We start from the raw sequence: 57,671 nt of genomic DNA, 5'->3' as shown, positions 1-57,671 counted from the left end.
AAGACCGCCCGCCCATCTCCGGCGTAGTGGTTACCAGGATGGCCACACCGCGTTTTCTGAGCAGGGTTTCATCCTCTTGGGTCACAGTGTTGGTAATAATTAGTTTATCTTTCATAGTCGCCGGCATATATCGTCTAATGAAATGAAAATCTCCGGCAATAATACTGGCGTTATGGAAATACTGTTCAAATTTGGGGGTAACTTGTGTCTGCTTGTCACCGGTAGGATAAAACAAGCTAACAGGCAGTTTGGTGACAATAGGAGCTATCAGGCTGGCCAACCGGGACAAACCGGTTAAAGTGGTAATAGGTACAGGCAGCCCTAACCCAAACATCAAATCACCAAATACCGTCCGGCTGCCGGCTGCCGCCAAGGCTTCGGCCAGACCGAACCGGTCAACGGCACACACGATAAGTACCTCTTTATCTTTGAAATCCCAGCCGTGTTTAGTCATAAGACAGGATACTACCCGCCGCTCCAAGGTGTTTTTTATGGCACTACCGTCAACTACCGGCGTTATTTTGGCGTTGGCAGCCAAAGCTGCCGACTCCCGGAAAGTATACCGCTTTGCACCGGCATAAATATACAGGTCAGTACCGCCAAGACCAATAGCATCCACCTGGCCGTCCAGTTCGCGAATAAGCCGCGCCGCCTTATTTTTATCTCCGTCTGTTCCTATTCGGTTAATACAAAATTCGTGCCCGCCAAAAGTGGCGACTGTCGTACCATTGCGTTTAGATGAACCCAGACTGATGCTTACCACCTGTTTCATCGCATATCCCCCCGACTAAAACCTGAGCTGCTTAATAAGTGCACAAATATCCTCCGGATTCACATATTTATCTTCTGCGATTGGTGATTCCCCAATTTGTACGCCGATTACGGCTTTGTCCAGTAAGGTCTCCATTAGCTTTATCCGCATATTTGACCCAATAATAATTACTATATCATGCTTACGCACACTGGAAATAATCTCCATAATGGTATTGAAAAGCTCGATACCGCTCTTAGTCTGAACAAAGTCCCAGCGCTCCTGCTCAGACAAAAGCAGGCAGTAATCAATGCCTTCCCGTCTGGCTATGGCGTAAATTTCCTCGCAGTTTTTTATCGGGAAACCAATGAGTGCTATCCGGCCGCCTTTGCGAATCTCGCCAATCGTCTCCAGGCGTGAAACAAAAGTCCGGTCAACACCCGCCTGCCCCGCTACTTCCAGCTGTGACAGGCCGCCCTTGCGCAGTTCAAGAATTTTGTCCACAGTATGATGAATCTTCTGACGGTCAACAATCTTGTCACCAATGCGAAGCAACACGACTTGGTCATCTCCCCTTGTAGTATATGTGCACAATATTGTGTACATACATATTTTAGCATTATTTTTGCTTGTTAACAAGTTTTTCCATAAAATAGGAAAATTCGAAAAAAACCGTTATCCCCAGGGTTCAAAGGGGAAACGGCTTATTACTTTCTTATAGGTTTGCAGCTTTAATATTGTATCATCATGAACCATACCTTTTTTGAGCCCTTGTAAAACACGGATGCCTTGGTTCATAGTAAGACCGATATCATCAGTCAGCTGAGACATCGTCGAGCGGCGGGCTTTATCCAGTGACTCATTCAAGGATTTGCCTGCTTCAATATTGCTGACAAACTCTTGGGCCAAATATACCTGGGCTAAATTGGTCATCGGATTGCCGCAGGCACCGCTGGCCGTCAATCCTAAAGCCTCCGGCAGGGTATGCTTGATGCTAAACTCCACCGATTTTTTCAGTTCGTCGGTTTCCCGGCTCATAGCTGCAATCAGTGTCCGGGGCGTACAAAGCCCATAGGTCTGTAATGCCCTGATGACAGAATGTTCAATGGTGTGAGCCTGTTCCAGTTCAACCAATCCGCCTAAATTAGCGGTTATACTTACTTGCCGGCCTGTTTCCAGGTCATTCCCATATAATGTAACAGGAATATCACTTTTATCCCGGAACTCTGTATAGCCGCCCTGCGGCGCCCACCCGGCACCGGAAATGGACGGATACTCCTGCCGCAGCTTCTTTAAGTTAAGCTGTTCAACATTATCGGAATAGATATAGCTGCCAGCCGTACGGAGTGTATGCCAGCGGGCATGGCCCCGCCCTTCCAGCTTAGCCATCAGTACAGGAGTTTCAACGCCGGCCTCGTCGACAACCGCATGATTCCAGATATTCATGATACGGACAATTACACCTACAGGATACAAGCCTTGTTCTTCCACAATCCAGGGACAGATGAGAATTTCTTTTCCCACCCCTACATCTAACAGTAACTGGCCGCCATTTTCAATAATAAACATACCGGTAATCGTCCCGCCCTGTGCTCTTGGCAATACGCCGTTAGCGACAGGCATAATAAGCATATTCACGATCTTCACCTCAATGCCAGCGCACGGTAATCTTCCATAATTCGAATAAAATCGGCTTTACTTGCCGCCTGGTTAAAGGTAAGCCTTAACTCGGCCGATTTATGCAGCCCCTTGGTGTACCAGGCAGCATGACTGCGCATTTCTCTGATACCAACATACTCGCCTTTGTGCTCAACAAGCATATCCAGATGCCGCAGCAGCATATCAATCCGTTCGTCAAGTCCTGGCGGCAACAGTATTTCACCGGTGGCCAGATAATGGATTATTTGACGGAATATCCAGGGATTGCCTTGTGCTCCCCGTCCTACCATTATGCCATCACAGCCGGTCTCAGTCAATAAACGCTTGGCATCATGCGGAGTGCGGACATCACCATTGCCGATAACAGGTATGCCAACAGCCTGTTTTACCTCCCTGATACTATTCCAGTCAGCCTGACCGGAGTAAAACTGTTCCCGGGTCCTGCCATGCACACTGACAGCCGCCGCGCCGGCCTGTTCGGCCAGTTTGGCAATCTCTACGGCATTAACCGATTTATCATCCCAGCCTTTGCGAAACTTTACAGTTACCGGCACATCGCCAGCCGCCGTTACGACGGCAGCAATAATGCGATAGGCTAAATCAGGGTTGCGCATAAGCGCCGAACCTTCGCCATTTCTAACAATTTTATTCGTAGGGCAGCCCATATTGATATCAATAATATCAGCTCCGGCATCGGCAACAATGGTGGCTGCTTTTCCCATACTGTCAGGCTCTGAACCAAAGATCTGCAGCGCCACCGGCCGTTCCCGTTCATCAATAGCCAGCAGCTTCTTGGTATGAACATTATCATAAATAAGTCCTTTATCACTAACCATCTCGGAATAGACCAAGCCACAGCCCATTTCTTTGGCAAGCAAACGAAACGGCAGGTCTGTTACCCCGGCCATAGGTGCCAGGATAACGGGATTGGCCAATTTGAGTTTCCCGATTTGCATATGACCTCCTATATTTTTAAAGGGCGGCCATATTGACCGCCCTGCTTAGCCTCTGTATTACCGGTTGCGTTCGTAAATAAGACGGAGACCCTCTAATGTCAGGAAGGTATCCACCTTATCAATGGTGTTAGACTCCTGGGCAATAAGGTTGGCTAAACCGCCTGTAGCGACAACACTCGCCTTCTGTCCCATCTCAATACGCATGCGACGGACAATTTCATCTACTTGTCCAACAAAACCATAAATAATGCCTGACTGCATACTATTGATAGTATTGCGGCATATCACATTTTTAGGCTTAATAAGTTCGATGCGGGGCAATTTAGCTGCCCGCTGGAATAAAGCTTCAGTGGAAATACCAATACCTGGTGCAATGGCACCACCCAGATAATCGCCATTTTCCGCCAAAGCGCAAAAGGTGGTGGCTGTGCCAAAATCCACAATAATCAACGGTCCGCCATATTTGTCATAGGCCGCAATGGCATTTACAATACGGTCTGCACCCACTTCGCGCGGATTTTCATACTTGATACACATACCGGTTTTAACACCAGGCCCAACAACAAGCGGATCGACATTAAAATATCGCTGGCACATCCTGGTTAACGGTACAACCAGCGGCGGAACAACCGAAGAAATAACAATGGCTTCAATATCTTCCATTTTCATGCCGCGATAAGTAAACAGGTTGTAAATCAACATTCCGTACTCATCACCGGGCTTTTGTTTATCTGTCGATACCCGCCAGTGGTACACAAGTTCTTCGCCGTCAAAAGCTCCCAAAACGATGTTGCTGTTGCCAACATCAAATACTAATAACATGAGTAAAATCCCCCTGTGCAGCAGGAAGCTGCCTGCGCTATTCGTACAGATTTAATTATTAATAGCTACTATTGTACCGCAAAAACGGGAAGATTGTAAATACACTAAAGCAATACGCGAAATTAACAGTCATTTTAAACAGGCTGCCTGCTGCCAAGCAAACCGGTTTTTAACAAAGCCCGGCGTACACGTACACCAACATATACCGCAGCCGCTGTTTTAATCAGGTCAAACGGCAAAAAGGGCAGCACTGCCAGATTCAGCGCCCTGTCCAGCGTCATAGCTTTGTGCAGCACATATTGGAAGGAAAGCATGAATCCCGCCAAACCCGCACCATAAATAACCGCCAGACCGGCTAACATGGACAAAGCGGTATACTTGTAGGTCAGTTCAAAGTGTTCCGCAACATAGCCAACAATATACGTACAGAAAAAATAGCCAACAATATAACCGCCCGTAGGACCAATTAAGACAGCCGCTCCTGCTTTGCCCTGGGCAAAAACCGGCAGCCCGAATACACCTAAAAGCACCCAGACGGCCACACTTGCCGGCCCTAAACGGCTGCCCAGCACCATACCGGCCAGCAGCACCATCATAACCTGCATGACAACCGGCACAGGTCCAATAGGAATAGATATCTGAGAGCTCACCGCCAGCAGAGCGGCAAACAAACTGGTAAGCGCCATCGAACGAATTTGCATCAGGTTCCCTCCTCAATACTAGGTCTGATAGATACATCACCGGCCAGCACCCGTTCTATGCCTTGCGGTGTCTTAATGAGCAACGCGCCGTCGGCATCAATATCAACAGCCAGGCCGGTAAAATTCCGGTCAATACCATTCACCGCCACCTGCTGACCTAAGGTGACCGACTGGTTTTTCCACTCGGCAAGTATTGGCGCAAAGCCTGAAGTTTTGACTGTACTATACACATTTTCCAGTTCAGCCAGAATAGCTGTCAGCAGCTTCATGCGCGGAATCCGGCATCCGGCTGCCATGGCTAACGAAGTGGCGGTAGCGGCAATTTCTTCGGGAAAATCCTGCTCCTCCATATTAACATTAACACCAATGCCAATTACCACATAGTTAATGGCATCCATCTCCGCACTCATTTCTGTAAGAATGCCTACCACCTTGCGGTCCTTGCACAGAATGTCATTAGGCCATTTAATGCCACAGCCGGCGCCTGTTACAGCGTTTATTGCCCGGTTTATACCAACTGCTGCCATCAACGTGCATTTAGCCGCCTCCATGGGAGCAAACGGCGGCCTGAGAACTACCGACAGCCAGATCCCTTTGCCAAACGGCGAATACCAGCCTCTGGCCAAACGGCCGCGACCGGTAAGCTGCTCTTCGGCAACAACAATAGTACCCTCCGGACAGCCGTCGGCTGCCAATTTTTTGGCCGCATTATTAGTTGAATCAATTTCGCTAAAATAATGAACCTCCCGCCCCAGTACCGAACTGGTCAGATGAGCCTTAATCTCCCCCGGCAGTAAGCGTTCTGTCATTTGTCTAAACACATATCCCAGCCGGGGATGGGCTTCGATTTCGTAACCGGCTTGCTTAAGGGCGCGAATATGCTTCCAGACCGCTGTTCGCGATACCTTTAGTAACTGAGAGATATTTTCGCCTGAAATGTATTGATCTGAATTTTTCTTTAAGAGTTCCAAAATGGCCGTTCGCATTGCATATTCACTCCAAAGTCAGCATTGTTACCCTAATAATAATTCATTGGTTAACCATTGTCAATTAGGCCTTTCCCCTCATTTACACAACCGCCGGAGTATGATAGCATTGCTTTAGGTTCTGGACCCACTTTATCCTTTTGACCAAAAATGTATTTAATCACTATCGTGTGAGGTGGCTTATGGAACAGATCAAAATATTGCTGGCCGACGATGAAGCGACTATTGTTGAAGTCATTCAGCTTTATCTGGAGCGCGAAGGCTTTAAGGTCTTTACCGCATTTGACGGACAAACGGCCCTGGCAATAGAAGAGGAGCACCGTCCGGATTTATTAATTCTTGATGTCATGTTACCGAAACGAACAGGCTGGGAAATTTGCGCAGCGGTGGAACGCAAAGTACCTGTGATCTTTTTAACCGCCAAAAGTGCGGAAGCCGATAAGCTTACCGGATTTTCCCTGGGCGCGGATGACTATATTACCAAGCCCTTCAGCCCCCGCGAAGTTATTGCCCGGGTTAAAGCCGTACTGCGCCGCAGCGGCCTCTTGGTCGAGGCCGGCACCTGTATAGAGTTTCCTGAGCTCAGTATCGATTTAGCTGCCCAAACAGTAGCCTCCGGCAAAACAAGCAATCAACTGTCCCCCAAAGAGTTTGAGCTGTTAACTTTTCTGGCCCGCCATGCTAAAATGGCTTTTTCCCGGGAGCAGCTCCTCATTAATGTCTGGGGCTATGACTTCGACGGCGCCGACCGCACCGTTGACGCCACCATCAAACGCCTGCGGCAAAAAATTGATAACCCCAAATACTGTTATATCCATACGGTGTGGGGCGTAGGCTACAAATTTGAGGTGACTGCCAAATGATCAGATCGCTGTTTGCTAAACTGCTGTTATCACATGTGGCAATTATTCTTGTCAGCATGTTGACCTTAGGCTTACTTATGTCTTACCTGGTGCGTGATCATGTTATTGAAAACAAACGCCGTGACCTCCTGGCCAAAGGCAAAGCAGCCGTAGATATGCTTACACCCACCTTAGCCAAAGGGCAAAAGCCGCCTGACCGGTGGATTGACCGCATGGGCGATATGGCCGGCGGCGATATCTGGCTCATGGATAAAAACGGCAAGGTTCTTGCCGGTCAACCGCCAAAAGGCTGGAGAGGAAAACGCCTGGGAAACCTGTCCGAGTTATGGGATAAAGCCGATTGGCTGGATTTGGACAGCAACGGCTCACAGAAGATATTGAAACCCTGGCGCAATGGCGACCCGGCGATAGTGGCAGCCTTGCCGCTGCCACCGCGGGAATCCGATCCGCCAGCCGCATTATTTCTCTATTCTCCACTGAAAGGTGTCACCCGCACAACGCAGGCCCTGGGAAATTTGCTGCTATATTCTCTGGCAGCCAGTGCTTTTGCCGCCATGATTGTGGGACTGTTAACAGCCCGCAGCCTGACCCGTCCGCTGCGTGATATCAGCCAGGCCGCCGCTGCCTTTGCGGCCGGCAATTATGCCAGCCGCACCACAGCCACGCGAAGTGATGAAATCGGTGAGCTTGGCCGAACCTTTAACACAATGGCGGCAGAGCTGGCACAATTGGAACAAAAACGGCGCGAATTTTTGTCAGATGTCTCCCATGAAATAAAAACCCCGGTAGCCTCAATTCAAGCTTTGGCTGAAACCATGCTGGACGGGCTTGTCACCACCGAAAAACAACGCGAACGCTACCTCACCGGTATTGTGGCCGAAAGCAACCGGATTGGCCGGCTGGTTGGTGATTTGCTGGACCTTTCACAACTGGAAGCAGGCGAAATCCCCCTTGCCGCTCAGCCTATCCGGCTCACCGAGTTTATTACCGAACATACCTCTGCGCTGACTCCCTTCCTGGAGCTCAAAAAATTAACAGTAGAGACAAACATCCCGGACACACTGCCGCCAGTCCTGGCCGATCCCGACCGGCTGGATCAGGTGCTTACCAACCTTCTGACCAACGCAATTCGCCATGCTGTACCGGGTTCGGCCATCAGTCTGTCTGCCCGTACCTTTCAACAGCAGGTAGCTATTGATATAAGTAACACCGGCCAAGGCATCGAACCCGAACACCTGCCATATATCTGGCAGCGCTTTTACCGGGTAGATAAATCGCGTTCCCGCGGTGACGGCGGCACCGGGCTTGGCTTAGCCATCACCCACAAGTTAGTAATCGCGATGGGCGGCACTGTCGGCGCCACCAGTACGCCGGGCCAGACCACTACGTTTACGTTTACGCTGCCGGTGAAATCCGATTAGGAATAAAAATTTGCCACGCCCGTCAATGCCGGCGTGGCAATTTTATTTTTGCATACTTGTATTAGGAATTCAGCCTGTCAACGACACCCTCGACTAACCCATAGACATGCTCTGCCAGCTCGACAGGCAACGCTCCTGTGCCACAGCTTGGTGTCCAAATAATACTTTGCCGCAATACGGCAGCATCAACACCCCGCCCGGCCAGTTCGTCACACTGTTCATCAAACCGCCGCAGTATTGACGCCGGCGTTTCCTGCCAGGCTTCTTCCGAAGTAGGAACAAGCCCCCAGGCCAGTTTGCCGCCCTGCTCCAGGTACTGAGCCAAACCGTCTGCCTGCAGTGCCATGCCGGTAAAATAATGATACGCATCAAAACTTATTACATCCACCGGCAGCGCAAACAAAATTGACCAGTCAATGCCGGCGCAAGCATGCACCCCCACCTTAACACCTTCGGTGTGGAGGGCGTCAATAACAGCAGCCAAAGCAGCGGCGGCAGCTTCTCTGGTTAAGGTAATATGCGTAGATACGCCAATCAGAAACAGTCCCGGATCATCAATAAATATAAGTACAGGCAAACCCAGTGTTTTTAGCCGCCGTGCTTCGAGTACAGCCTCGGCGGTAAGGCAATGCACTAAAATTTCCCGCAGCGTCTCATCATAAAAACACGCCCTGCCCCGCTCATCCCTAATTTGCATCCCTACCGTCAGTGGCCCGCTGACATGACCTTTGACCCCTTGGGCCTTAGGGAAACAAAGGTTAAAATTCCTGATGAACGCTTCAAGACCGGCAAAAGCCTCACCCTCAAGCGCAAAGGTCTGCTCCGCCCTGCTATCGCCATTGACAAAGGCCAGATATTGCTCGTAAAAGTTACCGGCCTTATCCTCCCAGCCGGGCTCTGTCCGAACAAATACCGGATCCTTAAGCGGCCTTGACGTCAGCACCCCAAGTCTAATCAGCGGCTGAACATACTGTACGACAAAACCCTGTTCCGGCATCTTCGCCGGCAGCTGCGGCCAATGCGGCCAAACCGGCATGGCCTTGGCAATTACCTGCAGGGCCGTTAACTCATCCTGATGCGGCAAACTTCCCAGCCCGGTAGCCTGATACGGTTTTATCCAACTCATCCTTCTCCCCCTCTCACGAGTCAGGGAACCGTCCCTTGACTCAGTCTCTTTTCAGCAGCATAGCCGTAATGACAGCAGTCAGCGGTATAGCGCAAACCAAACCGATGCTGCCGGTTAAGGCTCTGGCAAATTCGGTCACGATCAGATTTAGATTTAGTATCTTTAGCATCGGCGCATTCTGTTGTGAAGCAATCAGCAGCATCAGGGGCAGGGAAGTGCCGGCATATGCCAGAATCAGGGTGATGGATGTGGTACCCATAATATCCCGCCCCACATTCATACCTGCCCGCACCAGTTCCTTAAAACCGATGGTCGGGTGAACGCTCCTGACCTCATATACCGCCGAGGCAATGGAAATGGTAACATCCATAACCGCCCCCAGGGAGCCAAAAACCATTCCCGCAAACAGCACGCCCTGAAAATCAATCTGTGCCAGCATAGATGCTTTGAGCAGCATGGCCTCTTCCGAGTCCAAGCCTGTCAGGTGCATAAGCTTGACCGATAGCATTGACAGTATTCCGGCTATCGCCACACCGCCGACAGTCCCCAAAATGGCGGCCAGGGTTTTTTTCGACACCCCGCTTACCACCACCTGGGTCACCACGGCAATAATGGCAGACACCACCAGGGTCAACAAGGTTAAGCTGTACAGATTAACCATCACCTGATCAATAAAAAACTTAAAGATGAGCAGCATCGCAAAGGCGATAACCAATACCGACTTAGCGCCCACCACTCCGCCAAACACCACCAGTGCCAGCACAAATAAACCGCCCAGCACATACACATAATCAAAGCGGTCAAAATCACTGACGTGATAGCTTGTTCTGCCCAGGTCACTGGTGACGGCAACAATAACCTTGTCACCCGGCTTAACCCTGATTTCATAGGCCGAACGGTCTGAGACAAAATTAAAGGTATCGACCACTTTGCCGGTCTCCGGTCCGCTTGTCAGCTGAATACTGACAAGCTCACCCTGGGCCATATGATACTGCTTCTGCATTGTTTGATCCAGCGGCCCCACAAATACCACAACACCTTTTTCGTATACAACCGGCGGAGCCGCCGGGGCGGCTTGCAGCACCCCGGTTGATAATAGCATAATCACTATAATTACTAACAGTTTTCTCACCCTGAACCTCCTTGGCATCTATATTTACATATAACAAAACGGCAGGTATGTATACCTGCCGTTGTTCAGCTTACCTTCAATAGCGCGATTCAGCCAGACCAAAACTATAAACAATCTTAGGACTGTTGCCGGTATCCGGGTCAGTTTCGGCATTGACCGGCGGCAGATCAGCAGGCGGCACATCATCCTCGCTGCTTAAATCTGTTTCAGTTATACTGCCCTGATTTAACAGCTGCTCCAGTTCATGGGCCTCAAGCGTTTCACGCTCTAAAAGCGCGTTGGCAATCAGGTGCAGCTTGTCAATGTTGGTCCGCAGCAGCTCTTCTGTCTTGTCATAGGCTTCTTCAATCAGGCGGCGCACTTCCTTGTCAATGGAATAGGCAACCTCTTCACTATAGTTGCGGTCACGGGAAATATCGCGGCCTAAGAAAACCTGCTGCTCCTGGCGGCGGCCAAAGGTAATCGGACCTAATACTTCACTCATGCCATACTCGGTAATCATCTTGCGGGTCAAATCGGTGGCCCGTTCCAAGTCATTTTGCGCGCCGGTACTAATTTCACCCAGCACGACAGACTCGGCAACCCGGCCGCCTAAGAGTGTTTTAAGCTGTTCCAGGAGCTCTGTCCTGGTTGCATAATAACGGTCTTCCTTCGGCAGCATCAGCGTATAGCCGCCCGCCCGCCCGCGGGGAATTATTGATACCTTATGCACCGGGTCGGTATGGGTCAGCATCATGCCGACAAGCGCATGACCGGCCTCATGATAGGCGGTAAGTTTTTTCTCTTTATCACTGATGACCTTGGATTTGCGTTCAGGTCCTGCCACAACACGCTCAACAGCCTCTTCCAGCTCCGGCATTTCAATCCGCCGCTTATTGCGTCTGGCAGCCAAGAGCGCCGCTTCATTAACTAAATTGCTGAGATCCGCGCCGGTAAAGCCGGGACTGCGGCGTGCCAGCACATCAAGATTAACTTCTTTGGCGACAGGCTTGCCTTTGGTATGCACTTTGAGTATTTCCAAACGTCCTTTAACGTCCGGACGGTCAACCACAATCTGGCGGTCAAACCGGCCTGGGCGCAAAAGCGCCGGATCAAGGATATCCGGACGGTTGGTAGCGGCGATGATAATAATCCCCTCATTCACACCAAAGCCATCCATCTCAACCAATAATTGGTTCAAGGTCTGCTCACGTTCATCGTGGCCGCCGCCAAGGCCTGCGCCCCGCTGCCGGCCAACCGCGTCAATCTCATCGATGAACACAATACAGGGAGCACTTTTCTTCGCCTGTTCAAATAAGTCGCGCACCCTGGAAGCACCGACACCCACAAACATTTCCACAAAGTCGGAGCCACTAATGCTAAAGAAAGGTACACCGGCTTCCCCGGCTACCGCCCGTGCCAACAAGGTCTTCCCTGTGCCTGGCGGTCCGAATAAGAGCACCCCTTTGGGGATACGCGCCCCTAAATCGTTAAATTTCTTTGGATGCTTCAGGAACTCAACAACCTCTTCCAGTTCCTGTTTGGCCTCATCTGCTCCGGCCACATCGCTGAAGGTAACCTTGGTTTTATCCTCACCATGCAGTTTTGCCCGGGATTTGCCAAAAGACATTACCCGGTTGCCGCCACCCTGTGTTTGCTGCATGATAAAAAACCATACACCAATCAAGAGCAGTATCGGCAGAATGGATGAGAAAATCGTCGTCCACCATGGCGGTTGGGGCGGCTCTTCGGCCTTGATGTCAACCCCTTTTGCCCTGAGCTCATTAATCAGCGTCGGATCATTAGGGGCAATTGTCGAAAACTCCTGACCATCTTTGAGCTTACCGCGAATAGCGTTGTCAACAATCGTCACCCGCTCAACCTTTTGCTCCTGGACTTGGACTAAAAATTGAGTATAGCTGATTTCTTGCTTAGGTGTTGTTTTCGACGAATAGTAGTCGATTATCGAAATGGCTATTATGATAATCAACAAGTAAAAACTGACATTCCGGAAAAACTTGTTCAACAAGTAGCCCTCCTCTCGCTGGACCACAAAAACGGCGTTACTAACAGGTTATCATTCATATCGCATAATTATAGCATATTAAGGAAAAGTTGACAATTAAGAAAGCAGTTATCCTTCATAAACTTTCGGTTTAAGCACCCCGATAAAGGGCAGGTTGCGATATTTCTCTGCAAAATCCAAACCATAACCCACAACAAAATGGTCGGGAATAGTGAACCCATTGTAGGCAATGGGAACTTCCACTTTGCGCCGGTCTGGCTTGTTTAAAAGTGTGCAGATCTTGATACTGGCCGGTTTGCGGGACCATAAATTCTCTATCAGATAGTTTAATGTTAACCCTGAATCAATAATGTCTTCAACAATAAGCAGATGTTTGTTTTCCACATTTTCATCAAGGTCTTTTAAAATCCGGACAACACCGCTGGAAGATGTGGCCGCACCATAGCTGGATACCGCCATAAAATCGATAGCCACCGGCAAATCTATGGAGCGGGCCAAATCAGCCATAAAAATCACTGCGCCGCGCAAAACACCAATCATCAGAATTTCTTTGCCGGCGTAATCGGCTGTAATGGCCGCACCTAATTCTTTAATCCGGTCGGCTAATTCATCCTTACTAAATAATATCTTATCCAGGTCATCCAGCATTTTATTACTCATATTTAAACATCCTTCCATTAGAAATACTAAGCTGCAGTTTTTTTTGCGTATTAGCACTAACCTTGCCATGTTCACTTTGCCGGTAACCCGCCACCCAGATAATTTCCTGCTGATCGGCAATAAGCGGAATAAAATCCCGCTGAATTTCCGGGATTTTATTGTCAATAAAAAACTCTTTGAGCTTTTTACTGCCGCCAAGCCCTAATGGCCGGAACCTGTCACCAGGCTGCCGTGTCCTCACAACAAGCGGCAGCCTGAGCTGTTCAAGATCAAATATGGCTGTGCTTGGTCCCTGGCTGGACGGTGAGCCGGTGATCATCTCGGCCAGTATTTTCATACCGTTAACAACAGTTGCACCAGGTACAGCAACTTCTCCCGGCTTAAAGCCCCCTGTAAACGGTGCTGGTTTCAGATCTAAGGCATTGCTCAACAATTCCAAACCGCTATAGGTTTTTTGGGCAGTCAGCCCGCCGGGCAGTGTCAACACTGAACCAACGGTGCCGGTTAATGCCATGATTAATAATTTTTCCACATGACCATAGCTGATTCCTGTTAGGTCTCCACGTTTTTTTTCAATAGCTTGACGGATAAGTTCACGCTGCAGGGCTTTATGCAGTCCGGCCAAAGCCTTGCCATCAATAGCCACCCGGTCACCGGCTGTCGCTACAGTCCCCCATAATTTGGCGGCCTCCTGGCTAAGATACTCATATTCATCACCCGCCAATTCAGAGAGCCGCCACAATGCGTCCCGTATAGCGGGATTATAATCAGCCTCCAGGGTTGGCAGGAGCTTAAGCCTGACACGGTTTCTCAGATAATTGGTTTTGTAATTTGAGCTGTCATACCGCGGCTTGAGTCCCCGGTCAGCACAATAGGCTTCAATATCCCGGCGGCTGACAGCCAGGAGCGGCCGGATAATATCACCATTTTCCGGCTGCATGCCTCTTAAACCGCCGCTGCCTGCACCGCGCAGAAGGTTAAGCAGCACGGTTTCCACCTGATCGTCCCGGTGATGGCCTGTGGCAATCCGCGCCCCGCCCCAGCCGGCGGCAACGCTGCGTAAATACTGATAGCGCAGCAGTCTGCCCGCCTGCTGTGATGACAGCTTATTGGCAGCAGCATAGGCTGCCACGTCAATGGCCGTTACATGGCAGACAAGTCCCAGACCTGCCGAAAAAGCAGCCACATATTCCGCTTCCCCGGCTGCCTCCGGCCGGAACATATGATTGACATGGGCAACAGCCAGACTAAAGGAGTATTCCTCTTTAATACTGTTAAGCATATGCACCAATGCCAGCGAATCAGGACCTCCCGAACAGGCTGCCAGAATCCGGCTGCCCGGTCTGATTAAATCATAGCTGGCAATCCAGCCTTTTACAATATCCAGCATAGTATCCCCGGCTCTCTACCTGATAGTCTGCACTTACCTGGCTGATACAAAGCAGAGCTGGCCAAAGGACCAACAGCTCTGCCTGCAGACTTTTTATTATCAATTCGCGCCATAAACTGCATTTTCCTGCCATCGGTTAAACCCTCGCTGCCGCCGGTTTGCTCCGGTACCGCAAAAGATCAACAAAAGCCTCCAGCCGGGTTCTGATACCGGCCTCGCCTGTCTGTTCATCATAGGCCAGGGTCAATACCGGCATGTCCACATCCTGACTCACCTTGGGCAAGATATTTTTGGCAATAACCTCCGGCATGCAGGTAAACGGATAAACCTGGATAATACCGTCATAATCCTGCTGCTTCTTTAAAATAGTATAAGCAATGCTTTTTAAACCATGTCCGCCAACATAATGCCCCAGATAAGGCGCAGCCATAGCCGAAAGCTGTTTGAACATTTCCACATAACTGCGCCGGCGGAGAAGATGGCCGCGTACATAGTCGCTTAATAGCATGGTTTTTGACGTTTCTACACCCATGCCGGCAAGACATTGCTCTAAATTTTGATTGATAAACGGTTCCAGCATGACATAAATCTCTCCCACTACCGCCACACGCAAGGGACTAACACCTTGAGCCAGCTCTATTGCCTGCAATTTTTCCAACAGCTCGGCTCTAATGGCTTGTACTGACTGGCAGCTTTCAGCCAAATCCACGGCGGTAACGGTCTGCCGCCAAACTCGCTCGGCTGAACCGCTTTTCATTTCGCGTGGCCTGATAACGGCAAGCTCGCGTTGTATATCATCAAGCAGGTTCATTTTGGCACCGGCCAGCCGGAAGGCATGATAAATTTCGCGCCAGCTTTTCTGCGGAGCAAAATATTTTAGCTGTTTATATACATGGATAAGATTAGGCTCTATGGCTATCATGGTAAAACGATAACCTCTTTCCGCCAGAATTTTCTGCTGTACAGCGGCGTAATAACCCAGACGGCAAGGCCCGCAGCCGCCGCAGGTCACAATGGTATCGGCCCCCTGCTCCAGGGCTTCCATGAAATTTCCCAGCGTCATTTTAAATGGCAGGCACACGGTTTCCGGCGAAAACTGAGTACCGAGCTCCATAGTATGTCTGGTCATCGGCGGCGGGACCAGCACCTGGCACCCCAACTGGCTGAACAACGATTTTAGAACAATACTCAGGGTTCCCATATGCGGAAAAGTGACAATCATAGTCTGCGCCTCCGTTTAATCATATCGGTAAAGGCTTCCAGCCGGGTAACCACACCGGCTTCTGCCGTATGCTCATCCAGTGACAGCTGCATACAAGGGATATCCAGGCGTTGGGCTTGCTGACGGATAATCTCCCCGACGAAGGCATCCGGTCCGCAGGCAAAACAAGTCACAAAGATAATCCCGTTTAAGGGCTGATTGCCAAGCATCAGCGCCAACGCCGCACCAGCCGTAGTATGGCCGCCTGACCAAAACAGTCTTTTCTCCAGAGTGGCTGCCGCCTTATTCACTTCACCCGGCCTTACCATTTCCGGGGTCAAAACCTGTATGCCCAGCTTATCCAGCCTGCCTAGCACGTCAAGGCTGACCTGACGGTCATACAGAATATACGGATGCCCGACAACAGCAACCCGGGGGCGCCCATCCAAAGTCAACACCTGCGGCTGGGTTCTTACCCGGTACTGCCAGGCACGAACCCAGGCACAGAGGCTTGCAGCCATACCCTGACCGAACAGCCGGCCTACAGAAACAATAGCCTGATATAACTGCCAGCTTTTCTGCCGCATATTGACATGAATATCAATCAGTGGCGGCAGTTTGCCAACATTGTGCTTAAGCACATCAGACATCCCGATAATTTTGGGGCAGGTATATTGCCCCTGGCTCACGCTGATAATCCGCGGCAAAAATAAATAATCCACCTTGTCCTGCAAATAACAGACATGGCCGAAACAGACCTTGGACGGCAAACACATTTCATCTAAGACACTGCCACAGTCAAGCGTCTGGCGTGAGGTCTCGCCGGATAAGACTACCTCCGCCCCTAACCCGGTCAGGAAACGTTCCAGGACCGGGCCATACTGATAATACATCAGGGCTTGCGGCACTCCTACGCGAATACGCATGCCGGTTCACCTTCCTCTGCTGCTGTTCGTTCAAGAGCACTCTGGGTCCACTTGCCGCAGCGGTCACCCCAGCGTCCGAGAATAGCCTCATCGGCTTTGAGTTCAATGACTTCACAGAGATTGGCACAGCCGCTGCATTCGAAGCTGCGGGTGGTATAGGCGGCCTCAAGCGCCGTAAACCCTTTAAAGGCGGAAACTCCCTTGCCGGCCACTTCCTCCCTAGCCGCCAGCGCTGCGCCGATAGCTCCCATGACATTATAATAGGGCGGCACAACAACCGGACATTGCAGCGCATCTTCAAAAGCACGCTGCATGCCCTTATTGGCAGCGACACCTCCCTGAAACACCACCGGTCCTGTCACTTGCTTGCCTTTACCGACATTACTCAAATAGTTTCTCACCAATGCCTGGCAAAGACCCTGCAAAATATCGGAGATTGCATGGCCTGTCTGTTGTTTATGAATCATGTCCGACTCGGCAAATACCGCGCAGCGCCCGGCAATACGGACAGGTGCCGTAGCCGTCAGCGCCAGCTCACCGAATTGGCTGATGGGAATATTCAGCCTGGAGGCCTGTTGGTCCAGAAATGAGCCTGTTCCCGCCGCACACACTGTATTCATGGCAAAATCGGTTACAATGCCGTTGCGGATAATAATCAGTTTCGAATCCTGCCCGCCAATTTCCAACACCGTTCTGACATCCGGCACAATATGCATAGCGGCAATTGCATGGGCGGTAATTTCGTTTTTTATGCTGTCGGCTCCCACTACCATACCTGTCAGATACCTGCCGCTGCCGGTAGTTCCCACACCCAAAACTTCCGCATCGCCCAACCGCTGTTTTATTTCCTGCAAGCCTGTTTGCACGGCTTCAATCGGCTTTCCCCGGGTACGAATATACAAACTGTCAACAACACTTCCCTCTTGCCGGAGGACAGCCACATTGGTGCTCACAGAGCCAACATCAATCCCCAGATATACCTGCATCGGAATCACTCCTTATAATTTCAAAAACCAGAACACGTTTTAACGGTCTGGTAAAGAAAGCAGTCTTAAAAACCTGTAGTTTTATTATTGGCTCTGATTCCATAATTATACATATCCAATTACAATGGGACGAGGGGACAGCAGACTGTGTGAAATATCCTCTCACGCCCTCTAATAAAGTAGCTTAAAATACAAAATGCTAGGCAAATCGTTAACTTTTGGTTGAACTGAATAGCATCTAGCGGGATTTAGGCTAGAGCCGGAGATTTTCTAGCAGTCAATTTTGCTAATACTTCTTTCGTCCCCAGGATAGATATAACACGCCTAAGGTTATACGATAAAAAAGACAAAGAAAGCTCCCCTGTGACTGAGCGCTTACGCTTAGTCAGGAAATAATACGCTCCCCATCCTCGTTTAATTGTTCCAAAAACATGTTCAATGATCATTTGCCGTAATCGGTATTTATCTTTATTTTTCTCAGTCTTTAGATTAATCGTATCTAAAAAGTCTTGGTCTATATGCCGAAAGATACTTCGACCCTTTGCACTTCGAGTACAGCGTTCTTTTACCGGACAAGAGGAACAGGCTGCATAATTTCGGTATTCGTAACCAATAACGCCTTTTTCCTTACTGGTTCTCTTCTTGGCAAAATATAACTCAATTCCTCTGGGACACCGATATATATTTTCCTCTGCGTCGTAATGAAACTTATCCGGGTAAAACTCTTTATCTCCGGTCCCGTTCGAATATGTTTGTTTCGCGACATACGGAGTGATATGATTTTTTACGCATGTTTTGAGGTCGTCAACCTTGTAATATCCTTTATCTGCTACCACTTCGAGCTCTTTTTTTTCAAGCACCACTTGGGCACGCAAGGCCATGTTAGCTAACTCACCCAAATCGTTGGCCTGTGTTGTTACTTTGAAGTCTGCCACTAATTTGTGTTTGGCATCGACTGTGGTCTGTACATTGTAGCCTACATCTACTGTATTATTGTTATTGGACATAAGTCGAGCATCCGGGTCTGTTGTAGAGACTTCACTGCAGCCTTTTTTATCTATCGTTTCTTGATAAGCCTGATAGGTTTGTTTTCGATTACGAAGTTCTTGAATTCGCTGTTGTACTTCTTGTACCGACAGCTTACGTTCCTGAGTCTCCGCGTTATCCGTTGTCTCTAGTTCTTTCATATAGGTTTCAATTTTTTCATCGATATACCGGATATGACGTTCCAGTTTTTTGGCACTATAATTATTCTTTTTGCTATTACAAGCTCGCATTTTAGTCCCATCAATCGCCACTAACTCTTTGCCATATAGGCCCCATTCATCGCACAGGCGTACGAACTGGCGAAACACCTTTTTGAGGGCGAGTTTATTATTTTTGCGAAAGTCCGCAATGGTTTTATAATCTGGTTTTAGTTTTTGCAATAGCCAGATGACTTCTAGGTTTCGTGCTGCTTCTTGCTCAAGCCTGCGCGATGAGCGGACCCGGTTTAAATAGCCGTATAAGTATAATTTTAATAAGACTTTTGGGTTATAGGGAGGGCGCCCGAAAGTGGGGCTAGTCGATCGCTCAAATGCCAGTTCCAACACATCAAGCTGTTCCACGAACGCATCTATAATGCGAACTGGATTATCTTCGTGGACGTAATCGTCGATACTTTCGGGAAGCAAAATTGTTTGTCCTCTTTCTTCGCCTTTTATATAGCCCATACTCTCACCTTCTCAATCAGTATACAACTATATTTTAACATATTTGTAATTTCATATAATTTTTAAATGCACTTTTCACACAGTCTGACAGGTCCCTTGTTGGGACAAGGTACCTGTCCCCTCGTCCCAAAAGAAAGAGCCAGGGCTTCTGTTCCCTGGTCTCAAAACTTGTTTATTGGATAATTCCCGGTGGCTCAGCTACTCTGGCTACCAGTACGGCCATGTCGTCGCCCGCGACGCCGCCTGAATATTCCAGAGCCTGGCCTAAGATTTTATCGGCAATGTCCTGCGGCCGCTCACTGCCTGTGCGGCGCAGAAAATTGGCTACCCAGTTCTCCTTGGCAGTACCACGCCCGGCATCAATAATGCCGTCACTGACCATAACCACGATATCGCCCGGAACCAGCATCCGCCGGACAGGTTCAATCTCAATGGTTTCCAGGATGCCGATAGGCGGTGCCGCCGGGTTGATGGTCACGACTTCCCGTACTCTTTTCACATAGCTTGGTGCCGAACCTACTTTCAAAAACTCGGCTTCGCCGGTAAAGGTGTCGACAACCACCATATCCACTGTGGCAAAGCTGTCGCCCGGCATTTTTATCAATAACATAGAATTAACGGTCTTAACCGCGGTATCAATATCAAAGCCTGCCGCCAACAGCTGCTGTAAAAATTTCACAGCATGTCCGCTCCCATTGGCGGCCGCTTCGCCACTCCCCATACCATCACTTAAAATAAGCGCTGTCCGTCCCCGGCTGACCGGCTCTGCTACACAAGTGTCACCGGATATTTCTCCTCCCCCCTTGGCCATTGTCGCCATGCCTGTTTCCACATGGTAACGCTCAGCCAATTCCATAGCCAGTTTGCAATCCTTGTGGCGAATTTTACTGCCACACTCGGCATGCAGTATCATCTTTTCCTGCAAGAGGTTGGTGGTGGCCGGCAAAATGGTATTAACACACTCCCTCGTCCCCTCACACGCAGTTTTCTGCGCCTCCACTAAAACTTTACCCCGTTCACTGGTGACCCTGAGGCCGGTAAGCGGACATCCCAGTATGGCTGCCCGTTCTGCCAGCAATTCGGCGGCTTCGGCATCACTCTGCGGCCCCTTTTTGAGTTCCTGCGCCAGATTGCCAATAATCATCCCTGTAGCCTTCAACTGCTCGACAGTTACCTGGCGGCAATCATGCAGTTTCTTGTGCCAATACCAATGAGCCCTGTTGCTCTCCGCCACCTGCACAAGCAAGTCGGTGAGCCCCTGGCGGTTTATGCAGGCAATTCTTATGCAATCAGGCAAAACACCTGATTGCAGCCTGCCGGCCTCCGCCAGAGCCAGCATATCCAGCATTGCCTGATAGGTCTGGTAGAAATCCCGTTCCCAGCACTCATCGCGCCGCGCGCAAGGTCCGCAGACCCGCTCCCCCACAGCGGCCAGGGCCTGTGCCAACTGGGCCTCTTTAATTTTTTCATTATAAGCAGTATTCTCCTTAGCACTGCCTGAGCCAAACGCACCTGACAGGTCTTTGAACATGCCGGCAATCTGATTAAGCTTGTCCACTGCCGTATTAACTGTCTGCTGCGCCGCCTCAGCACTATCACTCTCATCCAGGCAGCGCTCACGCCACTGGCTTAGTTTGGCAGCAGGCACCAGCATGAAAGCCGCCCCTGCTACCGCTGCTTCCACCAGCACCAGCAGCAATTCCCCCGGCCGGCCCAAATATAATACGGCAATGGCGCTCCCCAGAATAAAGCCTAACAGTACTGCCGATTTGCCCATACTTCGGAACAAGCCGCCCAGCATGCCGGCTAAAGCGCACATGGCGATACTGGAAGCTGCATTACCGTCACTCAGGCCTACAGCCAGTCCGGTGACAATCCCCACCGAAGCACCTAACCCTGAGCCGCCGCTGAAAGCCAGCAGCATGATAATCAGCGCTCCGGCCATATTGCGTACACTATAGTCATATATCATTACATTGCCTAACCCGGCAACAGCCGCAGCCAGGATAATTATGCCGCAGATTAAACCTTCGGTGCCGGCCTCGGGCCGCTGTGCCTGAGTCAAAAACAGCGGGACACCATACTGAAAAATAAAGACCAGCACCATACATAATGTTGCGTCAAAAAAAACTGCCAGCATACTGTACAAGGCCCAATCCTGCCAAGGCAGGAGCGCCATCCCGCTTAAGAAAACACTGCCAAACATAAACAACGGTACAGCCTGCACTTTTTTCTCATACCGCGATAGCTTGTCCGATAACCGCCAATATAACAGCATAGAAATCAGATAAACCATCGCCTCCTGATAAAGCCCGGCACTGAGCACACCGGCCAACGCCCATACCCCCACGGCAGCCGCCCGTTCTCTGGTTAAGCCGGCGACAGCAGCAAACAGTGCCAACCCGAAGGGAGCCACCTCGCCCATAAGCGATACCCGTCCGAGCAAGAGCGCCAACATATTAAGCGGTAAGTTTTGCTGATGAAACAGTGCCCGGGCTACCGCCCTGACCCAGCCGAAAAACTCCTGCCAGGGAAAACGGCGCTTGCTTTCAGGCATTGCTTCTGCCGGCACTCTCGCCGCCGGCGGCTGCAAAACTTCTTCAGGCAGTGTGATAACAGATACTTTTGGCATGGTCCTCACCTCTGTAAATAATTGTCTCGTACTGTGACTCAAATTGTACAGAAGGTTATGATAAAATGTTTGTCTGTTTAGGGCATCTGCCGATAAAAAAAAACCGACACAGACTCAGGTGAAAATGCAAAAAGCCACCCGGCTGATTACGCCTGGTGGCTGACACGCTATTTTTTACGTTGCATTATTTCAGTATTTGTCGAATAACAATCCTTTATTGGGGGATTATTCCGCCCGACGAGCCGGACCGCCGCCGCCGCCACCGGCACCACCCCGGCCGCCACTGCCGCCGCGCTTGGATTCGGTACTGCGCTTCAAATCTGACAGACGCTCATCACTGTCTTTTAAAAACTTACTCAGTTTATCTTCAAACGTCAAGCTATTCACTCTATTAGACCGGCGGAAATCGTTGGTATGCTGTTTCTTGGGTGCTGGCGGTTGCAGCTGCTTAATAGATAAGCCAATCTTGCCGCGATCATCCACAGATAAGACTTTTACTTTTACTTTGTCCTGCTCTTTCAAAAAATCCTTAACATCGCGGACGTATACGTCAGCAACTTCGGAGATGTGAATCAAGCCTACCTTTCCACCCGGCAACTCGACAAAAGCGCCAAAGTTAGTTATGCCGGTCACAACTCCTTCTACAACACTGCCAACTTCAATGGACATACTAATCAAATTTCCTCCTTAAAATCTTTCGTACTTTTTACTGTGCTATTTGAATCTCGCAATCCATATTATACTCCCGCCGGTGAAAATGTGTCAAGGAATAGCTGGTTCTCTGGCAGGAATATAGGGAACTTCTCCCGGTTTAACCAAACCAAGCTGTTCGCGGGCCACTTTTTCAATATAAGCGGCAGTACTCAAATTCTCCTTTTCCGCAAGCAAGCGGCTGTTAACCTCACGCGCCTGCGCCATCTGAGCGTTTACCACCTCGGTTTCCCGGCGGATCTGGTACAGTTCGGTTTGCTGATCAATCACGGCATAGCAAAAATATCCGGCCATGATTAAAAGACATAACCGAAACCAGCTAAACTGTTTGAATTTCCTGCGTTTTTGCGGCATAAACATCACCATATTAATAGTAATTCTTACCTATATTCGCTCTTTTCAGGCTAAATCCTCTTTAGGCTGGTAATTTATATAAAATATTACAGACATTACAACGGTGGTATTTCTTCCGGCGGCGGCGGACGCCGGCGTTTGTACCAGGCCGAATACTTCCTGCCAATAAACCGAAAAGGCCATAGGGCCGTTCGTGTTACGAAAACAACCGGTTTAATTATCGTAAAGGCAACTGCCAGTTTTGTCAGATGACAGAGTTTCGTAATCAGCAGCAGCAGTGCCATAATAAATTTCATTACATATTGGCTGACCAAACGATAATAGGCAATAATTCCGACAAGCAGCGCAATATAAACGTAAAACCGGAGTTCTCCCCAATTACCGGCAAGGAGTGCCGTAAACGCAATGGCTGACGCCAGCAGGCAATACAGCAGATCAGTCAGTGAAGTCACCAGCCACGGCGGCCGAAAACGACGGCGCAGTACCCGATAGGTATCAAACAGTATCCCCAGAACAATCCCGGTTGTCACAATGAGTAAAAATGTCCTAATCTGCGTGGATAACTCCATCGGTTCACCTCCCTGTCACCGGTATAGGAAAAGCGCCGATCATCATCTTAGGCTAGCGCCAATGAAAACCTCTATGCCGCCGCAACAAATACCTGCCTGTTAACACCAGGGCACCGGCTGTCATAATCATGCTCCAGCCTACTGCATAAGTAAGCTTTTGCCAAGTGCCGGCGGCCAAACCTGCCGGCGGCAGCCGGCCGCTAAGCTGGTACCAGTAGTCGACTACCCGCTCTACATATTCTGTCGTTTCCGCATAGGGCGGAATCCCGCCGTATTTATCAACAGCCCCCGGCCCGGCGTTATAGGCTGCCACTGCCAGTTCAACATGACTGTTATAACGTCTGACCAACTGGCTAAGATAGTAGGTACCGATAGCAATATTAAGTTCAGGATTATAAAAACAGTCACTGCCGCATTCCCCGTCATGTCGGCCATAGCAAATCAAAGCCTGGTTATTTACCAGCCGCCAAGTACCCGGAATGACCTGCATCAGTCCATAAGCTCCCGCTTTTGACAACGCCCGCGCCTGGAAAGAGCTTTCGGCCTTAATCACGGCAGCCACCAGTTCCGGACTGACGCCATAGGTTTTACCAGCCTGATTAATAAGTTCCGAGTAAGGCAGGCCTTTCACATCCTGTATGGCGGCAGTTTCTGTTGTAAAATGAGCATATAATGCCCGGCGGCTGTAAGCGGCAAGACTGTTGGCAAAGCTATAGGCCACAGTTTGCGCTGCCAACACAAACAGCAAAAACAGCCATAGCGACAATGCCCGGCTACGCACGTTACTTCAAAAACCGTTCCAGCAAGCCTTTTCTCTGGCGTGCCTCATCCTCATAGGTTAATCCTTTTACCGTTCCTTCTATAACAATATTGCCTTGCTCCAGATTAAGCTGTTTAATATTAAGACCCTCGCCGGTGATGGTAAGTATACCCTGTTCAGTTTCCATAACAACTTCTTTTTCGTCATAGCTTCCCAGACTGCTGACTCCGTCCACGGCAAGTTCCTCCCGGTCTACCAATGTCAATTGATGACGCCACTTTGGCGTTTTATTATCTATCGGCATAAAAATATCCCTCCCTGCCAATGCTATCTCAAGTTATGTATATGTGGCAGAAGCTGGTTTTAGTACAAAGGATTGGGGACGGGTTACCTGATTGTCAGGCGGCCTCAATAAGCAGGAGGTATTCATGAGCAATATAGCATACTATTGGCAAAAGCTGGCTTACCTGCTGGTTCACCAGACTACTTTGTGGCTATTGCTTGTGTTTTTTGCGACAGCACTTGTCGCCCGGGTACTGGCTTCAGTTCTGGAAAAACACAATGGCCGGTTCAGCGAAGCCAAATTCGCGAAAAAAATAGCAGCCGGGTACACCGCGGCCGCCATAGGGTTATGGTTATTCAGCATAATCTTTAAATAATTATTTGTGTTCACCCAACTGGTGAATAGTAACATTGACCGATACCACCAGCGGGATGAAGGGAAATATTTCTTTATGCCAGCGGTCTTTTATTTCTGCCCATTTTTTCGGATAGCGAATCTGCATTTTTTTCCCCATCCGCAGCGCATCGGCCCGTAAAGCCTGATGACGTTTATACGAATGATACACCGCCTTTTTTACCTCCTCGGCAAACTGCAATTCCAGTTTCCTGATGTACTGCGGATCCCTCACCTCATGCTCATGCGGCTCTGGACAGCCCTCCATCTCACCAATATTGCCATACATAGCAATATCAAGCGTATAGTAAATGTTATCGCCGGACACATGAGGTGTAAGCCGGGTATCATGCCGGAACAGTTCAAATGCATATATCCGGTCAGGATGCTTCGTACAGGCAGTGGTTATGATGGCACTTTTCTCAAGACCTGTGATAAGCTTGGCACCAAGACTGTCATACTCATCTACATAACCGGCCAGTTCTCCATTCATAATGAGCGCTGTACCGCCTACTTTAAGAACATCACCGGTCAATTGGATTGTAGGGAAAGGAGCTGCCACCTTATTATCCATCCGTATGATGAGAAACCCAAGTTCAGTATCTGCACCGGCAATATGGGGATCCTTTAGATAGTTGCGGCCAATCCCGGACAGAAATAACCCGTTGGGTTCACCGTTGGGAGGCTGATACTCAATAATGGGCTTGGCCTCACCGGTAGTAACATATACCCGGATACGCCAACGCATCTCTATATCACGCACAAACCAGTCCATTATCTGTCCGATCCCGCCGGCCTCAATAGCTGCCTGGCTGATAACAATGGCTTGAATATGCTCCCAATTCATCGGTTTGCCAAGCTGTCCCAGCATATCCCGCTCAATTTCGGAAAATAGGTGGCCGGTTCCCGAAATGACAAAGGTACTAATTTTTGCACCGCCCTGCTGTTCACCCTGCTGCGGTTCAATATCAAGCAATTGAACACTAAGCCGGAACTTCTTGCCTCCGTGCGGCTGAGCAAATTGCTCCTGTTCCTTTTCATCGCCCTCGGCAATATCAACGGCTGCAGCCAGCACCATCTGCCGGTTCTGCAATTCCCGCTGATCCCAGCAGCCGGCAAGCGGCAGACAAATGGCAGCCAGCAGCAGCCAAATTACGAGACTTTTGGCCTTATTGTTCTTTATTCTCAACAATTCCACCACGTTACCCCCAAGCCAAAACACCTGCTACAGGCTGCACCGGTTCAGGTACAGCATACGTATACGTCCGCTGGTTCCCGCTGCCGGAGCAAATTTATTTATGCTCGCCAAGCTGATTGATCACAACATTGACTGATACTACCAGGGGAACATTCGGGTACATTGCATCCCAGTCATCCTTGATGGTATTCCAGACCTTAGGCTCATGCCTTTTAAGTTTGCTGCCGAAATTCAACACATCGACCCCCAACGACTGACAGACATTTTTGCTATAAAGAACAGTGCGTTTTACTTCTTCAGCCGCCTGCCGTTCCACCCGGCGGATAAATGCCGGATCATCGGCCTTTACTGTACGGTGGGGAAGTTGATGTTCGCCTAAATTACCCCACATAGTGATATCCAGGGTAAAATAAACAGAATCTCCGTCAACATGCGGCGTAAGCCGGGTATCGTGACGAAACACCTCTACCGCCAAAAGCTCACCCGCTTCTTCACCCGGCAGCGTGATAATGGCCGACTTTTCCGTAGCACGAATCATTTTTAGCCCGGCTACCACCTGTTCATCAACATAGCCGACAAAATTGTGTTTTTTGAATACCGCAGCACCCTTTGCTTTCACTACATTACCGGTCATATCAATCCGGGGAATGATCAAATCAGACTTACTGTCCAGCATAACGCTAATATTTCCCAAGTCAGTACGGGCACCGGCAACATGAAGATTTTTGGTATGATTTCTCACAATATTGGCCAGATAGATTCCACCGGCTTCTTTGCTGGGCGGCGCATATTCTAGAATGGGTTTGGCTTCACCGGGGGTAACATATACTTTTATCCGCCAGCGCATTTCAGCATCGCGCAAAAAAAAGTCGATAATCGGGGTAATGCCGGTCTCCCGCAACACCGATTCACTGATAACAACAGCCTGGATATGCTCAAAAAACAGACTTTTGCTGGTTTGACCCAGCATATCACGAACAATCTCAAAGATTGACTGCCCGGTATTAGATAAAACATAGGTTCTGTTGTCACCGCCATTTTGCCCATTACCGCCATTCTTAATCAATTTCAGTATCTGTAAGCTAACCCGGTAGCGTTTATCCCCCCGCGGCTGGGTAAAGGTTGCTGTTTTGGTTTCCGCTTTTTCCTGCTCGGTTTGCTGACCGGTATCGGCGGTATCAATGGCCACAGCCAGGACAAAATTCCGGTCCTGGATTTCACGCCTGTCCCAGCAACCGCCGGTAAGAACGGCAATCGTCAGGATAAGCAGCATACCGGCCAGACGCCTCCTAACTTTCACCTGCGGTCACTCCTCGCTGTTTCCACCTGGCATAAAGATATACCAACGGTATGATTCCTAAAGAAAAGACCAGCGCCAGCAGGTTTACCGCCTGTCCGGCCAACTCAATCAGTTCCAGGCCATCCAGCAGCGTTGCCCCGGTATAAATCAAGGGCACCAATGCCAATACCCAGGGACGGTGATCGGCAAATCCCCATAACCGGCTCATTATCTTAGCCACCATATAAAGAAACAGCGACTGAGAATTGAAGATGAGCGGAATCCAGGCAAGCAGAAAATAATTTTCCAACCGTTCCACAAAGGTACCCGGCAATTCAACACTACGGACTACAATTAATGTTGGATAAGATTCATTGGGAATAGCCGCTGCCGTTAACACCCCAAGTGTCATCACCACAATGCTTAGACTAACTACTGTAATCAAAATAAAACTAATTCCCACCACTTTTACAAGGTTATGACGTTTTTGGCAAATTAACGGAAACAGCAATAAAATGATCTCATACCCGCCAAATGTTTCGCCGGTATTCAGGGCGGCCTGCAAAATACTCACAGGCTTATCTGTCCAAAAAGGCAGCAGGTTTTCCGGCTGAAAGTTGAAAATTCCCGCAAACCAAATGACACCGCTCATGGCAACAGCAACAAAAAAGGTAAATTCCGCTACCCTGACAATGGTTCCCAGATCCTGCATGGTGCAATATACGATAACAGCCAGCATGGACAGGATAATCACATCAGGCGGTGTACGGTCAAACAGAAAAAACGTTACTACCCGGCTGAACTGGTTTTGCGCTACGCAGAGCGCCATAAAGAATATCAGGACTAAGAAACCAATGATGCCAACCCCCAGCCATTTTCCCAAAAGCTGTGGCAGATAGTCCGTAAGATCACTTTGCGGATAGAGTGCTGCCAGTTTAAGCATAATCCAGGCCGAGACAAAAAACAGGGCGCCGCCAAGCAGGACACTGATCCATGCCAGCTGCTCGGCCAGGGGAACGGTTTGGGTAGGCAGGCTAATATACCCGGCTCCCAGAATTGTGGCTGACATAACAACGCCAAACTGCGCTGCCGACATCTTGTTTTTTACTTCCAGATTAGCCATAACAGCAGTCCCCCAACCCCAAATCCATAGTGTTCCTGTCGCGATTCATCCGATAGCTTTAGACTTGGCGGACTACTGACTGTCACCTGCCCGCTTTTTATCCTGTGCACCAAACTCTACCGGTCGCTTTTTCATGAACCTTTGCGGCGCGCGAATCAATGTGTCTTTCCAATCGGCAAAAGTATCAATATTCAGCATGCCGCCAAGATAGGACTCGCCAAAATTTTTCAGCGAACAAAGGTGCACGGTAATAATAATAACACCCAGCATCACTCCATATAAGCCCAGGGTAGCTGCCAGAAACAGTATGGGAACCCTGAGCGCCCGCAGCCCCAGGCCAAAAGAATAGTAAGGCATGGCATAAGACGCAATGGCGGTAGTGGCAATTACCACAACCAGCAGCGGGTTGACCAGTCCGGCCTGGACAACGGTAGTGCCAATAACAAAAGCCCCCACCATACTGGCGGCACTGGAGACCTTCTTGGGCAGCCGGGTGATGGCTTCCTGAAAAAGCTCCAGCAGGATTTCCATTAATAGTGCCTCTAAGAATGAGGGGAAGGGTGTCCGCGCCCTAAGTTCGGCAATGGATATCGCCAAACCGGTTGGCAGCATGCCGGGATGGTAGGATACGATCGCAATATACAATGCCGGCAGGTAGATGGCAATAAACGCGGCCGCGTGACGGCTGATCCGGACCAGGCAGGCCACCGAAGCCGGGATGGTATAATCGTCAACAGCCTGCATAATACTGGCATAGGTACAGGGGATGATAATGGAAGCCGGAGTATTATCCACAAGAATTGCCATCCGTCCTTCATAGATGGCAGCCATTACCTTTTCCGGCCGCTCCGTAGAGTCCAGTTGCGGAAAAGGCGTCCAGGGATGCTCAACAAGGGTCTCTTCCAGCGTTTTGGATACCAGGATAATATCCTTATCAAGAGCCTGAAGCCTGCGCTCTACTTCCTCCATAAGTCCGGGCTTAACCAAATTCGCCGAGTAAATCAGCGCTACCGATGTCTTGCTGCGCTCCCCCACTTCCAGGATACGGATTTTGATATTGGGATCTTTCGCGCGCCGGCGCAGCAGCACAAGATTATCTTTCAGCGTTTCATTAAAAGCATCTTGCGGGCCGCGCAAACTTTCTTCAAGTACCGGTGCACTGACATTGCGTTTAACATATTTAATAGCGTCAATTGATAATAGCTCCGGTATACCGTCAATCAAAACAAGGACATTGCCGCTCATGACAGCCTCAACCGCAACATTGGCACTTGTTTCCAGGTTGAGGGCAGCTACCGTGAGCCTTTCTGCCATTAGCTTTTTTAGATCGGCGCCTTCTGCGGCAAACACCATCAGCGGCTTCAATACATTGAGCTCCAGCGCAGCAGAGTCAACCATACCATCCAGAAATACCAGCAGCGCCTGCCTGCCGCCTGTCTTAAAAAACCGGAATTTGATATCACTGCAATCGCGAAAAACCGCTTGTAACAAGGTAACATTTTGCGATAATTCCGGTGTAAAAACAAACATATCATCATTGGCTGCCGGTACAGCCCTGAGATCAGCCAAAACCCCGGACATATCCTCGCCAATGCGGGCACTGTCCTGAATCAATTGCTTTAGCGAGGTTAGTTGTCTCTTGACTGTATGCAGCTCATTTTCCGGTAAAACATCTGACAGTTTGCCAAGCCTGCACAGGTTGTCCTTATTGTTTTTCCCCACCGCCGGACAGCCTCCCTTTACCGTTCCAGTACGCCAATAGCCTGTGCCATATTGTCTGCCAAAATATTTTTTACCATCTGAAGCTCAACTGGCTCACAGCGGATAATAAGAACAATCTGGCCAAACCCGGTATTACAGGCTCCATTTTTTTCCCAGTTTCTTTTCCGAAAAATAATTGAACCTGTCAGCCACAGGCCAGTCCCGCAGAACAAGCCGATCAAGCCCCAGACAATAGGCCCCCCATACCAGACAAACCCGTATATTGTCGCAAGCACCATGGTAGCCGTGCCAAAAGCCAACGAACCCCCAACCAGGCCTACTCCATCAGTATCCTGCAGGGAAGTCAACACATGAACAGAAGTTCTTTGACATTGTAATGGCACAGCCATAATGTTAGCTTTACCCAAGCCTTGTTCCTCCAGGCGGGCAACCGCTAGCTCCAGATTGAGCGAGTGGCGATAGGTAGCGATAATATACATGTTTCAGGCCTTCCATCATAAATACTACTACAAGCACTACAGCGGCATTTCAAAGGCTGCATCCTGGTAATTATTGTGCAGAAACTGGGCTTGCTCCCGGTCAAACAGACTATTGTACTCCACACAATAGGCATAAGCATCATACATGCTGAAACAGTAAATAGAAGGAAGAAACAGCAGCCATTGAGGATCAGCACTCAATACCGCCTGGCCGAACTGACCAAGCAGGGTCAGGTGCAGCGCCGGCAAAAAACCCGAATAAAAGACAGTCATTGTCCATATTCCAATCAGCACTAACGCCGTGGTGAGTCTGGTCGTATAAACATGCCCCAGTCCGGGCATGAGCATCGACCAGACAATCGCCAAATAAGGCGGCCGCTTGTCCAGGATATTAATCCCTATCCCGGTAATAGCCTGCGGCTTGATACTGAGCGGCTGGTTTTGGGTGATTTGCGCCACTTTATTAATGCTGACAGCCATCCGGTAGCTGCACCAAATGTTAAAAATGTAGACAGGGCAATATAAGAGCAGCCACCGGCTGTCAACTACGGCAATACTCATGTCAAACCGGCCGGTAAAAGCGTAAACAATGGCTGCATTTAAGTTGGAATTAACATTGATAATAATCTCCCAGATAATAAACAGATACCCCTTCAAATGGCTGCACAGCGAAATATAGCCAAATCCAGGAAAAGCGGCCGACCACCAGGCAATCACGCCAGGAGGACGGTGATAAATCATCCCGATAGTATAAAAAGTAACTTTGGCTGTTTCACGCCGGCGCATACAAGGCTGCATACAAGGGGACGGTTCTTCTGTCTTATTCACCTTAATCCCAACGCTTTTCGACTTTCACGCCTTTAAAATAATGGGTAACAATGTCCTCAGGCTTTTTACCATCTTTCGCCATACGGTTAGCTCCCCACTGGGACATACCGACTCCATGACCGTAGCCCTTACCGGCAAAGGTTACATTCTCTTCCCCGACTTCGATTTTGTCTAACAGCATGGATTTAAGTTTGGTACTGTCCAGCGCCACCCGCAGTTCAGGTGCTGACACTTCCACTTCACGGTTAACCCTAAGCATAACTGCCCGGCCTGACGGGCCTTTCTGGGTAATTTCAATACTGCTGATATCGTTTACTTTTTTGCCCATCTTGGCCATAGCTGCCATAACAGCTTCTTTCGGGAAAACAATTGTCCAGTTTTTAATATCTGCAGGTGCCAACTCATCCGGTGATTGAACAGATTGGATGTAAGGCGGCTCAGCCTCCCGGTAGTTGAGCCCTTCTTTGGCAGTAGCGGTAATACCACCGGCCGAAGCGTGGAACCAGCCTTTAATGGGTTTGCCCTGATAGGTTAAGACCATACCGCGGGTCATTTGCACGGCCTTTTTAACATTGTCATTAACCGCCTTGGCATTATAAGCCTGAAATTCCTTGATATCGGTGGAAGCCTGGGTGCCGCGTTCAGGCACACCACCTTTGGTCTCCATCGCCTCCAGCGTAAAAGTGCGGGCAATAATTGCCTGAGCTGCCAGCGCTTCTACCGGCCAGTCGTTCTTCATCTCCCCGGCCACAACCCCGGCAAGATATTCTTCCATTTTCATAGTCTTTTTCTCACCGGTTTCATGCATAAATACAGTAATATCCGGCTCTTGCTGCTGGGTGGCTTGTTGGGGAGCAGGCGTCGGAGGCGTTTCCGGTTTTTTCTGCGGCGAACTGCAGCCGATAAGCGCCAGACTTAAAACACCAAGTAATACCAAACAAACAATAATTTTTCTGTTCATCCTAAATCCACCTCGCTAAACATTTTCTTCTATCTTATTATGGCAAGCAAATGCCTGTTGCATACATTTATAAAAACTTAACACAATCATTACAAAGCATGTCTTATTGAGGATTATACTGGATATAGTTACTTAGTCTTGTTAGGAGGAATCACGTTGCCACTAAAACTGCCTCAATGGCTGGATGACATTTGTAGTAGCATTATGGGATTTAACAATGCGGCGCTGCAGCTCAGCGGTATTTCCCTGGCCGATGCGGCAATATCATCCGCGCCTTGCATCACACCAGACTTAGGAAAAGAGCTGGAGGCAATTATTAAAGGCAGAAGAATCACACCTGTTTATCAACCCATTGTCAGCTTGCAAACAGGAACTATCATGGGCTATGAAGCATTGAGCCGCGGCCCGGCAGATAGCCCGCTGCATTATCCGGCCAACCTCTTTCGCGTTGCTATCGCTACGAACCGCCTATTAGCCCTCGAGCAACTATGCCGCGAGACAGCACTTAGGCATGCTACCACCCTCGGGGTAAAGCAGCTGCTGTTTCTCAATATGAATGCCGAGGTTGTCAAGGACCCTGATTTTCGCGGCGGCCTGACTAAGGCATTCTTAATCCGTCAGGGTCTTAATCCTGATCAGGTTACTTTTGAAATTACCGAGCGTACAGCCATTACGGATTTCGAAAGCTTTGCCAAATCACTCAACCATTACCGCCAGCAAGGGTACCGCATTGCCGTAGACGACGCCGGTGCAGGCTATTCCAGTCTGGAAGCCATTGCGGCACTTCGTCCTAATTACATCAAACTTGATCGCTCCATTATTCACGCCATTGATAAAGACCCGCTCAAACAAGCTATGGTTGACGCTATGACCAAGCTGGCTGCAGTTATCCACAGCAAGGTTATTGCCGAAGGCATTGAAAGCGCTGACGAACTGTCCACCCTGATTAGTAAGGGAGTACACTATGGTCAGGGTTATTTTCTGGCACGCCCGGACTTTCCGCCGCCGAAAATATCTGAGGAGGTGCTGGAGATGATTGCCGATTTTAATTTTCAGGATAAACAGGCCAAATCCCGTTCCCGTAAAGGCCTTGGAATAAACATCGGCGAAATTGCCGAGCCGGTTCCTACCGTACAACCTGCCACAGCGGTAAATACGGTTGAGGAGATTTTTACCACAAGACATGTCAATGGCCTTGTGGTTGTTGATGATGGGGACCGGCCGGTCGGCTTACTCATGAAGGATAAACTGTATTATCAGTTAGGCACAAATTATGGAATGTCCCTGTATTACCGGCGCCCGGTTGAGCGGGTAATGGATAAAAAACCACTCATTGTTAATGCCGAACTGCCGCTGGAAGCGGTCTCACAAATTGCCATGGGGCGGGAAGAATACAACATATATGACTTTATCATTGTTGTCCGGGACGGCAAGTTTTTGGGTACAGTATCGGTGATGTCACTGTTAAATAATATAACCAACCTGCAAATCCACCGGGCACATAATTCCAATCCGCTTACCGGCCTGCCGGGTAATCTGGTTATCGAAAGCCGCCTTAAGGAGCTGATTGAGAACAGGGACGCTTTTGCGGTTATGTATCTTGACCTTGACAACTTTAAGGCATACAATGATAAATATGGTTTTGAACGCGGCGATAAAGTACTGCTGCTAACCTCACAGATAGTAAGCCGGAGCCTTGGCAAGTCAGGCTCTGCCGATGATTTTTTCGGCCATATCGGTGGCGATGATTTCATCATCATTACCAAACCCGAATATGTACAAAATATCGCAGAAAACATTATTGAACTATTTGACCGCGAGGTTACCAGCCAGTATCACCCTGACGATCTAACTAAAGGCTATCTGGAAGTCAAGAATCGCAAAGGCCAGTTTGAACGCTTCCCTGTCACTTCCATTTCCATTGCCGTTGTCACTAACCAATTGCACCCTTTTAACAATTATCTTGAGCTTGCCGAAGTAGCCGCCGATCTAAAAAGTCTGGCCAAACAGCAAGCCGGTTCCTGCGTTGTCTATGACCGCCGGCACAAAGCGAGTCAGACAACAGCCCGATAGCTAGCAAAAAACACGCCGCTTGTTTGCCGCTTAGCGGCCTTTTTTGTCCTAACAGAAAGTATAACTTTCTTACAAGCAGGATAAGGGCAACATCGGCTTTCGCTTTCGCCAAAGGCTCGGCGCAAGCCGTGTTTTCTTTATATATAAAGTCAATTTACATCTTACTGGATCCTTTGGAGATAACTCCCTTTTAGAAACCCAGACCCATAGAGCGGGTTAAGCATCAGAAAAAATTTAACACTTTATTAATCCGGTGTTAACAGTCATCTTGCTGCAACTTGCTATCATAGTAGTAAGACTCCTGCTTCTGGCATCCAGCTTTAAAGCCAGAAAAACAGCAACTTTGGTTATCGGATAAAAATAAGATTAGTGACGAGGTGATCACTTTGTCGACAAGAAACAAACCGGTAAAAATTTTATTGGTTTCCGCATCACTGGGAGCCGGCCATACACAGGCAGCCCAGGCGATTAAGACAGCACTTGAAAGCAATCATTTAGCTGCAGCCGAGGTTGTCGACTTCATGGCCGGCGGCAACTCGTATCTTAATACACTGGTAAAAGAATCGTACCTTAAAATGATTGATATCTTCCCTGATATGTATGATCTTATGTACCGCTTGTCGCAGATGCCGCTGCCTGGCAGTAAAGTGCAAAACCTCATGGCCATAACTATGAAACGAAGCATGCTTGACTTAACCCTCAAACACCGTCCTGAGGCCATTATCTGCACCCACCCCTTTCCCTGCGGCGCGGCGGCCTATCTTAAGCGCACCCGCCAAATTACCACACCGCTTATTGGTGTTATTACTGATTTTTCCTTACACCGCCTCTGGTGCTATAGCGAAACTGATTTATACTTTGTCGCCACCGCCAAGCTGAAACAGGAATTAACGCTGCAAGGGATCAACCAAGCCCGCATTCATGCCACCGGTATTCCCATCGACGCCAAGTTCCAGCCTGCTGCGACTGATCAGGCAGCCATTCGCCAGACGCTGGGTTTTACCAATACACACCCTGTCATTCTCATTATGGGCGGCGGTCTTGGACTGGGTGATTTAAAACAGGCAGTGTTTGCGATTGATGCTTTACCGCTGCCGTTTAATTTAGTGGTGGTGACCGGCCGCAACGCAACCCTTCGCCGCAGTCTTTTAGCAAAAGCCCACGAGCTTACCCATCCGGTCAAAGTCATTGGCTATTCCCGGCACATTCCTGAACTTATGGCCGCAGCCGATTTACTTATCACTAAACCGGGAGCCCTTACTATCAGCGAGGCGTTGTCCATGCGTTTACCTATGCTTTTCTGCCAGGCCATTCCCGGGCAGGAAGAAGAAAACGCCGCCTATCTCAGCCAAAGAGGTGCCGCGCTATGGGTCCAAAACAACCATAACCTGGCCAGCACTGTCTATGAATTGATGACCGAACCTGAGCGCCTGCATTATATGCGGGAGATGGCAGGCCTGCTTGCCCGTCCCGCTGCCGCTCAAACCATTGCAACCACCATCTGGCAAAAGCTCTTTAGTTCCGGAGCCGCAGTATCGCGTTAAAAAGCGTTGACAACTGGTAATGGGGAGGACATGACTTATGCGAACCAAGTCATTATCAGCAGGAGCCACAGGCGTAGCCGGAGCCAGACTGTTGCTCACTGCCATTAGCCCGTTTCAAAGTTTGTTTGACCGCCCCAGCATAACACATGAGTTTCTTAACAGGCAGGCGGTTACCATTTTACACAATGACGGTTTGGAAACTCATGCGTATTTTCTTGAGCAGTTTCTTCCTGAGCTTACGGCTGGCGTATATTGGGCCGACAAAGGCTGGAAAAATATCAGCCATTACTATGAACCATTGACAGGCAAAGGCTTATGGCAATTTGCCACCGCCCTTGATGATTTTTCGGTCTATTATGAATTGGCCCTGAAAAATGCCTGGCAAAGCAATTTTGCCCAAAGCATTTTCTTCCTGGGAGCCGCCGCGCATCTGCTGCAGGATGTTTGTGTTCCGCACCACGCCCGGGCCAAACTCTTTGCCGGGCATAAGGAATATGAAAATTGGGTTAAATGTAACCATACTGCGTTCGCCAGCGAATACCAGGGTATATATACCGCGCCTTTAACCCCATATGTGCTCCTTATCAATAATGCTGCCGCAGCAGCCGACTATTTAGAATGGGTAACAGAGGAAAATCATACCCGCTTTCATACTGTGACCACCTGCCTTCTTCCCCTCGCGCAGCGCAGCACAGCCGGCTTGTTTGAATGTTTCTGCTCTACAGTTGGCATTAACCACATAACTAACAAAACCATCGTAGCCTAGCCCCTAAAAGGGACTGTCACTATGCTTGCTGACAAAGCAAGCATAGTGACAGTCCCTTTTGCCAATACCTTACGCCACCTAACTATTTGGATTATATAAATCCTTGCTATCTAATCGCAAATCCTAAGTGGCGAGAGGTACTAGTTTTATTTTTTCAAATAAAGGCGTTACCCAACTAAACGCGAATAAAATAATATGATAAAATGTAGATTTTGGGACATGCCTACTTAGGAGGTGTTTCATCATGTCAAACATAGAAGCAGAACTTAAATTGCGCCTGGCTGATCCATCCTGCCAGAGCAGCCTGTTAACCGCGCCTTTGCTCAGGGAGCTGGCAACACAGCTGCCCTGTAAACAAACACTGGCAACTACCTATTACGATACCGCCGACCGGCGCTTACTCAAATCGCGCCTGTCGTACCGCCTGCGTTCGGCTGCCGGGGAATGGACAGCCACCGTCAAAGCCGATGGCACCAGTGACGGAGGGCTTCACCAGCGCTTTGAGTATAATGTGCCGGTAAAAAGCCCGCAGCCCAGCATTGAGCCCTTTCTCCTCACAGATATCGGCGACCGCCTGGCTGAAGCTGCAGGCGATAGGCCTTTAGAGCCGGTATTTAGCACCTGCTTTGAGCGCAGTACAATGGAAATTATTACTCCGGATGGCAGCAACATCGAGTTGGCGCTTGATGCCGGCAATATTCTGGCCGGTGATAAACAACAAGAGATTTTAGAGCTTGAGCTGGAATTACAAGCCGGACAACCGCAAGCTCTCATTTGGCTGGGAACGGCTTTAGCCACACAGTTTCCGCTATTGCCCGAACAGGATAGCAAACTGTACCGGGCAACCGTATTAGCCGGACTGGCAGACAGTCTTGCCCAGGATATCCCCCTGCCTTCCCCGCTGACAAAAGCCAGTGCTGTCCTGCCTGCACCTCGGGCGCTCAGCGAAATCATGATCCATACCATCCACAAGACAATCAGCGCCCAACAGGCTTATCTGGCCAATCCTGACGATAGAGAAGTACTGCATAACTTCCGCATGGTATTGTGCAAACTCCACTCGCTCTTACAATTTGCTGAACCGCTAATGCCGCCTGAAGAGTACACCGACTGGCAGAACAAGCTAAGCACTTGGAATCGCAAGCTTGGCCGCCTCCGCGACCTGGATGAGTTTAGCCTGACTTGGGACCAGTTGACAGGTTATATGCTCCGGGTAATCCCTAACTATTCAGGCAAGCCGGTACTGACAGAAATCATTGCGGCTAAACGCAAGGACGCAAAAAACAACTTCCATACTGCGGTTGCCACAGGTGAACTTACACCGGTACTATTAGGCTTATGGTCATTTCTGCTAAACTGGGCCGCCTCCGGCAACAATCAGGTATTATGCAAGAGATTTGTTTATCTTCGTTTCGGCCATTGGCTTACATCCCTCTTACAACAGGGCAATGAGCTTGATCTCAGCGATTTAGCTGCCATCCATGAACTCCGGATTGACGGCAGACGTCTCCGCTATACGCTTGAGGCTCTGGCCCCTGTGCTGCCGGACAGTTCGCGATTACTTGTCAGACGTTTGGAGCAGCTCCAGGACATATTAGGCGAGATCAGGGATGTTGCTTTCACTCCGCCGTTATTACAGGAACTGGTCAAGGCTTCGTCCAGCCGCCTTTCCCACCGTGACGCGGGTCTGATTACAGGCTGGCAGCTCGCAAAGTCAGCCGCCGCCCAACCACAATGGGACAAAACGTGGGCCAAGCTGAATAAAGCCGTCACCAAGCAAAAAAAGCTAAAACCGTTGGCAGATGGTTCGGATGAAGCTGCCCGGCAGTCTAATTAATTTTCTTAATCTACCTGCTTTTTCGCCAGGTATAAACCGTCAGCACGGTCGCCCATAGTGCGGTAAGTATCTGATATTCTTCCAGAGTCTTAAAGGTCATGATAATATATACCAGTACTACAATAATGGCGAAAGAGATTATTCCATATATTAGTTTCTGCATTTGCCCCTTATTAAAGGGAAACCTTCTTTGCAGCGCTAAATTAGACCAGGACAAAGAATGAGCCGCCTGCCGCTTGACGGTATTCAGGGTTAACATTCTTTCGTCCACAACAGGTAATGGCCTGGTATCTTCCAATCTGTCTTTTAACCTGCGGCCACAATGGCGGCAATATTTTACGTAACCGGCCAGGTTTTTTCCGCAAAAATCGCAATACATGACTATTCCTCGCACAATTAGATACTTTTTGTCTATCATGTTCTAAAATACTCATTTTATTCCTCAGGTGCGGGAAAAAACCGAACTGGTGACTTTAAGCCACCAGTTCGGTTCAAAATAAAGAACCAACACATTTAGGCTGGCCATCTGCTATAATAGGGTATATACTCTTAAGCCGCTAACTAAATCCACATTAAGGGGGACGCCATGAATATTACGGGAGAACAAAAAATGCTCGCCATACTTGCCCACCTGGCCTATTTACTGGGAGGGCTGGGATTCATTGTGGCGCCGCTGATCATTTTCCTGCTCAAAAAAGATGACCCGTTTGTCTACGAACACGCCAAACAGGCCTTAATAGCTCACCTCGCCATTTTGGTACTTTCTATAATCACCAGTTTGTTATGCATGATAGTAATTGGTGTCTTGCTGCTGCCGGTAATAGCACTGCTTTGGCTGCTGCTGCTGGTAACCTCAGTTATTGCGGCAGTAAAAGCCATCAACGGCGAATATTACGAGTATCCTTTAATCCAGAAGCTTGTGCAAAAATTATAATAAAATCCCGCCTCGCAACACTGCTTGCGGAGGTGCGGGCAGTCTTAGGACAGGTCCGTCGGCCTGATAGCGACGCGACCTGCGTTCTATCAGGCTTAAAGATAAAAACGGGACAGAGCGTTTAACGCTTCTGTCCTGTTTATCATTTCGGCAGCACTCACTTTGTGAATTAATGACCGCCGCCGTTGGCTTTGCGTTGGATATACTTACTGGGCAAAGTGAACATGAGGTTAAAGATAAGAATGGTAATAATCAATAATGCACCGGTGCCGTCGGCAATAGCTACCCGGTCGGGGACCAGGCCCACCGCCATAACGTACCACATATGCACCGCCAGGGTTTCCCCGGCGGCCATGACATTAAAATCAGGCAGTATACGGGATACAGTGGTACCGGCAGTAAATATCAGAATGGCCGTTTCGCCTAACGTCCGGCCGGCGGAAAGCGTAATGCCGGTAATGATGCCAGGCAGGGCGTTCGGCAGTACTACCCGCCAGATGGTCTGCCATTTGGTAGCTCCCAATGCCAGGCTGGCCTCCCGGTAATGGGCAGGCACTGTCCGGACGGATTCCTCGGTTACCCGCACCAGTATCGGCAGGTTGAGCAGCATCAGGGTAAGTGCACCGCCGATAATACTAAACCCCATTCCCAGCATATTGACAAAGATAATCATGCCAAACAAGCCAAGAACAATCGAAGGCACGGTGGCCAAACTTTCGGTACTTAATCTAATCATATCTGTCAAACGGGTGTTGGCTGCATACTCGGCTAAATAAATGCCGGCGCCAACAGCTACCGGAATAGAAAATAACATACAAAGTCCCAGGATATAGAAGGAGTTGAAAAGCTGCGGCCCCACACCACCGCCGGCATGAATATCACTGGGCTTGCCGGTAATAAAATCCCATGTTAGCACCGGCAGTCCTTTATACAGCATATATCCTAAAAAGACAATAAGTATGCCTAAAATAATAATCCCTGCCAGCCACATAATAGCGGTGGCTGCTTTATCCTGACTTTTTGCCGACATTATACCACCCTCCTGGCCGCAATCTGTCTAATAATCAAGATCATAACAATCGAAAGGATCAGCAGCACCAGCGCCATTAAGAACAACGAATTGCCCCAGGCCGAACCAAAGGGTGTATTCCCCATTTCCACCACAATTTCGCTGGGCAGCGTCGACGTTGGCGTAAATAGCGACTTAGCCAATTGCGGTGTATTGCCGATGACCATCTGTACTGCCATGGTCTCGCCAATGGCTCTGGCCATGGCTAAAATAACAGCAGTCAAAATCCCCGGCAATGCGGACGGCAGCAGCACCTTCGTAATGGTTTGCCAGCGGGTGGCTCCCAACGCTAACGACGCTTCTTCCAGCGTCTTAGGCACTGCCCGGATGGCGTCTTCGGAAATGCTGATAATGGTAGGCAGAATCATTATGGAAAGAATAAGAGCGGCTGCAAACAAGCCAAACCCTGTATTTACCTGAAAAAACTCACGAATAAAGGGAACCAGGACTGTCAACCCGACATAACCGTAAACAACTGACGGAATGGCCACATACAAATCAGTGGCTGGCCGCATGATTTCCCTCAGCCAGTCAGGCGCGATTTTGGCCATAAAAATGGCTCCGGCCAATCCCAGCGGCGCCCCCAATAGCACGGCCAGCACGGTGACATACACTGAGCCGGCGATAAAGCTCAAAGCACCATATTGGTTTTCGGTCGGATCCCATTTGGCAGAAAAGAAAAATTCCATGGGGCTGACTTCCTTAAAAGTCATCAAGCCTTGCTGACCTACAAACACAATAATAGATATAATAATTATCGTCATAAGAAACGCACTGGCGATAAACAAATAGCGCACATATTTGTCATACATAAGTTTGAGTTGGTGGTCCCGATTGCTGGCGGTTGCAGCCATCTACAGTCACATCCTGTCTAAAAGAATAGTTCGTCTCAATTATACGCTATTATTGTGTCCTGTTTTGTTAATGCAATGTTAAGTTTATGTTAAGGTTAGGGTAAATAAACAGTACAAGCCCTGAGCGGCAGCTCAGGGCTTGTACTGTTTATAGTAAAGGGGAGGGATATTTATTTCTTCATCTTAGTGACAGGAACAAAGCCGTTTTTCTCAGCATAGACATTTTGAAACTCCGGACTTGTTGCATAATCAATAAAGGCTTTTACCGCACCTGTGGGCTCGCCTTTGGTAAACATGCGGCCAAAGGTATATACCGGATATTTACCGTCAATTACATCATTGATACTAAATTTTACGCCATTGTACGCCAGTGTTTTTACCGATTGGTCAGCATAAGCGGCATCCACATAACCGATAGCGCCCGGAGTGCTGGCAATGGCTGCACGGACTGCGCCGTTAGAATCCTGAATGACTGCATTGTCGGTAAAAGCAGCGCCTTTCAGTACGATTTCAGCAATGGCACCGCGGGAACCGGAGGATTTGGCCCGGTGGATAATGGTGATTTTCTGGTCCTTACCACCTACCTCTTTCCAGTTGGACACTTTACCGGTAAAGATATCCACATATTGCTGCTGGGTCAAATTATCCACACTTACATCGGTATTAGTAATGAAGACAAAGGGGATACCTACCAGTTTGGTTTCAACAAGGCCTTTATCTTTTAAGCTGTCCTGCAAGGGCACATCAGAGTTGCCGATAGTAACAGAACCTGCCGCTACCTGATTTTGCCCGGTAAAAGAACCACCGCCGGCAATATTCACGGTAACCTTAGGATTTTTGTTCTGGAACTCTTCCTGAGCCGGTTTTAATAACGGTAGCAGCGCCGTCGAGCCTGACGCAGTAACAGTACCCGACAATTCTCCTTGTGCCGGAGCATTTTTCGGTGTTTCTTTCTGACCGCCACAGCCGGCCACTAAACTTACGCCCAACATCATAGCCAATGCGCCTGCTAACAGTTTTTTCGACAGTTTCATAGTTGTTCTATTTCCTCCTTAACGTTTGTACGGTTTTCGCATCTTTATTGTAATTCATTTAAACAAGCCTTGTGTTAAGGAAATGTTAAGGGAATGTTAAAGAAAACACGGCTTGTGCCGAGCCTCTGGCGACGGCGGAAGTCGATGTTGCCCTTATCCTGCTTTTAAGAAAGTTATACTTTCTGTTAGGATAAAGAAAGCCAGGTAGCTTTTAGAAACCATTTACGGTATATTGTTACTATATACCAGGTCATCTTCCACTCCACCGGCAAAAGCCGCAGTCTTAAGCCAAGGAAGCACCCATTTAAAAATCCCTTCAGGGAGGTAACACGCATATGTTTGCCCGCAATCTCCGCAATCGTCTGGTTATGCTGTTTTTACTGATTGTTCTCTTTACATTGACGGCGCTTGGCAGCTACATCCTATGGTTTTTCTATCAGCACAACATTGCCAGTCTTAATGCCGCCATGCTCAGCCAGGGAAAAATTATTGAAGAACTCATTTACCGTGATATGTCCGGTCCCATCCAAAAAGCCCAGATCGATGAAAAGATAAAAGAGCTGACTTCCCGGATTGACTTAAGGGTTACTATTATTGACGCTGGCGGCACTGTCATAGCCGATTCTGAACAGAATCCCGCACTCCTGGAAAACCACGGCGACCGCCCCGAAGTAGCCGCAGCTCTGTCCGGCGGCAACAGCTATAACATCCGGACAAGCGCTACGCAGGAGAAGTCTCTGCTCTATGTTTCCACTCCGATTTTTTACCAAAACGAAATTACCGGTGTGGTACGGGTAGCTATGCCGCTTGACCATATTGATGCCGGCTACCGGAAAATATTATCTGTCCTCCTGGCCGCCGCCCTCTTAACCTCAGCTGTCGCCATAATTTTCAGTTTGGCCTTTGCCTATCGGTATACCCGCCCGCTGGAACAAATCATCCATACAGCCAACACTATTGCCGGCGGCGATTTGAGTAAACGGGTGTTCATAAAAACAGGCGATGAACTGGAGATACTGGCCCATAGTATTAACAATCTCACCTCCAGCCTGGAGGACAAGGTCAACGATATGATTGCCCAAAATCACAAACTGGAGCTGATTCTCCAAAACATGGGGGATGCAGTTATCTTGCTTGACAGGTTTGGCAAGGTCACTACTGCCAACAAAACAGCCATGGTTATCTTTGGGATAACCGACCAAATGCTGGGGCAGCACAATATTCAGGTTATCGGCAATAGTCTGCTCAATAAAGCAATCCAGACTACGCTGCAAGAAAATCAAAGCAGGATTATCGACTTAAAAACCAATATTCATGCTAAAAAGCGGGTATTCCAGGTCTTCCTGGCCCCCATTACCGGCAGCGAAAATGATATTGGCGGCGTATTATCTGTGTTTCATGACATAACCACCCTCCAGGAAATTCATGACCGCCAGGCCGATTTTGTTACCAACGCCTCCCACGAACTGGCCACACCGCTCACTGCCATCAAAGGCTTTGCCGAAACACTGTTAGACGGCGCACTGGAACAGCCTGAACTGAGCGAAAAATTTATCCGGATCATCCATGACGAAGCCGACCGGATGCACCGTCTGATTAATGATTTGCTCAAACTGGCCCGGCTGAGTGCCCAGGAATACCGCGAACAAATCCATTTAGAAGCTGTAGCCATCCTGCCGGTACTGACGGCGGCCAAACAAGATCTGTCTCCCCGGTGGCAGCAAAAAAATCAAACCGTTATCTTAAAATGCAAACAGGAGGGGCTTACTGCCCTGGCTCATCCCGACTGGCTGAAGCAGGTGATTGTTAACTTGCTGGAAAACAGTATTAAGTATACCCCGGAAGCCGGCAAAATACAGCTCACCTGCTGGCAGACAGACAGTCAGATCAAAATTGCTGTCCAGGACTCCGGCATCGGCATTCCGGCTAAAGACCTGCCGCTCATTTTTGACCGGTTCTACCGGGTAGACAAAGCGCGCACCCGTACCGCCGGCGGCACCGGTCTCGGGCTGGCCATCGCTAAGTTTATTGTGGAAATGTTGGGCGGACACATTGCGGTGGAAAGTAAGGTGGATGTGGGGACCATATTCACCATCTCCCTGCCCCTAAGCGAAAACCGTCCATAGCGCCCCACCTGCTTCGTTGCTTCTGCGGGCGTTCCCTCCAACGTACTTCCCAGTACGACTACGGTCACGTCCTCGTCGCGCCTCGCATCTGGAGCACTCTGAACGGTTTTCGGCCTGGTGCCGGCAAAAGGGGACGATGGGATGACGGATTCGTTTCAGCAGAGCTGAAACATCAGGAGAAAACATAAACGGGATTGCTGCACTGTGCTGGTGCGGCAATCCCGTTTGCTGTTTATAAACCTATTTTTTTCTCCGGCGCTGGCCTGTTACCAGATAGATGGTCCACTCGGCAATATTGGTGGCGTGGTCGGCCACCCGCTCCAGGTATCTGGCGACAAAAATAAGCTGAGTGGCCTGGGTAATGGTCTTGGGATCTTCCATCATATAGGTCAACAGTTCCCTGAATACCTGATGGTAGATGTTATCAACCTCATCATCGTTCAAGCACACTTGCTCTGCCAGGGTAATGTCCAAGGTTATATACGCATCCAGCGCATCTTTCAGCATTTTTTGCGACATCTGCGCCATGCGGGGAATATCCACCAGCGGCTTGATCAACGGCTGGTTAGCCATATCCAGAGCTATTTTAGCAATATCATAGGCGTGATCGCCCATACGCTCCAAATCGGTGGTGATTTTAAGTCCTGTGCCGATAATCCTGAGATCACGGGCAATAGGCTGCTGTCTGGCAATTAAGACCATGCATTTGTCTTCAATGTCTATTTCCATTTGGTCAATTTCGTCATCATAATCCATAACCCGTCCAGCCAATTCAGCATCCTGCCGGGCCAGCGAATTCACTGCATCATCAATAGCCCTCGCAACCGCCATGCCCATAGTTAACAGGCTCTGGCGCAGCTGTTCCAGTTCCTGATCATAATTATGCCTTATTGTCATATTGTTCTTCCTCCTTAGCCAAAGCGCCCGGTAATATAATCTTCGGTTCGCTTATCCTGCGGACGGGTAAAGATGGTATCGGTTCGATCATATTCCACCAAATCACCATTCAGGAAAAAACCGGTATAATCAGAGACCCGGGCTGCCTGCTGCATATTGTGGGTAACCATAACAATGGTATAGCTTGTTTTAAGCGCAGTAACCAATTCTTCGATCTTCATGGTGGAAATGGGGTCAAGCGCCGAACAGGGCTCGTCCATCAACAGTACTTCCGGTTCTACGGCCAGTAACCTGGCAATGCACAGCCGTTGCTGCTGACCGCCGGACAAACCCATAGCCGATGTATGCAGACGGTCTTTGACTTCGTCCCATAGCGCCGAACCTGTAAGGCTCTTTTCCACAATCTCATCAAGCACAGTCCGGCTGGTTTGTCCGTGAATGCGCGGGCCATAGGCAATATTATCGTAAATAGACATAGGAAACGGATTGGGACGCTGAAACACCATCCCGACCCGTTTTCTCAGCATAACGGTATCCACTTTGGGATGATATATATTCTCGCCGTCAAGCAGTACTTCGCCCTCGATTTTCACACCCTCAATCAAATCATTCATCCGGTTGAGAGTTTTGAGAAAAGTGGATTTGCCGCAGCCTGACGGGCCGATAAGAGCCAGCACACTGTTTTTTGCAATAGCAATAGAAATTTTTTTAAGGGCCAGGACCTCTCCATAGTATAGCTTGAGTTTATTCACCTGGATTTTATATGTCATAAGCCAGTCTAGCCTCCTGTAGTTTCTCATATGCACTATAACATAAAAGCAGCAGCGCGAATGTTAATATCTTGTTATTTTTTTGTTAAATTTTCATGATTATCTATGCCCAACAATGCCTAATATTACTACTACCGTACGCCTTTCCGCTCAATGTTAAATAACTGTAAATACTGTCAACTGTCCAAAAAACTGTCCAGTAAATACATGAAAAAAGCAGGCTATTCGCCTGCTAAATAAGCCGTTATTGCATTGGCAATGTTCTCTTTATCTCCGGGCATCAAGTGGCCATATGTGTTATATGTAATGCCTACATCCGAATGGCCGAGGTATTCAGCCAGTGCTTTTATGTTCTCTTTCCGGGATATGCATATACTGGCAAAAGTATGCCTCAGATCATGAAATGTCCGGCGCTCAATTCCCGACTCCTTAACAATATCATTAAATTTTGAAGCCAGAACTGTTAATGATAAAATTTCCCCTGCTGGCTTAGCAAACACCAGATTATTCTTCTCGTATACGTCCCCTAATTCTAATTGCGCGGCTGCCTGCTTGGCTTTATGCCTCTTTAACTCCGCAATGACAGTGTCATGTATGGGAATAAACCTGGAGCAGTCAGTTTTCGTACTCCCTATGATATACTTTCTATTTGCCCGGTCATGCTTAACACTATGCTGAATATGAATCCTTTTAGACTTAAAATCCACATTGTCCCATTTAAGCGCTGCCAATTCTCCTTTTCTTGCCCCGGTATGAATAGCTAAATAAATTATCGTATAAAAGGGACTACCTTCAGCAGCTTTTAATAGCTTAACAATTTCATCTTTAACCAAAGGCTTAATCTTTTTTGCTGCCGCCGCCGGTAGCGCTATTTTGACCAAAGGGTTTTTGGTTATATAACCGTCAACCATGGCCATGTTTAATGCATCATTTAACACGGCTTTTATTAATTTGAGCGTACTTGGCGATAGCTTTTCACCCTTTTTATTAAAAAACTCCTGTATGTGTACTCTTTGGAGTTTCTTAAGCTGGGTATTACCAAGCTCAGGAATAATATGCTGATTAATCTGGTGTTCATACGCTGCATAGGTTGTAATTTCTGATATAGGCGGCTTCTTGTATACGACCAGCCATTTAGTGAGCCACTGGCCTAGCGTCTTTATATCTGTCGTTGCCTTAATACCGTCTGCAATATCTTTTAAAAAGGTTTTTTCATTCGCCTTGCATTCCGCTTCTGAATTGCCATAAATATTTTTTCTGCCCTTATTACCATAGTTATCTGTATAACTGATCTTTTTCCACCACTTGCCGTTGGCGAGCTGCTTGGGTTTAGTGCCTGCGCCGTTTTCCCTGCGCTCCTTTGCCATCGACTACACCTCACAATCCATTTTAGTTTAAGGGCGGGATTACCCCGCCGCCTGCTCTCTGAACCGCTCAGAGCAAAATTTCATAAGTGCTTCTTGATCTTCCTGGCTCACTACGAGGATTGTTGCCACTGCTATATTGTCAGATTCAGCAGTATTACATATAACACCATACCGCTTACTTAGCGCCTTAACAATATCCAGTGTGGGCATAGAGTCAAGTAGCTGATCACTACTCACTGTGGCAATTCGTTCTGATAACTTTTTCAGCACCCTGTACCGCTCATTAGGTGTAAGTGTGGGCATGTTATACTTAAGGCTGATAAAGTCATGTCCACAATCGTGGCTGATTGCAATTTGTTTATGAATGCGGTTCATTAGCAAACCCCCTTGTTGTTAGAATCAATTATCATCTGTTGCCTAACCCCGGCCACCAGCTCTATGGCTGCCCTGGTCATGCTAGCGGCTGCCGCCTGTGCCGGCGTTTCTGGGTACCGCAAGCCTTCAGCGATCACCAGCAGCCATTTTTCAGCGTCCTGGATATACCTGTTAAGGCGGTCACGCTCAAAGTCTGTCATTATAGTTGCCCTAAAAGCACGGCCAAGCGCAGACCATCAGCAAACCCCTTATTATAATGCAGATAGGTGATTGTGGCCTGTTGATCTTCTAGCAATTCCTGCCGAGCAGTAACAAAACCCTGCCAACTGTTTTCCATATCTGTGGCCACTATTCGCTTACCGGAAAACATACTCGCCACCGGCAAATTATTAAAGGCTTGAACATGTGGTATAGGTACTGCTTCCTCTTTGACTATGCTATCCGTACTTCTCCCAAAAACTCTAGATAAAATCATTAGTTCATCGCTGGTTAACTCTCGGCCAAACAGGCCTCTTAGCTGGTCAATTTTTTTCACTGCGAATCCCCCCATTTGCACAAATTAACTCTACAAGGTTATCATATCACCTTGCGGGGTTAATTTCAATACTCTTATTAACTTTATAAAGATAAATACTGTAAATAAAATTGCAATTTTTAACCCTGCAAGATACAATAATAACTATATAAAGGGAGGCGAATAATTATGATTACTTGTAATATACGGCGGTTAATGGCCGATAACAGGATTGATGATATTTCTGATCTTATGAAACGTTCTAATGTCAGCCGTAACTCTATCAACAAATTATATCGGGAGAGTGATATAGAAACTACGAAACTCGAGACCCTGTTTAAACTCTGTGATACTTTTAAATGCAAATTATCTGATCTCATTGAATACATACCCGAAGAAGATGATTTTTTAAAGTAGTTTAGAGACCCCTGCACGCTTATATAGTCATGAGAGACCTCAACAATGAGCTAAAAGCCAGAGGGTATATAGTTACTGCCAGCGGGCTACCCCGAAAGTATTTCGAAGAAAGAATGTATTCAAAAATAGTTAAACCCGGCTGTTATGGCCGGGTTTTTACCTTCTTCACACCATGCCATCCTAATCTAATGGCTCTAAACCCAATTCTTGCCGAGCCTGGTTATCTTTCAATATGTCATCTGCTATAAATCCAGCGATTGCTTTAAGTGGGTTCGGGTGGTCTTTCGGGTCTGGATAGTTTTCGATTACCTCGGATGCGTCATAATTACCGGCCATGAGATCGGCACGGGATATTCGAATCTTAATCAATGTCTTTCACCTCCTTCCTTCCACTGGAGCAATGCTGCTTTACTGCTGGTTTGCTCTTCGCCATCAAGTACGGCTCAATCGAGCCGAACCGCTTTACCCTGGAGCCACTCAATTAATTGACTCTTTACAAACCGTTTTTGAATTCCAACTGCTTTAAATGGGATTTGCTTTTTACGAACCATATCATAAATTTTCCAACGCGATATTTTTAGAAACTTGGCAGCCTCGTAGACTGTTAATATCTCATCTTTAGATGGTTCAGTTTCTGGTTTAGGCACTGGTATACCGCATTCTGAACAGAATCTGGCTGTGGTTGAAAGCTCTGTTTTGCAGTTTGTACATTTCATCATAAAGTCACCGGTCTTTCACATAAAGTTAGTGCGGAATAATGCACATCAATTACAACTGTCCTACATTGGGTGCCTAAGCTAGTATTAATCAGATTCTTTTGGCTGCCCCACCGCTCACCCTTTCCACAGGTGTTAGATAGGCGATAGCAAAAAAAAAACTGATGAACCCTTTAATTTCAAGGGTTAGGCGTTAAGGCGTTAAAAATCCGGCAACTTTTATACTGTATAGCAGTCTATAGCGCATATACCCCCTACTGCTACCCCCTACCCGTATATACCTATATATTTTATAGTTTATAGGTAATGTAAAGCCTGTAACGCCTGAATCCTTGATTTGGCTGGGCTCGTTAGCCTTTTTATCTATCGCCTGTAACGCCTTAGCTAAAAAGTTCTCCATTGTGGGTATAAGTGCCGCCCCAACCATTAGCCGGGCACTACCGAAATAATATCTGCTTCCAAATAATATTCCTGCTTGTCTGTCCCGCCCATGACGGGATATAATAGCCTTAAAGGAAGGTGTCAGTATGGAAGAGTTATTAAATCAGATACTCGACGGCCAGAAACAAATTACCCAACGCCTAGATAAAATGGATGCTCGTCTTGACCGGATAGAATCCGATATGGCAAGCGAACGCCAGCAAATCGAAATTAGTCAGATTGTTCACGCTCTCAAGCATAATTCAGAAGAAGTTAATGCCCAACTTCACAGCCTCGGCCACAATCTGAATGTGCTGACCGGCGAAATCACTAGCGTAAAAGAAACTACTTCCCTGCTGGATTCAAAATTTGACGTACTGAATAACCGTCTATTTCAGCAGGAAGCAGAGCTAAACCGTTATATCAGAGCAGTTAAGTAATATCCCGGCAAAATGCCGGGATTTTTTCTTTTTCCTCCTATCTACTTACTCAGCCAAAAATTCGGCCGAGTAAGTAGATGACTGCTCCACATCGACTATGAAAAATCCCTTCTCAGTCAATCCTCCTAATCTTGCCTATTGGAGCTGCCTCCTTAGCGATATAGTTCTCGATATCAACAATCCTGATTAGATAGCGGTTCCCCGCCTTATAGACGGGGATCTTTTCACCCCGGACCATGCTATATAGCGCAGAATAGCTTTTAAAGAGCTTCGGCAGATTATTCTCCTTAGCAAAATTGTTAATCTCCCGGATGCTCATGTAAGAGTGTCTATTTTTGTGCATTATATCCGGAGCCTGCGTAACTTCGGGCATATGTTTTACTAAAGGCCTTCCGCATTCAGGGCAGAATTTTGATGTATAGCCGCAAATACAAGTCATACTATCCCTCCTATTTAATACTTAGGGATAGTATGAACAGAAAAATGCTTTACTTTTACGGTGCAGCTTAACCAATCAACTTTTTAGCCTGTTCCTGTACTTCCAGGGGATTAATCAGGTTCTTTTGGCTGCCCCACGTATTCATAAAACAGCTTAGGAGAAATATAGTAATTCCATCGGGTCTTGACTTTAACAGCAGTACCGAATGGCAACAAACCGCGCTGCAACCCTACTCGGACAAATTGCTGACACTTGCCCATAATTTCAGCGGCTTGTTTGATGGTTATCTGATTTGGCATGAAATTCACCTCGCTTTCCTACTATATTCACTGCCACTTTTCACTACGGGTGCGGACTTTTCCTCTGCGCTTTCGTCAACACTAATCTATCCACAATTGGATACATACTACATTTTTTTATAATACCAGTGAAGCTTAAATCCTTAATTAACACAGGATCTATTCAGCGTTTTTCTGTGGTAGTAGCGGACCTTACCTCAGCCATAAATCTTCATCCTCTTTCCATAACAAATTTGGTGCTTTCTTCTGGCTAATTAGGGTTTTGCTGCTTGTTTTCCATCATTGTGGGGAGAGTTTTCGCCCCATAACGGCTGATCCCTATAATTTTAGTGAACCATTCATCACCCCGGGTATCGCCTACATGCTGCAAGCTATACACCTGATACTGTCCATCATTATCGAGCGGCGTTTCCATCTGCCCATAAGCCACTTTAAATTGGTGAATAATGGAGTTATCAATTTTGATCATTGTCTTAAGTCTAATCGCTGGATTAAGTAAGCATGTAATATGCACTCCATGCTCCGTCTGCTGCGGCGTACCGATTAACCCTGTTTCCGGTGTTAGCACTAATGCCTCGCCTGGTGCAATATCGGTTGCCTTGACAATATGTACAAGACCTTCGTCTACCCAAAAACGTGCGGCATTACCTCGTGCAATTTCATTTAGATATTTTTTAGGACTCCCAAAAACTACTTTGCCACGGGGTAACTTCTGAGTCGACAATTCCGGCGATATACGGCCAATCTCAGTAGGTATTGTGGCCTTTGTTGCCAATTGCTCTATTATTTGCCGTTGAGTTAAACCTGCATTAAAAGTCATTTTTACAAAGCTAAGATTTAAATAAGCGTCGCCGTCCAAAGCTATTATAGTTAAGCAGTAATTAACTCCATCCTCACGTTCTCGCAACGTTTGAACGATATCACCATCGAATATTTTTCCATAGTTCGCATCATAACCAGCTTCAACAATTAGCCGGCAGCCTTCATTGATAAGCTCCTTTTCAGCACCTGCTGAAAGATTATAAATTACTACTTCAGCAATATTAGCGTTTGGTGATACTGACTTCTCAATGTTAAACGTACAACGTAAATTAGACACATCTAGAGCCGTATTCTCTTTATTAGCAACTAACACACGGTATTTACGCCCGTATAAAAATTCTCCCATAAAACACCCTCCCAAAATTTTTGATTACAAAAAAGGTAAGAAAAAGTAATGAACAGCAGCCAATCCCAAAACAAAATTATATAGTTCAAAGGCTTATAAATACTGGCTTCGAGCTGGATAAAAAGCAGCAGCTAAAGGAATCGAACATTACATAGAAATGTATGGAGGTTAAGAGGCTTGTCCCTTTACAAAAAGTGATAGTCCCGAAAGCAATGCATACTCCCACAAATCCAGTATTATCACGGCTTTAAAGCATAAAGTTAATGGCTATAGAGGTTCCTAACACTAACGATTTTTGTTGATACAGTACTGCCTTGTGGCACATGTTATAAAAAGCGGACACCGGCCTCTTTTCTCCTGTCTGTTTTAATGCTCCTATCACCAGGATTTACAAGGGTTCTAGCCGGTTTCACTACCCCGCTTACTATTACCATTTTGTCCGGATTTGTCCGGATTTTTCTCTGCATATAGTAGAGCATAATCCCTAAGTAAAAAATCCGCACAACCGCGGCTTTATACTTTGCTATCTAAACCTCTACATCTTTAGGATTTACAAGGGTTTTAGGTAGTGCCATAAGGTTCGCCACCTTTTACTATATGTGCGGTTTTGTGCGGGATTCATCACTGCTATGTAAGATAGTCTAAAAAGTGGCAGTCCTGACAATAAAGCTACGCCTTATAACGCCAGCATTTACGCTATTTTATGGTATAAAGTTATGATTATAAAAGCCTCGAAATACTGACAGTTTCCGCCACTTTTTTAACTATGCCAAGTAGGTTGATTTTTCCACCCGCTACCTGAGGTACAATGTGGGGTTTTGTCAGTTTCTTACGTTACTATTCAAAACCCAATAAGCCAGTATTTATAATGCTTTATGGTACATGCACACAAATGTTGTACAACAAAAAAGGGTGCATACTTTTGTGTGCATTTTACCGGCTCTTCTCACCCGCCGGTTGATTCACTGTCTCAATACAGTTATTTACGTACCTTTTGAATAGGAACGTTACCATCCAAATCCGTAAACTCAACGCCAAATGGATTATGCGCGTGCCCTACTAACAATATCAGCGGCCAGACTCAAAGCCTGCGCTAATGAATCAACAGCTCCCCGGCTGTAGCCCCGCTCGGCTAGCTCCGGTATGGTCATTCCAGGACGATATAATCTTTTCATCCAGCGCTTTGCTTGGCGATTACTCACGCCTTGAAAAGAGACCATCCCGGGATGGCTCCGCCCTGTACTGCTAACTGAAATTGTTTTTTTCAATTGCATCACTTCCCCAAATTATTTGCTGGCTAATTCCAATATCGCACATTGGCCTTTTTTGCCGGTTTTCCGCACATATGAAGGATGGTAGCTTAGCCACCATGCACATTTTGCTCCATCACATTGCGAATCAGCAAAGCCCGGATTCCGGGTCATCTTCATTGGACATTTTAAAGACATGCTCAACTTCCTTTCAGCACTATTTCCACAGGGGGGTGGATGGCACTGGACGGTACTATTACAGATACCTATCAGCTATAAATCCAGTAAAATCAAGCCTCGGACGGTAGGACGGTAAAAATTGGGTAAAACTACTCAAAAGTATATAATCAATAAACTGGTTATCGGCTATACCCTATATGCCTATATACCTATATACCCCCTATACCTATTTTTTTTACTTTATATATAATATAACTGTCCTATCCGTCCTACTATGCGGATTTACTGGATTCTTTGCCGTCCTTCATCCGTACTGCATCCGTCCGGTATCTGTCCTTCCTCGTCTGAAAAAGCGCTAACATATTTTACAGGGGGAATCACATACAGCTTACCATTCATATTATTTGAAGGGGGGATAACGCCCCTTGTGGATAGTGCATTCAGTGCTTTTCCCATAATGTTATTGCGTCTGATTTGAATTCCCAACATTGAGCATAATTCTGTAGAAGTAATTTTAATCCACCGACTTCTATCTGCGCCCCAATCCAACCGGTCAAGAAGTGCCTGTTCTTCTGGCGATATCTTTTTATACTGCTGGTTTTGAAGATTTAGCGTGTCTATTTCTTCTGGGGTCAAGAAGTGCGGTTTTTTTTCGATTAATGCTTTATGGGCGATTTCTCCCCATAGCTGGTCTGCATCCAAAGTATCATCTGGATTGACCCTTGTTATAGATATAACCCAGAAACGACGCTCTCCTGTGTCGTCAATAAGAAAATCGTCGCCGTTAACCGTTCCATAATAAACTGTATTTCTTGGCATTCTTTCGGCAGCCCGTTTATACGGTTTGCGGAGCAAATCCGATTTTTCCGTAATATAGGACTTTAGCCGATCTTGCTTGTCTCGCCTCATAGTGCCTTTGATTTCGCCAAGTTCTCCTATCCAAATACAGGTTGCCTTTAAAATATCGTCTTTATTTTCCGGGTCAAGCTGTATGCCGTCCTTTGTCCAATTTTCATCTGGGAGAATAAGCGATACCCATCGAGTTTTCCCTATTCCTTGCGGTCCTTTTAAGATTAAAATCCCCTGTGCAGAGTCCTTGCCATTATTGAATGCCATATTTACACAAGATATTAGCCATTTTTCAAATAGCAAAAACAGCAACTTTCGATCTTGCTCTGCTTCTGGATTAAGCGTAAACCAGTTGAATAGTTCCTCAACTCGGCTTTTCCTATCCCAGTTTTGCAGGCATTCGTTTAAATACTCAACCACAGGCGAATATCTATTCTGTTCTGCGATTAAACCAATGCTGTCAAACAGATCAGCCTTGGATACTTTAAGCCCATGTTGATGGAAAAAGCTACGCAGCAGCGTCATTGCGGAATCAAAAGATAGAGCTTTGAAATTTTCATTATCGGCATCAACTTCTTTTGTCAGAGTGTTATAGCGAAACTGTACTCCGAGCTGATCACATAGCCATGCAGTATTCTCGTAGGCTGCTTTTATGGGCTTATTGTCTTGATCTACAACGGGAAACCATGACTGCGGTTCATATACCTCCTTGCAGTCAGCAATAGCTTTTCCAATGGTTATATTGCCATAGGTGTCCGGGCCGTGAATCTCATCCCACTTATCGCGCAGCAGCCCTGATTTGCGATATATGGCATCCATCTTCTCAGCGTCCCGGGCACACCAAAAAGAAAGCATGTTACAGAACGCTAAATCGGCTTCTGATTGCGACTGATAGCCGCCCTGCCACTCACCGTTATAAAGCTTCTGAAAAACTTGTCCTTGCTTGCTATTCACCGCAAGAGCAATGATTGAATCCACATTCAGAGCGGTAGTTCCTGCTTTGTGCTGGCCGGCCGGCTTTTTCAACAAATACTGCCGGTGTATTTCATCAATAGCGGCCTGGGCATCAATAATCTGCTCGTACCCCGACAGGGTATCACCGGTCATGGTAAAATACCGGCTAGAAGAGTACATTTCAAGGCCTAATTTGCTGTTTTTGTTGCCGCCTGGCGGCACAGTCCCCCGGCAGATAATATGTATGCCTGTACCACTTGGTGAAAACTCGGTATAGGAGTTCATCTGCTGGATGATACCCTGAGCAAACTCTGATATAACGCCGTTTTCTACACAATGGTCAATATCAATTCCCACAAAAGGGGAACCAGAGAACATGAAGCCGATTCCGTCATAAATGAAATCAGCCAATTCTACTGCCCTGGAAAAACTTGACCAGGTTTTGACATCATTGCTTTTGGCCTTATGTCCAGTTGCCGGGTTATAGGGTACTTTCGTTTTCTTGCCATTGCGCGTTTCAAACGCATAGTTTACCCAGTTATTGAGCGGCCTCATATCCTGTGGAATATTATCATAAGGAGAGCATTGCCTTTGTTTGGCATTTGCGTTATCATTTAAAGCATAAGTCATATAGCACCTCATACATGTCCCGCCCTAGGCGGGGCTTTTCTCTTTTACTGCGCAAGGAATTGTTCTATGCTACTTCCGGGTATGATCCATCTTTTAGCCCCAGCCTTTATTGCCCTGAGTTGACCACTGCTAATTAACTTCATAACGGTGCCACGCGACAGCCCCAATATTTTACAGGTATCCGCTACACCATTTGAAACTGCCCACGGTTTTTCATTCGGATTCGCCTTTTTTTCAATGTATGGCACGAGCTGGCCAGATTCGTTAACGGTATAAAGTTGCTGTTTCCCGTTAGCGTCCTTTAAGGTAAATATTTGCCTTTCCGCTGTTTTCATATTTTCTCTTTCCTCCTAAAACAAATTAAGCCCACCAGGATAACCCCCGAATTAATTAAAACGGTGGTATCCGGTGGGCTATGCGCTCCTATCCGGGTAATGCTATGTAATTTTTACCCGATGTTTTTTAATCTTTCCATCAGGCGCCCGAACATATATCGTTTGCCGTTTTTGTTTCTTAGGCAAATCTACTGTCTGCGGTTTCATTTACACAAATCCTCCCTTGCATTGTACTCGCAATTCGTTTTGCGCTTACTAAGCTAAATTTTAGGCCTAAATATTTAGGCCATAATTTCTCCGGGTAAAGGAATCTTCTTCCATTCGCCGTCTTTTTCATCTAATACCAGTGCCTGAAATTTCAATCCGTAATAACTTTCGGAATGCTCATATAAACCATCATTTTGAATAACAATTAGAGTATCACCGTCCGTATTACCAAATTCGGAATTCCCCGATTGATAAAGCCACTCAAAAAAGCTATGTGCATGCTGTTGCATCACCAGCTTTACTCTACGCCCACAAGGTATTCCAATTAGTCCAGCGCAATAATACGTTAGCCATAAAACATTAGCATCAAGAATTGCATCATCATTACAATCAAGATTGGGAAGCTTGTTCCTTTTTTTAAAGGCAGCCGCTATATATGGAGCAGGTATTTTGTGTTCGTGCAAAATTCTATAAGCGATATAGACATCTAGCCAAGCCTTTTCATGGTATTCGGTAGTTCTGCCCTTACCCCGCCCGTTCCCACCTCGAAGCGGTTTATCAATAAACCCGTTTTTTTCATAGTTTAATAACGACCGCCTTTTAATTTTAACTCTCAAA

59 protein-coding genes and 1 pseudogene (2 of these 60 running past the window's edge) are annotated in these 57,671 nt (G+C 47.7%); 11 read left to right on the top strand and 49 right to left on the bottom strand.

The window, feature by feature from the left end:
- From SPSPH_RS01955 to SPSPH_RS01925, 7 genes are all read right to left on the bottom strand, one after another.
- Nucleotides 1-772 carry the 5' portion of a quinate 5-dehydrogenase gene (locus SPSPH_RS01955; protein WP_075752714.1) on the bottom strand. Its footprint begins 128 nt before the window's first position, so 772 of the gene's 900 nt are visible here — the first part of the coding sequence; its start codon is at nt 770-772; its stop codon lies beyond the left edge, outside the window.
- A gap of 15 nt (nt 773-787) precedes the next feature.
- Nucleotides 788-1,309: a helix-turn-helix domain-containing protein gene (locus tag SPSPH_RS01950; RefSeq protein ID WP_075752712.1), complete on the bottom strand. Its 522-nt coding sequence runs from the start codon at nt 1,307-1,309 to the stop codon at nt 788-790.
- A 117-nt stretch (nt 1,310-1,426) separates the two neighbouring features.
- Nucleotides 1,427-2,383: a hypothetical protein gene (locus tag SPSPH_RS01945; RefSeq protein WP_083945357.1), complete on the bottom strand. Its 957-nt coding sequence runs from the start codon at nt 2,381-2,383 to the stop codon at nt 1,427-1,429.
- A gap of 11 nt (nt 2,384-2,394) precedes the next feature.
- Nucleotides 2,395-3,366, bottom strand: coding sequence for a tRNA dihydrouridine synthase DusB (gene dusB / locus SPSPH_RS01940; protein WP_075752708.1), 972 nt, complete (start codon nt 3,364-3,366; stop codon nt 2,395-2,397).
- 57 nt (nt 3,367-3,423) lie between these two features.
- Nucleotides 3,424-4,188 carry a type III pantothenate kinase gene (locus tag SPSPH_RS01935; protein WP_075752706.1) on the bottom strand — a complete coding sequence of 255 codons (765 nt, stop codon included), beginning with the start codon at nt 4,186-4,188 and terminating at the stop codon, nt 3,424-3,426.
- A gap of 134 nt (nt 4,189-4,322) precedes the next feature.
- Nucleotides 4,323-4,889: a biotin transporter BioY gene (locus SPSPH_RS01930; protein WP_075752704.1), complete on the bottom strand. Its 567-nt coding sequence runs from the start codon at nt 4,887-4,889 to the stop codon at nt 4,323-4,325.
- Nucleotides 4,889-5,875 carry a biotin--[acetyl-CoA-carboxylase] ligase gene (locus SPSPH_RS01925; protein ID WP_075752702.1) on the bottom strand — a complete coding sequence of 329 codons (987 nt, stop codon included), beginning with the start codon at nt 5,873-5,875 and terminating at the stop codon, nt 4,889-4,891. Before SPSPH_RS01925 ends, SPSPH_RS01930 begins: the two co-directional genes overlap by 1 nt.
- Nucleotides 5,876-6,057: 182 nt before the next feature.
- Here SPSPH_RS01925 and SPSPH_RS01920 point away from each other — a divergent pair, with 182 nt between their 5' ends.
- Both SPSPH_RS01920 and SPSPH_RS01915 read left to right on the top strand, forming a co-directional pair.
- Nucleotides 6,058-6,738 (top strand): response regulator transcription factor, encoded by a 681-nt coding sequence (locus tag SPSPH_RS01920; protein WP_075752700.1) that lies wholly within the window; start codon nt 6,058-6,060, stop codon nt 6,736-6,738.
- On the top strand, nt 6,735-8,159 hold the full coding sequence (locus SPSPH_RS01915; RefSeq protein ID WP_075752698.1) for a sensor histidine kinase: 1,425 nt from the start codon (nt 6,735-6,737) through the stop codon (nt 8,157-8,159). The genes SPSPH_RS01920 and SPSPH_RS01915 overlap by 4 nt, the downstream gene beginning before the upstream one ends.
- A gap of 61 nt (nt 8,160-8,220) precedes the next feature.
- On the opposite strand, the gene SPSPH_RS01910 is transcribed toward SPSPH_RS01915, so the two are convergent.
- From SPSPH_RS01910 to yabP, 15 genes are all read right to left on the bottom strand, one after another.
- A complete protein-coding gene (locus SPSPH_RS01910) occupies nt 8,221-9,285 on the bottom strand; it encodes a hypothetical protein (RefSeq protein WP_075752696.1) in 1,065 nt (354 codons plus the stop codon).
- A gap of 40 nt (nt 9,286-9,325) precedes the next feature.
- A complete protein-coding gene (locus SPSPH_RS01905; protein ID WP_233138630.1) occupies nt 9,326-10,417 on the bottom strand; it encodes a YibE/F family protein in 1,092 nt (363 codons plus the stop codon).
- 76 nt (nt 10,418-10,493) lie between these two features.
- Entirely contained in the window at nt 10,494-12,422 is a 1,929-nt protein-coding gene (gene ftsH / locus SPSPH_RS01900; protein WP_075752692.1) for an ATP-dependent zinc metalloprotease FtsH, read from the bottom strand.
- A gap of 108 nt (nt 12,423-12,530) precedes the next feature.
- The gene (gene hpt, locus SPSPH_RS01895) at nt 12,531-13,082 is read right to left on the bottom strand and encodes a hypoxanthine phosphoribosyltransferase (RefSeq protein ID WP_349255069.1); all 552 of its coding nucleotides are present in this window, start codon (nt 13,080-13,082) and stop codon (nt 12,531-12,533) included.
- Nucleotides 13,075-14,472: a tRNA lysidine(34) synthetase TilS gene (tilS, locus tag SPSPH_RS01890; protein WP_075752690.1), complete on the bottom strand. Its 1,398-nt coding sequence runs from the start codon at nt 14,470-14,472 to the stop codon at nt 13,075-13,077. Before tilS ends, hpt begins: the two co-directional genes overlap by 8 nt.
- Before the next feature lie 136 nt (nt 14,473-14,608).
- The gene (locus SPSPH_RS01885; RefSeq protein WP_075752687.1) at nt 14,609-15,694 is read right to left on the bottom strand and encodes an acyl-CoA dehydratase activase-related protein; all 1,086 of its coding nucleotides are present in this window, start codon (nt 15,692-15,694) and stop codon (nt 14,609-14,611) included.
- Nucleotides 15,691-16,599 carry an acyl-CoA dehydratase activase-related protein gene (locus SPSPH_RS01880; protein ID WP_075752685.1) on the bottom strand — a complete coding sequence of 303 codons (909 nt, stop codon included), beginning with the start codon at nt 16,597-16,599 and terminating at the stop codon, nt 15,691-15,693. Before SPSPH_RS01880 ends, SPSPH_RS01885 begins: the two co-directional genes overlap by 4 nt.
- Nucleotides 16,584-17,585, bottom strand: a complete 1,002-nt coding sequence (locus SPSPH_RS01875; RefSeq protein WP_075752683.1) for an acyl-CoA dehydratase activase — start codon at nt 17,583-17,585, stop codon at nt 16,584-16,586. The genes SPSPH_RS01880 and SPSPH_RS01875 overlap by 16 nt, the downstream gene beginning before the upstream one ends.
- A 248-nt stretch (nt 17,586-17,833) precedes the next feature.
- Nucleotides 17,834-19,297 (bottom strand): IS1182 family transposase, encoded by a 1,464-nt coding sequence (locus SPSPH_RS01870; RefSeq protein WP_338736078.1) that lies wholly within the window; start codon nt 19,295-19,297, stop codon nt 17,834-17,836.
- 172 nt (nt 19,298-19,469) lie between these two features.
- On the bottom strand, nt 19,470-21,929 hold the full coding sequence (gene spoIIE / locus SPSPH_RS01865; protein ID WP_075752679.1) for a stage II sporulation protein E: 2,460 nt from the start codon (nt 21,927-21,929) through the stop codon (nt 19,470-19,472).
- Between the two features lie 225 nt (nt 21,930-22,154).
- Nucleotides 22,155-22,598 (bottom strand): S1 RNA-binding domain-containing protein, encoded by a 444-nt coding sequence (locus SPSPH_RS01860; RefSeq protein ID WP_075752677.1) that lies wholly within the window; start codon nt 22,596-22,598, stop codon nt 22,155-22,157.
- 93 nt (nt 22,599-22,691) lie between these two features.
- Nucleotides 22,692-22,994 carry an FtsB family cell division protein gene (locus SPSPH_RS01855; protein WP_083945356.1) on the bottom strand — a complete coding sequence of 101 codons (303 nt, stop codon included), beginning with the start codon at nt 22,992-22,994 and terminating at the stop codon, nt 22,692-22,694.
- A 95-nt stretch (nt 22,995-23,089) separates the two neighbouring features.
- Nucleotides 23,090-23,563 carry a spore cortex biosynthesis protein YabQ gene (gene yabQ / locus SPSPH_RS01850; RefSeq protein WP_075752675.1) on the bottom strand — a complete coding sequence of 158 codons (474 nt, stop codon included), beginning with the start codon at nt 23,561-23,563 and terminating at the stop codon, nt 23,090-23,092.
- Between the two features lie 52 nt (nt 23,564-23,615).
- Nucleotides 23,616-24,344, bottom strand: a complete 729-nt coding sequence (locus tag SPSPH_RS01845) for a lytic transglycosylase domain-containing protein (protein ID WP_075752673.1) — start codon at nt 24,342-24,344, stop codon at nt 23,616-23,618.
- Nucleotide 24,345: 1 nt separating this feature from the next.
- Nucleotides 24,346-24,627: a sporulation protein YabP gene (gene yabP / locus SPSPH_RS01840; protein WP_075752671.1), complete on the bottom strand. Its 282-nt coding sequence runs from the start codon at nt 24,625-24,627 to the stop codon at nt 24,346-24,348.
- Between the two features lie 124 nt (nt 24,628-24,751).
- On the opposite strand from yabP, the gene SPSPH_RS01835 reads away from it, so the two are divergent.
- Nucleotides 24,752-24,982, top strand: a complete 231-nt coding sequence (locus SPSPH_RS01835) for a hypothetical protein (RefSeq protein ID WP_075752669.1) — start codon at nt 24,752-24,754, stop codon at nt 24,980-24,982.
- Here SPSPH_RS01835 and SPSPH_RS01830 read toward each other — a convergent pair whose 3' ends face one another.
- The 7 genes from SPSPH_RS01830 to SPSPH_RS01800 form a co-directional block, all read right to left on the bottom strand.
- Nucleotides 24,983-26,197: a Ger(x)C family spore germination protein gene (locus SPSPH_RS01830; RefSeq protein WP_233138628.1), complete on the bottom strand. Its 1,215-nt coding sequence runs from the start codon at nt 26,195-26,197 to the stop codon at nt 24,983-24,985.
- Between the two features lie 94 nt (nt 26,198-26,291).
- The gene (locus tag SPSPH_RS01825) at nt 26,292-27,497 is read right to left on the bottom strand and encodes a Ger(x)C family spore germination protein (RefSeq protein ID WP_233138627.1); all 1,206 of its coding nucleotides are present in this window, start codon (nt 27,495-27,497) and stop codon (nt 26,292-26,294) included.
- Nucleotides 27,487-28,599 carry a GerAB/ArcD/ProY family transporter gene (locus tag SPSPH_RS01820; RefSeq protein WP_075752665.1) on the bottom strand — a complete coding sequence of 371 codons (1,113 nt, stop codon included), beginning with the start codon at nt 28,597-28,599 and terminating at the stop codon, nt 27,487-27,489. Before SPSPH_RS01820 ends, SPSPH_RS01825 begins: the two co-directional genes overlap by 11 nt.
- 72 nt (nt 28,600-28,671) lie before the next feature.
- On the bottom strand, nt 28,672-30,321 hold the full coding sequence (locus SPSPH_RS01815) for a spore germination protein (protein WP_075752663.1): 1,650 nt from the start codon (nt 30,319-30,321) through the stop codon (nt 28,672-28,674).
- Between the two features lie 17 nt (nt 30,322-30,338).
- Nucleotides 30,339-30,800 (bottom strand): hypothetical protein, encoded by a 462-nt coding sequence (locus SPSPH_RS01810; RefSeq protein WP_075752661.1) that lies wholly within the window; start codon nt 30,798-30,800, stop codon nt 30,339-30,341.
- 36 nt (nt 30,801-30,836) lie between these two features.
- A complete protein-coding gene (locus SPSPH_RS01805; protein WP_143558948.1) occupies nt 30,837-31,628 on the bottom strand; it encodes a hypothetical protein in 792 nt (263 codons plus the stop codon).
- Between the two features lies 1 nt (nt 31,629).
- The gene (locus SPSPH_RS01800; protein WP_075752657.1) at nt 31,630-32,589 is read right to left on the bottom strand and encodes a SpoIID/LytB domain-containing protein; all 960 of its coding nucleotides are present in this window, start codon (nt 32,587-32,589) and stop codon (nt 31,630-31,632) included.
- Between the two features lie 156 nt (nt 32,590-32,745).
- Here SPSPH_RS01800 and SPSPH_RS01795 point away from each other — a divergent pair, with 156 nt between their 5' ends.
- The 4 genes from SPSPH_RS01795 (at nt 32,746) to SPSPH_RS01780 (ending at nt 38,809) form a co-directional block, all read left to right on the top strand.
- Nucleotides 32,746-34,662, top strand: coding sequence for a GGDEF domain-containing protein (locus SPSPH_RS01795; RefSeq protein ID WP_083945355.1), 1,917 nt, complete (start codon nt 32,746-32,748; stop codon nt 34,660-34,662).
- 386 nt (nt 34,663-35,048) lie between these two features.
- On the top strand, nt 35,049-36,206 hold the full coding sequence (locus tag SPSPH_RS01790; RefSeq protein ID WP_075752655.1) for an MGDG synthase family glycosyltransferase: 1,158 nt from the start codon (nt 35,049-35,051) through the stop codon (nt 36,204-36,206).
- Between the two features lie 37 nt (nt 36,207-36,243).
- Complete coding sequence (locus SPSPH_RS01785; RefSeq protein ID WP_075752653.1) at nt 36,244-36,972, top strand: zinc dependent phospholipase C family protein; 729 nt, start codon at nt 36,244-36,246, stop codon at nt 36,970-36,972.
- Between the two features lie 244 nt (nt 36,973-37,216).
- Nucleotides 37,217-38,809: a CYTH and CHAD domain-containing protein gene (locus SPSPH_RS01780; RefSeq protein ID WP_075752651.1), complete on the top strand. Its 1,593-nt coding sequence runs from the start codon at nt 37,217-37,219 to the stop codon at nt 38,807-38,809.
- 10 nt (nt 38,810-38,819) lie between these two features.
- On the opposite strand, the gene SPSPH_RS01775 is transcribed toward SPSPH_RS01780, so the two are convergent.
- A complete protein-coding gene (locus SPSPH_RS01775; protein ID WP_075752649.1) occupies nt 38,820-39,188 on the bottom strand; it encodes a hypothetical protein in 369 nt (122 codons plus the stop codon).
- Nucleotides 39,189-39,395: 207 nt separating this feature from the next.
- Between SPSPH_RS01775 and SPSPH_RS01770 the strand changes: the two genes are divergently transcribed.
- Entirely contained in the window at nt 39,396-39,743 is a 348-nt protein-coding gene (locus SPSPH_RS01770; RefSeq protein ID WP_075752647.1) for a DUF4870 domain-containing protein, read from the top strand.
- Between the two features lie 169 nt (nt 39,744-39,912).
- Here SPSPH_RS01770 and pstA read toward each other — a convergent pair whose 3' ends face one another.
- From pstA to SPSPH_RS01755, 3 genes are all read right to left on the bottom strand, one after another.
- A complete protein-coding gene (pstA, locus tag SPSPH_RS01765; RefSeq protein ID WP_075752645.1) occupies nt 39,913-40,773 on the bottom strand; it encodes a phosphate ABC transporter permease PstA in 861 nt (286 codons plus the stop codon).
- Complete coding sequence (gene pstC, locus SPSPH_RS01760; protein ID WP_075752643.1) at nt 40,773-41,666, bottom strand: phosphate ABC transporter permease subunit PstC; 894 nt, start codon at nt 41,664-41,666, stop codon at nt 40,773-40,775. Before pstC ends, pstA begins: the two co-directional genes overlap by 1 nt.
- A gap of 170 nt (nt 41,667-41,836) precedes the next feature.
- Entirely contained in the window at nt 41,837-42,700 is an 864-nt protein-coding gene (locus tag SPSPH_RS01755) for a phosphate ABC transporter substrate-binding protein (protein WP_075752641.1), read from the bottom strand.
- A 335-nt stretch (nt 42,701-43,035) separates the two neighbouring features.
- On the opposite strand from SPSPH_RS01755, the gene SPSPH_RS01750 reads away from it, so the two are divergent.
- Nucleotides 43,036-44,826: an ATP-binding protein gene (locus SPSPH_RS01750; protein ID WP_075752639.1), complete on the top strand. Its 1,791-nt coding sequence runs from the start codon at nt 43,036-43,038 to the stop codon at nt 44,824-44,826.
- A 240-nt stretch (nt 44,827-45,066) separates the two neighbouring features.
- Here the strand turns inward: SPSPH_RS01750 and phoU are convergent, their stop codons facing one another.
- The 6 genes from phoU to SPSPH_RS01720 form a co-directional block, all read right to left on the bottom strand.
- Complete coding sequence (gene phoU / locus SPSPH_RS01745; RefSeq protein ID WP_075752637.1) at nt 45,067-45,723, bottom strand: phosphate signaling complex protein PhoU; 657 nt, start codon at nt 45,721-45,723, stop codon at nt 45,067-45,069.
- A gap of 14 nt (nt 45,724-45,737) precedes the next feature.
- Nucleotides 45,738-46,493: a phosphate ABC transporter ATP-binding protein PstB gene (gene pstB, locus SPSPH_RS01740; protein ID WP_075752635.1), complete on the bottom strand. Its 756-nt coding sequence runs from the start codon at nt 46,491-46,493 to the stop codon at nt 45,738-45,740.
- Nucleotides 46,494-46,714: 221 nt separating this feature from the next.
- The gene (locus tag SPSPH_RS01735) at nt 46,715-47,860 is read right to left on the bottom strand and encodes a tyrosine-type recombinase/integrase (protein ID WP_075752633.1); all 1,146 of its coding nucleotides are present in this window, start codon (nt 47,858-47,860) and stop codon (nt 46,715-46,717) included.
- Nucleotides 47,861-47,899: 39 nt separating this feature from the next.
- A complete protein-coding gene (locus SPSPH_RS01730) occupies nt 47,900-48,235 on the bottom strand; it encodes a hypothetical protein (RefSeq protein WP_075752631.1) in 336 nt (111 codons plus the stop codon).
- The gene (locus SPSPH_RS01725) at nt 48,235-48,435 is read right to left on the bottom strand and encodes a hypothetical protein (RefSeq protein WP_075752629.1); all 201 of its coding nucleotides are present in this window, start codon (nt 48,433-48,435) and stop codon (nt 48,235-48,237) included. The genes SPSPH_RS01730 and SPSPH_RS01725 overlap by 1 nt, the downstream gene beginning before the upstream one ends.
- The gene (locus SPSPH_RS01720; protein ID WP_075752627.1) at nt 48,435-48,770 is read right to left on the bottom strand and encodes a hypothetical protein; all 336 of its coding nucleotides are present in this window, start codon (nt 48,768-48,770) and stop codon (nt 48,435-48,437) included. Before SPSPH_RS01720 ends, SPSPH_RS01725 begins: the two co-directional genes overlap by 1 nt.
- Nucleotides 48,771-48,938: 168 nt before the next feature.
- On the opposite strand from SPSPH_RS01720, the gene SPSPH_RS23490 reads away from it, so the two are divergent.
- Nucleotides 48,939-49,166, top strand: a complete 228-nt coding sequence (locus SPSPH_RS23490; RefSeq protein WP_075752625.1) for a helix-turn-helix domain-containing protein — start codon at nt 48,939-48,941, stop codon at nt 49,164-49,166.
- Nucleotides 49,167-49,346: 180 nt separating this feature from the next.
- On the opposite strand, the gene SPSPH_RS01715 is transcribed toward SPSPH_RS23490, so the two are convergent.
- The 3 genes and pseudogenes from SPSPH_RS01715 to SPSPH_RS01705 form a co-directional block, all read right to left on the bottom strand.
- On the bottom strand, nt 49,347-49,535 hold the full coding sequence (locus SPSPH_RS01715; RefSeq protein WP_075752623.1) for a hypothetical protein: 189 nt from the start codon (nt 49,533-49,535) through the stop codon (nt 49,347-49,349).
- Nucleotides 49,536-49,609: 74 nt separating this feature from the next.
- On the bottom strand, nt 49,610-49,813 hold the full coding sequence (locus tag SPSPH_RS01710) for a helix-turn-helix domain-containing protein (protein WP_233138829.1): 204 nt from the start codon (nt 49,811-49,813) through the stop codon (nt 49,610-49,612).
- 6 nt (nt 49,814-49,819) lie between these two features.
- Nucleotides 49,820-49,882: pseudogene (locus SPSPH_RS01705) on the bottom strand (zinc-ribbon domain-containing protein); the annotation flags it as partial.
- A gap of 527 nt (nt 49,883-50,409) precedes the next feature.
- Between SPSPH_RS01705 and SPSPH_RS01700 the strand changes: the two are divergent.
- Nucleotides 50,410-50,742, top strand: coding sequence for a hypothetical protein (locus tag SPSPH_RS01700; protein ID WP_075752617.1), 333 nt, complete (start codon nt 50,410-50,412; stop codon nt 50,740-50,742).
- 112 nt (nt 50,743-50,854) lie between these two features.
- Here the strand turns inward: SPSPH_RS01700 and SPSPH_RS01695 are convergent, their stop codons facing one another.
- The 7 genes from SPSPH_RS01695 to SPSPH_RS01665 all read right to left on the bottom strand — a co-directional run.
- A complete protein-coding gene (locus SPSPH_RS01695) occupies nt 50,855-51,181 on the bottom strand; it encodes a hypothetical protein (RefSeq protein ID WP_075752615.1) in 327 nt (108 codons plus the stop codon).
- A gap of 110 nt (nt 51,182-51,291) precedes the next feature.
- Entirely contained in the window at nt 51,292-51,480 is a 189-nt protein-coding gene (locus tag SPSPH_RS01690) for a hypothetical protein (protein ID WP_075752613.1), read from the bottom strand.
- A gap of 250 nt (nt 51,481-51,730) precedes the next feature.
- Nucleotides 51,731-52,648 (bottom strand): phage protein, encoded by a 918-nt coding sequence (locus tag SPSPH_RS01685; RefSeq protein ID WP_075752611.1) that lies wholly within the window; start codon nt 52,646-52,648, stop codon nt 51,731-51,733.
- A gap of 1,043 nt (nt 52,649-53,691) precedes the next feature.
- The gene (locus tag SPSPH_RS01680) at nt 53,692-53,868 is read right to left on the bottom strand and encodes a hypothetical protein (protein WP_158027036.1); all 177 of its coding nucleotides are present in this window, start codon (nt 53,866-53,868) and stop codon (nt 53,692-53,694) included.
- 492 nt (nt 53,869-54,360) lie between these two features.
- Nucleotides 54,361-56,292 carry a VapE domain-containing protein gene (locus tag SPSPH_RS01675; protein WP_158027035.1) on the bottom strand — a complete coding sequence of 644 codons (1,932 nt, stop codon included), beginning with the start codon at nt 56,290-56,292 and terminating at the stop codon, nt 54,361-54,363.
- 263 nt (nt 56,293-56,555) lie between these two features.
- Entirely contained in the window at nt 56,556-56,846 is a 291-nt protein-coding gene (locus SPSPH_RS01670) for a helix-turn-helix domain-containing protein (RefSeq protein WP_075752607.1), read from the bottom strand.
- 281 nt (nt 56,847-57,127) lie between these two features.
- Nucleotides 57,128-57,671, bottom strand: partial view of a hypothetical protein gene (locus tag SPSPH_RS01665; protein WP_075752605.1) — the 3' portion only. Its footprint extends 35 nt past the window's final position; 544 of the gene's 579 nt are visible here — the last part of the coding sequence; its start codon lies off the right edge, out of view — the gene reads right to left on this strand; the stop codon is at nt 57,128-57,130.

The sequence above is a fragment of the Sporomusa sphaeroides DSM 2875 genome, assembly GCF_001941975.2.
Taxonomy (GTDB): Bacteria; Bacillota; Negativicutes; order Sporomusales; family Sporomusaceae; genus Sporomusa; species Sporomusa sphaeroides.
This window is presented reverse-complemented; position numbering and strand designations above follow the sequence as displayed.

What these genes read in the sequence shown, in the direction of transcription:
- SPSPH_RS01670 (WP_075752607.1), bottom strand. Translation starts at nt 56,846, where the DNA reads ATGAAAACAGCGGAAAGGCAAATATTTACCTTAAAGGACGCTAACGGG.
- SPSPH_RS01680 (WP_158027036.1), bottom strand. Translation starts at nt 53,868, where the DNA reads ATGGTCTCTTTTCAAGGCGTGAGTAATCGCCAAGCAAAGCGCTGGATG.
- SPSPH_RS01910 (WP_075752696.1), bottom strand. Translation starts at nt 9,285, where the DNA reads ATGAGTTGGATAAAACCGTATCAGGCTACCGGGCTGGGAAGTTTGCCG.
- SPSPH_RS01855 (WP_083945356.1), bottom strand. Translation starts at nt 22,994, where the DNA reads ATGCCGCAAAAACGCAGGAAATTCAAACAGTTTAGCTGGTTTCGGTTA.
- pstB (WP_075752635.1), bottom strand. Translation starts at nt 46,493, where the DNA reads ATGACATATAAAATCCAGGTGAATAAACTCAAGCTATACTATGGAGAG.
- SPSPH_RS01775 (WP_075752649.1), bottom strand. Translation starts at nt 39,188, where the DNA reads ATGTATTGCGATTTTTGCGGAAAAAACCTGGCCGGTTACGTAAAATAT.
- yabQ (WP_075752675.1), bottom strand. Translation starts at nt 23,563, where the DNA reads ATGGAGTTATCCACGCAGATTAGGACATTTTTACTCATTGTGACAACC.
- SPSPH_RS01725 (WP_075752629.1), bottom strand. Translation starts at nt 48,435, where the DNA reads ATGACAGACTTTGAGCGTGACCGCCTTAACAGGTATATCCAGGACGCT.
- SPSPH_RS01780 (WP_075752651.1), top strand. Translation starts at nt 37,217, where the DNA reads ATGTCAAACATAGAAGCAGAACTTAAATTGCGCCTGGCTGATCCATCC.
- SPSPH_RS01820 (WP_075752665.1), bottom strand. Translation starts at nt 28,599, where the DNA reads ATGGCTAATCTGGAAGTAAAAAACAAGATGTCGGCAGCGCAGTTTGGC.
- SPSPH_RS01700 (WP_075752617.1), top strand. Translation starts at nt 50,410, where the DNA reads ATGGAAGAGTTATTAAATCAGATACTCGACGGCCAGAAACAAATTACC.
- tilS (WP_075752690.1), bottom strand. Translation starts at nt 14,472, where the DNA reads ATGCTGGATATTGTAAAAGGCTGGATTGCCAGCTATGATTTAATCAGA.
- SPSPH_RS01750 (WP_075752639.1), top strand. Translation starts at nt 43,036, where the DNA reads ATGTTTGCCCGCAATCTCCGCAATCGTCTGGTTATGCTGTTTTTACTG.
- SPSPH_RS01810 (WP_075752661.1), bottom strand. Translation starts at nt 30,800, where the DNA reads ATGTATATTATCGCTACCTATCGCCACTCGCTCAATCTGGAGCTAGCG.
- SPSPH_RS01930 (WP_075752704.1), bottom strand. Translation starts at nt 4,889, where the DNA reads ATGCAAATTCGTTCGATGGCGCTTACCAGTTTGTTTGCCGCTCTGCTG.
- pstA (WP_075752645.1), bottom strand. Translation starts at nt 40,773, where the DNA reads ATGTCGGCAAAAAGTCAGGATAAAGCAGCCACCGCTATTATGTGGCTG.
- SPSPH_RS01880 (WP_075752685.1), bottom strand. Translation starts at nt 16,599, where the DNA reads ATGCGTATTCGCGTAGGAGTGCCGCAAGCCCTGATGTATTATCAGTAT.
- SPSPH_RS01800 (WP_075752657.1), bottom strand. Translation starts at nt 32,589, where the DNA reads ATGAACAGAAAAATTATTGTTTGTTTGGTATTACTTGGTGTTTTAAGT.
- SPSPH_RS01925 (WP_075752702.1), bottom strand. Translation starts at nt 5,875, where the DNA reads ATGCGAACGGCCATTTTGGAACTCTTAAAGAAAAATTCAGATCAATAC.
- phoU (WP_075752637.1), bottom strand. Translation starts at nt 45,723, where the DNA reads ATGACAATAAGGCATAATTATGATCAGGAACTGGAACAGCTGCGCCAG.
- SPSPH_RS01870 (WP_338736078.1), bottom strand. Translation starts at nt 19,297, where the DNA reads ATGGGCTATATAAAAGGCGAAGAAAGAGGACAAACAATTTTGCTTCCC.
- SPSPH_RS01935 (WP_075752706.1), bottom strand. Translation starts at nt 4,188, where the DNA reads ATGTTATTAGTATTTGATGTTGGCAACAGCAACATCGTTTTGGGAGCT.
- pstC (WP_075752643.1), bottom strand. Translation starts at nt 41,666, where the DNA reads ATGGCTGCAACCGCCAGCAATCGGGACCACCAACTCAAACTTATGTAT.
- SPSPH_RS01735 (WP_075752633.1), bottom strand. Translation starts at nt 47,860, where the DNA reads ATGGCAAAGGAGCGCAGGGAAAACGGCGCAGGCACTAAACCCAAGCAG.
- SPSPH_RS01875 (WP_075752683.1), bottom strand. Translation starts at nt 17,585, where the DNA reads ATGCAGGTATATCTGGGGATTGATGTTGGCTCTGTGAGCACCAATGTG.
- SPSPH_RS01885 (WP_075752687.1), bottom strand. Translation starts at nt 15,694, where the DNA reads ATGATTGTCACTTTTCCGCATATGGGAACCCTGAGTATTGTTCTAAAA.
- dusB (WP_075752708.1), bottom strand. Translation starts at nt 3,366, where the DNA reads ATGCAAATCGGGAAACTCAAATTGGCCAATCCCGTTATCCTGGCACCT.
- SPSPH_RS01915 (WP_075752698.1), top strand. Translation starts at nt 6,735, where the DNA reads ATGATCAGATCGCTGTTTGCTAAACTGCTGTTATCACATGTGGCAATT.
- hpt (WP_349255069.1), bottom strand. Translation starts at nt 13,082, where the DNA reads ATGAGTAATAAAATGCTGGATGACCTGGATAAGATATTATTTAGTAAG.
- SPSPH_RS01730 (WP_075752631.1), bottom strand. Translation starts at nt 48,235, where the DNA reads ATGAACCGCATTCATAAACAAATTGCAATCAGCCACGATTGTGGACAT.
- SPSPH_RS01920 (WP_075752700.1), top strand. Translation starts at nt 6,058, where the DNA reads ATGGAACAGATCAAAATATTGCTGGCCGACGATGAAGCGACTATTGTT.
- SPSPH_RS01690 (WP_075752613.1), bottom strand. Translation starts at nt 51,480, where the DNA reads ATGCCAAATCAGATAACCATCAAACAAGCCGCTGAAATTATGGGCAAG.
- SPSPH_RS01755 (WP_075752641.1), bottom strand. Translation starts at nt 42,700, where the DNA reads ATGAAACTGTCGAAAAAACTGTTAGCAGGCGCATTGGCTATGATGTTG.
- SPSPH_RS01835 (WP_075752669.1), top strand. Translation starts at nt 24,752, where the DNA reads ATGAGCAATATAGCATACTATTGGCAAAAGCTGGCTTACCTGCTGGTT.
- SPSPH_RS01685 (WP_075752611.1), bottom strand. Translation starts at nt 52,648, where the DNA reads ATGGGAGAATTTTTATACGGGCGTAAATACCGTGTGTTAGTTGCTAAT.
- SPSPH_RS23490 (WP_075752625.1), top strand. Translation starts at nt 48,939, where the DNA reads ATGATTACTTGTAATATACGGCGGTTAATGGCCGATAACAGGATTGAT.
- SPSPH_RS01860 (WP_075752677.1), bottom strand. Translation starts at nt 22,598, where the DNA reads ATGTCCATTGAAGTTGGCAGTGTTGTAGAAGGAGTTGTGACCGGCATA.
- SPSPH_RS01945 (WP_083945357.1), bottom strand. Translation starts at nt 2,383, where the DNA reads ATGCTTATTATGCCTGTCGCTAACGGCGTATTGCCAAGAGCACAGGGC.
- spoIIE (WP_075752679.1), bottom strand. Translation starts at nt 21,929, where the DNA reads ATGCCAAAAGTATCTGTTATCACACTGCCTGAAGAAGTTTTGCAGCCG.
- SPSPH_RS01785 (WP_075752653.1), top strand. Translation starts at nt 36,244, where the DNA reads ATGCGAACCAAGTCATTATCAGCAGGAGCCACAGGCGTAGCCGGAGCC.
- SPSPH_RS01770 (WP_075752647.1), top strand. Translation starts at nt 39,396, where the DNA reads ATGAATATTACGGGAGAACAAAAAATGCTCGCCATACTTGCCCACCTG.
- SPSPH_RS01695 (WP_075752615.1), bottom strand. Translation starts at nt 51,181, where the DNA reads ATGACTTGTATTTGCGGCTATACATCAAAATTCTGCCCTGAATGCGGA.
- yabP (WP_075752671.1), bottom strand. Translation starts at nt 24,627, where the DNA reads ATGCCGATAGATAATAAAACGCCAAAGTGGCGTCATCAATTGACATTG.